We start from the raw sequence: 57,132 nt of genomic DNA on the forward strand, positions 1-57,132 counted from the left end.
ACAAAATAAATATTAAGTTCGGCATTATATTTTTCTGGATGATTGAATATGAATAGAGCACATGGGTTCTTCCTCTTTTTACTCTCAATTCCTACCGCCATCATTTCAGCTTTGACTTTTGAACAACAAGGTGGATTCATTATTGGTGGATGGTTTGTAATAGCTCTTGCGCTCTCTGGAATGGGTGCAATTAAACAATTCATAAAAGAGCGCAATAACCAATATGGAATCACAACTGGTGTCGTGGTCGGATTTGAAGTAACTATTAAATACAATAGAAATATCGAAGAGCGTTTTAGAAATAAAAAATTTCTCAATCCTCAGGTTGAATATACTTGGAATGGTCAGGTTTACACTCAATCATTATTAGTAACTTACGATGCTACTTTACATCGTATTGTTGGTAAGAAACTAGGAGAGGAAGTTGTTTTGCGTGTTCCATTAAATGAACCTCAAAACGCAAGAGAGAATACATTTATTTCCAAGTATATCTATCTAATAATTAGTGTCTGTGCTGGTTTTCTTTCTTTTTTAATATTGTTTTTGTTGGCTTTCTAGTATGAGCTATACCAAATAATATCAACATAATACGCCATGCCCTGTTGATTAAGCAGGGCACTATTTTATATCAATCATGAAATATACACTATGCTGTTTTTTCTAATGATTGATATTCATACTTTACTTTATGACCACATTCGCAACTTACAGTATAAGTGTTTTTATCTTTTGATACATGGGTTTTTCTATTCCCACATTTTATGCAAGCTACGTTCATTGATGTGTTCTTATTACAATCTTTACAGGTGACATAATATCCAAATTTACCATATTTTGGTGAGGTGTTATTACTTGAACACTCCTTACATATAAACCAAGGATTTGAGATGTTTATTTTTGTTTCTGTTTGATGTGTAATGTTATCTGGTTTATTGATCTTATTAGTGAATTTTTTATCTTCGATTAACGGGTTCTTGTGTACTTCAATTAAGAAGTTTTTAATATTTTTAAGCTCATTATCACTAAATGTTGGATTTGGCTTTAAGATACTCGATCTACTAGCTATTATTTCTTCCACTCGATTAGCAATTTGTTCTGATTTAATAATCATTGGTGATATTTTTGATGGAATGTTGTCTCTATCGATGATTGCATCATTCGAAGCCGCGCACAGAGTGTCCCAACATCGGCCGCCAAAATAGCCTTGAAGCATTAATATCTTTTCTAGTAACTGTTCTGCATTATCATTTAATAATGCTTTCAATAGTTTGGTTTGCATTTCTGCTTGGGTGATAGGAGATGGCATTCCGACCCATTTCCCACGAACCGTTCTTTGCCATTCTAGCTGCTTGTTAATTTGAACAGTACCCTTAATGGATTTTGATTCAATAATGATAAACCCTTTTTTATAAACAACAAGGTGGTCTATTTGTGCGATTTCACCTTTATGCTCAATGCGTAAATCATTATAAATGAAGATACTCTCATTTTCGGAGAAATGACGTCTCAAATAGAATGCGACATCATTTTCTACTTGATTGCCTAAGTCTTGTTTGAAATTACTAGTTTTAATATGTGTTTTTTCTTTTACTATCATAACTACCTAGCCTTTTTATTTACATATTGTTATTTAAAATTTATATATTTGAATTGTGCCTTATTCATCGTCATCGAGTCTGTGATTGCTGACTATTATTTTTTATCACTGCTTTTAATCGTGCGAACGTTTTCATTGCATCGGTTGCTGGCATATTTGGATAACTTGGATTTTGTGCTTGTAGTTCATACTGGTTCGGTGCGATTTTACGTACTACCCGCAGTAAGTACTGGTTATCCCCCGTTTCATCTTGAGTTTCTATAGCCATGGTGAGGTTTGATATAGAGCCAGCACTGCTTGGTGTCACCCATTCAAGTAATAACAGATCCCCGTCTTGAATCGGATTTTTACCGCCGTTCATTGAGTTACCCGAGGCTGGCGCGACAAAATGCCGTGTGGGATCAAGTAATCCATAGCCATCAGGAACAAAATAAGTCTGTACTTCTCGCTCTGAACCGCGCTTAAAATGGCCACAGGCAATTTTCAGTTCAGGGTAAAAAGGCAGCATCGTCCCTTGCGGATCACTTTGTTTGGCAAACTCGAGCACTTGGGCTGAAGGTGAGTGTTCAATGTCTGGCTGATTCGATGGCTGTTGTTGCTGTGGTCGCTGGGCATATTCAGCCAAGCGTAAATCAACCAATTCTTGCATGGCATCGTGTAATAACTCGATATGCTGATCTTTTATCGCGAAGGTAGCGACAAATTTTTGATCGTTAATTGTAAACCAAGGAGCCGATTTATTATTGGGCTTGGTAAAAGCGTTGATCGGATTCGCTAGCCAATATTTTAACCAGCCTTGATCGCTGGCTTGAAACTGCTTGGCACTTTCGGTGAGCTCTTGCGCCATTAACTGTGGACGACGTGACAACACATGATGGCTTCGCTCGGCTAACGCGCTGAGTGTTGGTGGCTGGCGCAGACCATCAAGTTCCAGTAAGGCTTCGAGCAAGATCGCTTTAAACGATTTGCTCATCGCTGTGTTTTCAATGCCATGGAGGAGAAAATCACCATAATGGCTGACGAGTTCGCTGAGGTGTGGATCATTTTCTTGGCTGGCGACTAGATGAAACCAGCTTATGGCTTGCTGGCGAACTTTCTTCATCGGGTAGCCATGATGGAAAAATTCACTGGCGGTTGGGCGATGAGCTAATTGATGCGCTAATTGTTGATAATCATCTTGCACATTATTGCGTAGCCGTTTGGCTAAACGTTGCCAAAAGTTGATCAGCTCAATATCAAAATTAACATGACAACCTTTGGCAAGTGGCGCGTTAGTTTGTAATTTCCCTATCACTTCTCGGAGTGTTTTGACATTAAATAAGGTTGCTGGGCGGTTTAAAAATGAATCGTGATTACCAATAAAATCCAGCACGACAAGTTTGCGTTTGTTGGTAATGGGAGAAAGGCGTAAGCCGCGACCTAATTGCTGTAGAAAGAGAATTTTTGATTCGGTTGGGCGAGCCATTAAAATCGTATCAATCGAGGGGAGATCGGTGCCTTCATTAAACAGGTCGACCGAGAAAATAATCTCAATTTTACCTTGGTCTAGCCATTGCAGCGCTTGATTACGCCTTACGGCTGAATCACTGTACACCGCAATGGCATGAATGCCTTTGGCGACAAAATACTGCGCCATAAAATCCGCGTGTTTTTTCGAGACGCAAAAGGCTAAGGTTCGCGTTTGTTTTTTGGCTTGCCATTCACGATAGACATGTTCAGCGCGTCGTGATGTAGCCAGTTTATTATCAAGCGTATTAGGATCAAACTTACCGTTACGCCACGGAATCTCTTGGTAATTTACCGCTTGATCGTAGATACCGTGATAATCAAACGGTGTGAGAATCTCATCATCAATGCCATGCACTAAATTGCGTTCGAAGACTAAGTTATCATCACATAAAGAGAGAATATCAGCTTGATCAGAACGCTCCGGTGTCGCCGTTAAACCTAGGAGAAATTTAGGCTGAAAATAGGCAAGCAACTGACGATAGCTTCTTGCCGCGGCATGATGAAACTCATCCACTATTAGGTAATCAAAGTGATCAACGGCAAAACGTTGTAGGTGATTTTGCTTACCTAAGGTTGCGACAGAGGCAAACAATAGCGTTGCTTGATCATCTTGTATCGAACCGTTGTAGAGACCAGTTTTGGCGTGGGGGATCAACTGGCTAAAGGTTTTTTCTGCTTGCAGCAGGATCTCTTCACGATGGGCAACAAACAACACGTTTTTCGCTTGCATTTGCATCACATCAAAGGCGGATAACCAAGTTTTTCCCATGCCTGTCGCAAGCACTACTAACCCCCTTGAATAACCTTGTTGTCGAGTGGCATCCAGTGCGGCTAAAGCTTCAATTTGGATTGAGTTTGGTGTTGGAACGTCGATGGTTTCTTGTTCATCCTCTGTGACCAACTGAGCAATGGTACGCTGCTGCTGTGTTTGTTGATAACGGCAGAGGTAATTATCAATCCATTGATGGCTTAATGGCTGACTCTGGTTGTGGGTGAAAATGGCAGCAAACTTTTGACGAATATGGAGAAACTCAAGGGCAGCAGCACTGGTTTCAGGTGGTTCAAAGTCGTGACGTAGAGCCCATTCATGGCTGTCTAATAACGCTGTTTTGCTGATGTTGTTGGAACCAATCCAAGCGCAACCTTCAAGTATTTCTCCCCGTTCACAGCGGACAAAAATGTACGATTTCATATGAAAACTGTGCTGACCACATTCAAATACACGACACTGAGCGCCGCGTTCTGTTAGCAACATTAGGCGTCGCAGCGCAACAGGATGAGTAATCGAGAGATAATCTGATGTTAGGAGTTTTACCTGAGCACCACTTTGCACAGCATCAAACAGAGGATCAAACAGTAAATCCAGACCGGATGGCTGAATGAATGAGACTGAAATTTCAATTTCAGTCGCGTGATTAATGGCTTGGACAAGTCTTGGTAGGAGCGGATCGTTTGCACCACCAGAAGAGAGCTTATGACCTGAATACAGAAAACTTTGTCTATCACTCATCACTTAACGCTTAATTAATATGGCATTGAGCCATTGTTCATGTTCACGCCCTGCTCTGAGATCTTGTGTCACCCAAAGCTTGTCGATGGCTAGCGGTGAAGAGGTGAGCAATTGATTTAAAAGGACTTCATTACAGTTGGTGAAGCTACGCCCATCTCTCTCTACCTCGTCCTGACCATATTTAAATGAGCAGTAAAAAGCACCGCCACACTTGAGCATTTTTGCTAAGTGAGCAAACGTCTCCGGTAACGATTCTCTCGTGACATGCAGTAGGGAAGCACAAGCCCAAATTCCGTCATAGCGTTTACTAGAGGTAAAGTTTTCGAAGGTTGTCACAGTGACAGATTGATTGAGTAGTTCTTCAGCCAAAGCCGCTAAAGGTGCACTGGCATCAAAAGCATCGATCTGATAGCCCATATCTAGAAATCGTTTACTATCTCGTCCTGAGCCGCATCCTGCATCTAACACTAATCCACCTTGAGGTAAGTAAGGTACAAACTGGTCAAGTAGGGAAGTGGAATCGACTTCGACAGTGGAAGAGAAAAACTGCTGTGCATTTTGATTGTAAAATTCTACAGACATTGGCGTGAGCTCCTCCTGAATTGGATGCAGAGTGTAACTTCCTCATCCTCATTGCTCAATGAGTTGCAATGTAACTGTGAGCTACTTTGTGAAATCGAGGATGTACGACTTGTTGGTTCAAGATGCTCTCCTCGTAAGCTCAAGCGGCCTTGGGCAAGTCGGGGTCAGTTAGAAGATGACATCATGGTTTAAATAGTAGGGAGCATCGGTGGTTTCAATTCTTGAGCGTCTACAAGTTAATTCGCTTTACCTCAGCGTTTTTGACTTCCGTAGCGGATAGCGGTTTTGTCTGTCACGGCATGTTTAGGAAACATAAATTAGGAGCCCAAAAGGAACTGAACCCGAGTCCATGTATTCCAAAATCATTTAAAAATGCTAGCTTGTTATAGCGATTCAATCTAAATAAATGGAGCTGATACGGAGCAATTTACCCATCCTCACCATCCATTAAGAGCGATTTTAACGCATCGGGAGAAGAAGGCAGCAGCCCGATTTTTAAGCTAAATGGTTTGAATACTTTGTTGAGAATCTCTGTATTGTAGCTGCCCCGATCATTCTCTATGTCTGAGAGTGTTTTTCTTGAGACATCGACAAGTCTTGCGAATACATCCTGTTTGAGTCCCAGTATATTAATGCGTAGACTTTTCAGCGCTTGGCCCTGTGTTAGCTCTCCAAGCAATAAGTGTTTGATGATTTTGTTTGCCTCGGTTTTGCGCTCTGCTGCACTTACTGCTTTGGCGTTTTTTGAGGCTTTCGATCTCGTTGGAGTATCGAGTGGTGTTTGCTCTTTGATCGAATGAGTTGCATTCTTCCCAACCTTGGGCTGCTGTTGATTTCGGTTTGCTCTTAGACGAGCTACCGTATCTTGTACGGACTCTTTATTGCTTGGCTTCATAGTAGCTCCCATTTAGTGAGCTTTTCTGATAAATAATTAAGTCCAACGGCTGGCATCTCCAAGATTTGTTCTGGTACTCCTCGTAAAGCGAGTCTCTGCTTTAGGCCTACGCATTTACTTGCAGTAATTGCTAGCTCTTTTAATAACATTTCCTTTGGCACCAGATCAGATAAGGTGTCTGCAATGCCGACAAAGTCGTAAGTTCCGCCAACCTCTAGTGGGGCTTTCCATTTTGTTGTTCTTGGAATTCCTGCAGGATCAGCTTTCATTGGTGCGAAATCGTAAATGGGAGCAAGCTTTATGACTCCATCACCCTTTAAGAATGAAGTATTTCTGCCATGGTTATCACTATTACCAAACAAGATGTTGAGTAGATCTCTCTTCACCCATTCAATAACGAAAGCTTGGGTATCAAACCTATACCCTTGGTGTTTAACCATATTACTTTCAGTAATTTTTTCTATGAGAGTTCGGATTGTTGTTTCGTGATCAAGAGTGACTCCAGCGCCTTTGTTCAAAATGGAATACACTGATTCCATGCCAAATCGCTCTATTTGTTGATCAATAATTTGAACATCAAATCGAGGAAGCCATAAGGAAGGGTAGTTTAATCCTTCCTCCAAGCGCATACCGTCGGTGGAGATCGTTTCAACTCCCATTTCAGTTAGCTCGTGGTAGAAGTAGAACTCAGCTCTTAGAATATTACAGTCGATGGTGCTTCTTGAGCCTCTAGGGTACTTTACTAAGTAATGTAAGTCGTGGTTGCTATTGTCATCTTGGTATGGATCAATCCATATTTTTTCGCTGCCAGATCCATGATCGAAACCACATCGGAGGATCAGTTTTGGCGCTTCACCTCCAGCCCCAGTTGCACCACCTGCGGCTGCCCCTCTTTGTTGTGCGTAGTCGAGGAAATCACCAGCTCGATTTTTAACATCATCAATAGAGAAGTAGAGGTTGTCTGCGACTTCGTAGCGTTCAGGAAGGGAGTCTTTTATTCTTAAGTTACCAATAGGCGACATCGTGCCAAATTTGAGCAAAACATAGTCTTGTTCATCAGAACTAAGATCTTCAATATCTAGGTGTTTGACCCAGTATCGTCTACTAGCGCCACTAGGCATAATATCGTCTAGAAACTTTAACCATCCAGGCTTACCCATGTCATCAAAAAAGAATGAGACTGGGTGGTTTAGTGAAACAGCGTGAAAGTCATCTTTATCGTAATGTTCTAGCGCATAGTCGCTGAGATAGTTGAGTTCAGTCACTCGGAAATTATGTTGGCTACTTTTAGGGAATGAGATGATACCAATATCTATCCATTGACCTCTGATAAAAGCTTGTACGGTTAGCTCTTCCATCGACAACACCTCTACTTATCAATGAGTAAAACTTTACTCTTAAAGCCATTTTATTTCAATTTGTGAGTAAAAAATTACTCATTAATGTGTGTAGATACTATTTATGAGTAAATTATTACTCATGAGTTGTAAGTCAAAATTTGTTGATGAGCAGGATGGATTGTTTTAGCTATGTAAAGCTGCGATAGGGAGTGGGGCGTTAATTGTTTGTTCAGTGATGCAGCTTGTTCATAATAAATGAACAGTTGCCTTAAATGAACAAAGTGAATCTTGATGAGACGCCCTGAACCACTTAAAGCCAAATAGGACAAGAGGTTAGAAAAGAAAACGGGACGTCCTGAGACGTCCCGTTACTAGTGATTGGTGGAGCTGGGGGGAGTTGAACCCCCGTCCGAAAACCATTCATCTTTGGTACTACATGCTTAGTCGATCTTTAATTTCACCACCGCCTGCGAACCGACACGCTAACGAATGGCTAACCTGAATTAGATCTCGCGCTTCATCCCTCAGGTGGGGGAATCCACGCCAGCTTGATTTGGTTTGACCTTCCTGATTTCCCCGTCTTACAAGCGGAAGCTAGGGAGGAAGGGCTCTGAGCAGGGTATTAAGCTGCTAGTGCGTAGTTTTCGTCGTTTGCGACTATTTTTTTGCGGTTTGTTAACGAGGCCTACCGCACCTCGGCATGCACCTCAGACTGCAAAATTCCCGTCGAATCCTGAATCAGCCCCAGAGGTAACGGGTGCATAGTACCAGAATAAGTGCTTCTGTCTAGCTCCCATTTTTCAAGTGGTTACTATTAGCGCAACGCGCTCTTCATCACTCGATCTTTTTGGCGTTGCCACTCTTTTTCTTTCAGATCTTCACGTTTGTCGTGCAGTTTCTTACCTTTCGCAACGCCAATTTTGATTTTGACCCACGAACGAGACCAGTAGAGTGACAATGCGGTTAGTGTCATCCCTTCACGGTTGATACGGCCAAACAGGTTGTCCAGCTCGCGGCGTGAAAGTAGCAGCTTGCGGATACGGGTAGGGTTGGCTACCACGTGAGTGGAGGCTTGCTGCAACGGAATAATGGTCATACCGGAAATGAACGCTTCGCCATCTTTGATGTAGACGTAGCTTTCTGCAATGTTGGCTTTACCTTGGCGAAGTGATTTGACTTCCCAGCCTTGTAGCTCCATGCCAGCTTCAAATTCATCTTCGATGAAGTATTCGTGACGAGCTTTTTTGTTCAGCGCGATAGTGTTGCTACCCGCTTTGGTATTGGTTTTCTTTTTTGTCATAGTGGGCGCATTATACGGATTGGTCAGCGGTTAGGAAACGCTTTTGTTTGCCGTAGCATACGGTTATCTGCGCGATGACTCAAGCGCTGTATTGTGTTGTGCGAGCCTGATGGCTTGAGGTGCTGGGGGGATGAAAGTACAATCCGTTTTCCCAAGCTGTTTGAGTCGTGGTAAGGAGTGAAAATGAAACAAGTGAGTCGTTCTGCCTTGGTCTCGTTTAGTGCAGAGCAGATGTTTCATTTGGTCAATGATGTGGCGCGCTATCCTGAGTTTTTGCCCGGTTGTTCGGGCTCTCGTGTGCTGGAGCAGAGTGAGGCACATATGGTGGCATCGGTGGATGTTTCAAAAGCGGGGATCAGTAAGACGTTTACTACCTCGAATCAATTGACGCCCGGGGTGTCGATTGCCATGAGCTTGGTGGATGGGCCTTTTAAAACGCTGCGCGGTGGATGGTTTTTCACTCCGTTGGATGAAGCCGCGTGTAAAGTTGAGCTGCGTTTGGAGTTTGAGTTTTCCAGCAAAATGATTGAGTTGGCGTTTGGCAAAATTTTTAATGAATTGACCAGCAATATGGTGAATGCGTTTACTCGCCGAGCAAAACAGGTGTATGGAGAGTGATGATGAGCAGTGAAATGATTCATGTTGAAGTGGTGTATGCGCTACCGCATGAGCAGCGTGTACTTAAGCTGGTGGTTGAGCAATCGGCAACGGTGGAAGAGATCATCCGTACCTCCGGCATTTTGCAGATGTATCCTGAGATTGATCTGACGGTCAATAAGGTGGGCATTTTCAGCCGGAATGTGAAGTTGGATGCTAGGGTGCGAGATAAAGATCGGATTGAGATTTATCGCCCATTATTGGCTGACCCGAAAGAGATTCGCCGTAAACGTGCGGAGCAAGCCAAAGCGGCCGCTAATCAAAGTTAATGTGACGGCTGAAGAATCAACACCAAAAAAAGAAAAGGCTTGTGAAAGCCTTTTCTTTTTTAATCAGCAAAGTGCGCTTAGTTGACGCCTTCGAAGAAAGAATCGCCAGCAGGGAAATCTCCCGCGACATTGACTAGCTTGCCACCATCGTTAAATTTCACGATCAGGTTCTTTTGTACCGGATCGTTATGGCCTTGGGTGTGGTGGTAAATGTAATACCAAGTATCTGGGTAGCCATTTTCAACCAACATAGGTGAACCGAGAACAAAACGAACTTGATCTTTGCTCATGCCAAACTTGAGCTGATCTACGGATTGTTGATCAACATAGTTACCCTGATTGATATCGATTCGATACACCAAGCGCTCTAATAATGAGCAGCCGGATAAGGCGGTGACGGCAAGGGGAAGGGCGATGAACCACTTAGTAAACTGCATTGTTAAAACTCTCTGTCCCTCAGGGCTAAAAACTTGGCTGATAATAAACAAGCTCAGAGCAGATGTAAAAACCTCGATCGTGCTCTGAGCCTATTGAGACTGTGAATTTTGAGTTTGGTTGCAAAGCTGAACAAAAAATCCAGTGATGCGATATGAAATTAGGCTGCGATTAATAGCTCTTTAGCATTCGCGAGCGTGGATTCGGTAATTTGGCTGCCTCCGAGCAAGCGTGCAAGTTCAGCAATGCGCTGTTCCTGATCCAGTTTGAGCATTTGCGTTTCGGTTTTGCCTGCTTTGGTCTGTTTGGCGACAAACAGTTGATGGTGTCCGCAACCTGCCACTTGCGGTAAGTGGGTAACACACAGTACTTGAGTTGACTCGCCCAACTTACGTAACAGTTTACCGACCACGGCTGCTGTTGGCCCTGAAATACCCACGTCAACTTCATCAAAAATCAGGCTTGGAGTATCGACCTTCTGCGCAGTAATCACTTGGATCGCCAATGACATCCGTGACAGTTCACCGCCAGAGGCCACTTTGGCGATGGGTTGCAGCGGTTGACCCGGGTTCGTCGAGACTAAGAAAGTCACGGCATCAAAACCTAATGGCGATGAGTGCGCGCTGTCTTGCAGCACTTCGATTTTGAATTGCGCTTTTTCCATGCTCAGCTCATGCATGCTTTGGCTAATCAATTTATCCAATTCTTTGGCATAGCGAACACGAGATTTGTGCAGTTTGTCCGCAGCAGTAACGAAAGTTTGGTAGAGCACTTCCACTTCACTCGCGAGTGCTGACATTTTCTCGTCAGAACAATCTAGCTGAGCAATTTGCTGCAAGAGTGCTTGATGATGCTGATACAGCTCTTCTGGAAGCACATGGTGTTTACGTGCGAGCGACATCACTTTGGAATAGCGTTCTTCAACATATGACATACGTTCTGGGTCGACATCAATCGAATCGAGATAGTTGCGCAGCTCATGGTAAGTTTCTTCAAGCTGAATCAATGCTTCTGCCACCATTGAAGGGAGCGTTGTCAGTTTGCTATCCATTTCAGCTAAGTCTATTAGCGTATGACTAACATTCTGCAATAGACCCAAGGCGTTAACCTCTTCACCTTCATTGAGTAGCTCAATCGCGCGTTGGCAGTTGAGTGCCAGATCGCCGCTATTGGCTAAGCGTTTATGCTCTTGTTCTAGCTCGACAAACTCATCCTCACCGAGTGCTAATTCGTTGAGCTCTTTGATTTGGTATTCCAAAAGTTGTAACTGTGCCTGATTTTGTTGGCTATTTTCGCGCAGTTGTTTGAGCTGATTGCTCGCTTGACGCCAATTTTGATAGGCGTGACGCGTGGCTTTGAGCAAGTCTGCATGACCTGCGTATTGATCAAGCATGCTGAGTTGATATTCCGGTTTCATCAGTTGCTGATGTGCGTGTTGACCATGCACATTGATCAGCAGTTGCCCCAATGTTTTGAGTTGAGAGAGCGGAACTGGGCTGCCATTAATAAAGGCTTTAGAGCGCCCATCTTTGGTGATGATTCGGCGCAGAATGCACTCTTTGCCTTCAAGCAGTTCATTATCTTCTAACCAACGGCTAGCGAGCAGATTGTTATCCAGATGAAAGGCAGCGCTGACTTCGGTTTTATCTTCACCTTGACGCACCATGCTGGCTTCGGCTCGACCACCAAGGCATAAACCTAAAGCATCAATCGCAATGGATTTACCGGCACCGGTTTCGCCGGTGATGGTGGTCATTCCTTTTGATAATTCGAGTTGTAGTGACTTTACGATAGCGAAGTTATTGATACTTAAGTGAGCCAGCATGTTTGCACCTGTATGATTAACCAATACTGTATGTTTAAACAGTTTATACTGTTTCTTTATACAGTAAAGTCACTCAGGTAAAATTTTTTGGTCACTTTTACGCTCTATGAGCAAAATCTGTGAACGAAATCAAAACAGTTTGCTCGACCAGCCAAGCTTAGTGCGCAGTACGTGGTAGTAACTGTAGTCTTGAGGATGGATCAGTTTCAGCACATTAGGGCTTTGATAGATGTGGATTTCATCACCAGGCGACACAGGTAATGAGACTTGTCCATCACAGCTCACTTCTTGAGTGCCACGATTTTCAGGGGAAACCACCAGTTTAATGCGTTGATTCCCGCCCACCACTAATGGGCGGCAGGAGAGGGTATGCGGAAACATAGGCACTAAAGTAATGGCATTCAGGCTTGGCGAGAGGATCGGGCCTCCGCCGGAAAGTGAATAAGCAGTCGAGCCTGTTGGGGTTGAGACAATTAACCCATCGGAGCGCTGAGAGAAAGCGAAGTTATCATCAATATAGACTTCAAATTCAATCATATGCGCTATTTTTCCGGGATGAAGCACGGCTTCATTCAAGGCGGCATTATGGCTTTTCACTTGCCCGTGGCGATGGATTTCCGCTTCAAGCAAAAAGCGAGTTTCTTGCAAATAGTGACCATCCAACACTTCTTGTAAGCGCTGTTGGAAATCTTCTGGGTTTAAATCGGTCAAAAAGCCTAAATTGCCACGATTAACCCCGATCACACTGATATCAAAGCGGGACAACACGCGCGCAGCACCAAGCATGTTGCCATCGCCACCGACCACAATCGCCAAATCGGCTTTTTTGCCCAGTTCAATCAGGCTTGCAAAATGTTCGGTGGGTAAATCGGTCAGAATTTCCCGTAAACGATCATCGATAAACACGGTATATCCGAGCGATCTTAGCCAGTGGTAAATCTCTTTATGAGTTTGAATGGCTTGTTGATCGCGCGGTTTTCCAATGATGGCAAGAACGTTGAACGGCTTTTTCATAAGGTTTCCAACCGATTTAGGCTTGAATCAGAATTCATCGTCCCCATAATAAGGGCAAGTTGTGCTTTTATGCGAATTTTTGTGTTGGGAAATCGACGATTAGACGATTTCTCCTGACCAGTATGAAGTGAATTTTGGAGATATCATGAGCAACGAAGAGATCAAGAACAAAGACGAGCAGCTGCAACAAGACGCGGTTGAGACTGAAGCTGAAGTTGTAGGAACAGATGCCGATATCGACTGGAACCAAGCCGCTGACGAAATCGATGAGAAAGAAGCGAAAATTGCTCAGTTAGAAGCGGCGCTGCTTGTGAGCGAAGAGCGCGTGAAAGAGCAGCAAGACAGCGTACTGCGTGCCCGCGCGGAAGTCGAAAACATGCGTCGCCGTAGCGAGCAGGAAGTAGATAAAGCACGTAAATTTGCGCTGAGCCGCTTTGCTGAAGAGCTACTGCCAGTGATTGATAACCTTGAGCGTGCGATTCAAGCCGCCGATGGTGAAGTTGAAGCGATCAAACCTCTGCTGGAAGGTGTAGAACTGACGCACAAAACTTTCGTTGATACGATTGCGAAGTTCGGCTTGAAAGAGATTAACCCGCACGGTGAAGCGTTTAACCCTGAATTCCACCAAGCGATGTCGATTCAAGAAAGCGCTGAGCATGAGCCAAACACGGTGATGTTTGTGATGCAAAAAGGCTATGAACTGAATGGCCGCGTATTACGCCCTGCTATGGTGATGGTGTCTAAGTAGTTCTTAGAGCCTGAGCTACAGAAGAAGCGAAGCCGATTGGCTTCGCTTTTTTATGTTCTAAAACCGATTTATGCGCAAAAACACAATAAATCTGAATTTTTTTCACTTTTACCCTTGAAATGGTTTTTGAAGACCTTATTTAAGGGGCATACGAGAAGCAAACAAGCCCGTTTTGGTTTGTGAGTAGGGGTTGAAACCCGATTCTCCATCCCCACATTAGGGGTATACAAACTCGAACATAGAATTTTTTTGGAGATAGCCTGATGGGTAAAATCATTGGTATTGACTTAGGTACTACAAACTCATGTGTTGCTGTGCTGGACGGCGACAAGCCTCGCGTAATTGAAAACGCAGAGGGTGAGCGTACTACTCCTTCTGTAATTGCATACACAGACGGTGAAACTCTGGTGGGTCAACCTGCGAAACGTCAAGCAGTCACTAACCCACAAAACACGCTATTTGCAATCAAGCGTCTGATCGGTCGTCGTTTTGAAGACGAAGAAGTTCAGCGCGATATCAAAATCATGCCTTACAAAATTGTTAAGGCTGACAACGGTGATGCTTGGGTTGAAGCGAAAGGCCAAAAAATGGCGGCTCCTCAAGTGTCTGCTGAAGTGCTGAAGAAAATGAAGAAAACCGCGGAAGATTTCCTCGGTGAACCCGTTACTGCAGCAGTTATCACTGTACCTGCTTACTTTAACGATGCTCAGCGTCAAGCAACCAAAGATGCTGGCCGTATCGCAGGTCTAGAAGTGAAACGTATCATCAACGAACCAACCGCAGCAGCTCTGGCTTATGGCCTAGACAAGCAAGGCGGCGATCGCACTATCGCGGTGTATGACCTTGGTGGTGGTACATTCGATATCTCTATCATTGAGATCGATGAAGTTGAAGGCGAGAAAACCTTCGAAGTTCTGTCTACCAACGGTGACACTCACCTAGGTGGTGAAGACTTTGACAACCGCATGATCAACTACCTGGTTGACGAATTCAAAAAAGACCAAGGCATCGACCTGCGTAACGACCCGCTGGCAATGCAACGTCTGAAAGAAGCGGCTGAGAAAGCGAAAATCGAACTTTCTTCTGCGCAGCAAACTGACGTTAACCTGCCATACATCACCGCAGATGCGACCGGTCCTAAGCACATGAACATCAAAGTGACTCGTGCGAAACTGGAAGCGCTGGTTGAAGATCTGGTTCAACGTTCTCTGGAACCACTGAAAGTTGCTCTGGCGGATGCTGATCTGTCTGTGAACGACATTACTGACGTTATCCTAGTCGGTGGTCAAACTCGTATGCCAATGGTTCAGAAGAAAGTAGCTGAATTCTTTGGTAAAGAGCCACGTAAAGACGTGAACCCAGACGAAGCGGTAGCGGTAGGTGCTGCGGTTCAAGGTGGTGTTCTCGCGGGTGAAGTAAAAGACGTTCTGCTGCTAGACGTAACGCCTCTGTCTCTGGGTATCGAAACCATGGGCGGTGTGATGACTAAACTCATCGAGAAAAACACCACTATCCCAACCAAAGCGAACCAAGTGTTCTCTACGGCGGAAGATAACCAAAGCGCAGTAACCATCCATGTACTGCAAGGTGAGCGTAAGCAAGCGATGTACAACAAATCTCTGGGTCAATTTAACCTAGAGGGCATCAACCCTGCGCCACGTGGTATGCCACAAATCGAAGTTATCTTCGACTTGGATGCGGACGGTATCCTGCACGTTTCAGCAAAAGACAAACAGACTGGTAAAGAGCAGAAGATCACTATCCAAGCTTCTGGCGGTCTGAGCGATGCTGAAATCGAAAAAATGGTTCAAGAAGCAGAAGCGAACAAAGAAGCGGACAAAAAGTTCGAAGAGTTAGCGACGGCACGTAACCAAGCAGACCAGATGATCCACGCAACTCGCAAACAAATCACAGAAGCAGGCGAAGCACTGCCAGCGGATGAGAAAGCGAAGATCGAAACGGCGATCAACGAGCTAGAAACTGCGAAAAAAGGCGAAGACAAAGCGGAAATCGATGCCAAAGTGCAAGCACTGATGGCGGCGGCACAGAAGCTGATGGAAATCGCACAGCAACAAGCTCAAGCACAAGGTGCAAACGCGGGTCAATCTTCAGCTAAAGAAGATGACGTAGTGGACGCTGAGTTTGAAGAAGTTAACGACGATAAGAAGTAATGAAGTCATTCCGCACGATATGATGCGTGCGGTTTGCTGAGTTCTTATTGAACTTTGAAGCAGCGGGCGTTTGAGGAAACTCTTACGCCCGTCTGTTTGAAGCGTGTCGCTACAGATAAAGGCAACCGGATCCCCTTATCTATATCGATACCCACCGAGCGGCATAGCCGTTGGCAGTAATAAATTGGTGACTGAGAACATGTCAAAACGTGATTTTTACGAAGTATTAGGCGTAGGCCGTGACGCCTCCGAGCGTGATATTAAAAAGGCATACAAACGCCTTGCGATGAAATACCACCCGGACCGCAACTCGGGAGATGCTGGTGCGGCGGAAAAGTTTAAAGAAGTCAAAGAAGCGTATGAAATTCTGACCGATGCGCAGAAGAAAGCAGCTTATGACCAATACGGCCATGCGGCATTTGAGCAAGGCGCGGGTGGTTTTGGTGGCGGCGGCTTCGGCGGTGGCGGTGCTGATTTTGGCGATATTTTCGGTGACGTGTTTGGTGACATTTTCGGTGGTGGTCGCCGTGGCGGCGGTCCAAGAGCACAGCGTGGCTCCGATCTACGTTACAACATGGAACTGAGCCTTGAAGAAGCGGTTCGCGGCTGCTCGAAAGAGATTGAAGTACCGACATTAGTACACTGTGACGCTTGCGATGGCTCAGGTGCTAAAAAAGGCACCTCAGCACAAACTTGTGGTACCTGTCACGGTCATGGCCAAGTTCAGATGCGTCAGGGCTTCTTTGCGGTGCAGCAAACCTGTCCAACCTGTCATGGTAAAGGCAAGATCATTAAAGATCCTTGTAACGTCTGTCATGGCCAAGGCCGTAAGCAAAAGACCAAGACACTCAATGTCAAAATCCCAGCGGGTGTGGATACCGGAGATCGCATTCGTCTTTCCGGTGAAGGTGAAGCGGGAGAAATGGGCGCGCCAGCAGGGGATTTGTACGTACAAGTGCATGTCAAAGAGCACCACATTTTCGAGCGTGATGGCAACAACTTGTACTGTGAAGTGCCAGTGAGCTTCGCGATGGCGGCTCTGGGCGGTGAAGTAGAAGTACCGACACTCGATGGTCGCGTAAGCTTGAAAGTGCCTGCTGAAACCCAAACGGGTCGCATGTTCCGTATGCGCGGTAAAGGCGTGAAAGGCGTTCGCTCTGCAGCATTAGGCGATCTGATTGTCAAACTTGTGGTCGAAACTCCAGTCAATCTAAGTGCTCGCCAGAAAGAGCTGCTGAAAGAGTTTGAAGAGTCTTGTGGCGGCGAAGCGGCGACGAAACACAAGCCGAAAGCCGAAGGCTTCTTTAATGGTGTGAAGAAGTTTTTTGATGACCTAACCAGTTAATCAAGATTCAATGAGTCACTATCGAAAAGACCAGCTTGCTGGTCTTTTCTTATTTCCAGCATCCAACCGGTGATGTCACTCCTTTCTCATTCAAGGTGAGAGAGGGGTAAGTGTTACCGTCGCATTTATCACTATTTTGGCCTTTGTTATTTTGAGGAGTCGCGGTGATGAGATAGCTGTTAGCTGTTGTTTCGACCGCAATCTTGTAACGATCATTGTCTACGCTACAAAACGCATTACATACCTTTTGAGCATCGACTATGCCTGTCGCCGTATAGCCATTGTGGTACTTTTCTTCTAAATAGAGCTGAATTTTGGCCATATCTGCCATCGCCTGTTTACGATGACCTTCTTTGACATAGTCGGTATAGGCTGGATAAGCGATACTCGCTAAAACACCCACAATCACCACCGCGATCATTAATTCGATCAATGTCATACCTTGTTGCTGACTCACACTTGGCTTGCAGAAAATTTTTCGAATCATTTCCATTACTTCTCTTTATAAAACAACGCCATTTTTGATAGCTGTTAGCATCTATGCAAGTTGATTTATCATCCTCTCACGGTTTGCAAAGGATTTTGGGAAATGCATCGCGGCTTTACTTTGCTGGAGCTTTTGATCACCGTTGCGGTATTAACCACAATGTTGCTTTTTGCTGCCCCTAATTTTTCAAAGATGAGTCAGCAAACGAAAATGACCAATTTAGCCAATGAATTACAGGGATTCCTCATTCAGGCTAAATCGGAAGCCGTTTTTCGAAATCAGGATTTATGGGTGCATATTCAAGGATTGCCTTCTATAACGGGTCAATGGCAACTGGTGCTATCCAGCGTATCGGATGTGGCAGCGATCGATGCAAGTAATACGGTTACTCTGTTGCAAGGTCAGCGATATCAAAATGTATTTGTATCGAAGACCAATACACTAACTGAGGTCAAATTTGATCATGTAATGGGCAATCCTCAGGAAGCGGGCAGTCTTTTTATTAAACCGTCGGAATCTGCTGCCGATTCAATCAAAGTGACAGTGCACAATCGGGCTGGGCGAATCAAAGTTTGCACCGAAAATGAGGCAAAATATGGCTTTGAAAAGTGCTAACCAGCAAGGTAATACGCTGATTGAATTTATGGTTGCCGCTTTGGTGGGGGCGATGGCTTTAGCTATTGTCGGGACTGTCTTTTTGTCTAACCAAAAAGCAGCAGCGCAACGCAGTAAAGAAATTATGCTGCTTCAGCAAGTTAGCAGCGTTATGCAGCAGATGAAAGAGGATATCCAACGTGCTGGTTTTGATGATGTGGGTAATCAATCTATGCGGCTATCTGGTGCTGTCGGTGTGATCTATCGAGCATCGAATAAAATGGGTTATGTTTATCGAAAATCATCCACCAAGGTGAGTAATACGGTCTATCAATTAAATAATGACATGTTGGAGTACTGCCAAAAGGATTCCGCCTCACCACTCAGCGTTGTCTCTGCTGCGACAGGATGTTTTGATTTATTTGACCCGAAACAAATCAAAATTGATCAATTTGAAATTTCAGAAATGCCTTTATCTGGTCAATCAGTCAATAGTTCGTTAATGACGATTTCTATTATGGCGAAATTAAAAGATACCCCTAATATCTCTCATGCTATTTCATTACAGATTCAGCAAAGGAATTGGCAATAATGATTCAATATCAAAAAGGTGTCGCGACTTTACTGATTACCGCTATTTTGCTTTCAATCGCATTGGTTGTGACACTCGGTTCGTATAAAAATCTTTTTTATCAGATTAAACGTGCACAAAATGAAATAAAAGCTAGGCAAGAACACTGGCTCGCAGAGGGGGGGCTAGAGTGTGGTTATTCACAGTTTTTATTTTACAATGGGCTCCCAGGTACGATTACTGATTGTGGTAGTGGCTTAGGTGTTATACCTCAATTTAGTTTAATCAGTTCAGGGTATAAAGTGACTTCCCACTATGGTTATTCTTCATTAGTTAAAGATATTCTCATCTCAGGGAATATGGCTCATGGTGCAATTCAATCAGCTTCTGATATTTATGTTCGAGGGAGTGTTAATATTATTCCAGACCCTGGTGTTTTTAATTCAGATGGGTGGGAATGTATTGCGCTACGCTATAAGAATATTTTTGATGCATCTGGTGCTATACAAAATGATGGAGTCTTAATTCCTAACAAACCGCCCTATACTGGATTCTTAAATCCAACGGGGAAGGATTGTCAAACCACACATAAATCGAGTGCGTCGGGAAGTCTGCCCACTGGTAGTGATTTTGTTAAGCAACCAGAAATGAGCTTATTTGAAGAGTTCTTTGATGTTAGTGAAGAACAGCATGAAAAAATAAAGAACAATCCGAAGTTCACGCAAATTCTTGCTCCAGAAAATACGAATGGTCAACCTAATATTGTTCCTGATTGCGGACAGAAAATATTGGAACAAATAGAAAATAAACATTATTACCTATGGATTGAAGGGGGGTGTGAACTTAATGCTGTTTATACGCAAAAGGTTTCTGAAGCTTCTCATAAAACACCTGGTGTATTGATTTTGGTTCACGAAGGGATTTTTTCCGTTATGGGAAATGGAGAGTTAAAAGGAGTATTGTTTCATTTCAATAAGGACTATGTTCCATCAATTCAACATTGGGCCTCTTTTGAAGCGAATGCCTATTTAAATCATAATCCAAGTGTCATACCAGACTCATTCAGAACAATTGCCTCTTATTATCAACACGGTTCATTTACTGTGACTGGTGGGCAGTTTCTTGACAGCGCAGGTCAGGCCGCGGCATTTAATAACTCCTTAGTATTTAATTTTAATAAAGATGTGATCGATCATATTGCGAGTAATTTTGTAAAACCGCGTTGGAAAGAAGGAAGCTGGAATGCGCAATAAGCAATGTGGTTTTAGCTTAATCGAAGTGATGATCTCGTTTGTACTGATTGGGGTTGGTGCGCTTGGTTTGGTGAAATTACAAGCTTATATCGAGCAACGCGCTGATTACGCCATGCACAGTATTGAGGCGCTAAACCTTGCCGAGCAAAAATTGGAGTGGTTTCGTACTCGTGGCGCTTCTTCAGCTAACCCTGCCATACCAACTGCAAATTTCGCGACCGATATTGTCTCTGGGAATGATGTTTCACATCCTTTCTATACTTTGTCTTGGTCTGTACCCGCTGCAACCTTGTCGGGGGCTCTCAAAACCATTCATATCCAAGCGTCATGGAAGGATCGCCATGGTGAAACTCAGTCGGTAGAGTTGAAAACCATGATCTCTAAATACAGCGAATTTGACTGAACGAGTCCTTCTTGCCACGCGATTTTTCTCGCTTTATTGTGCTGTGATTTTCGCTTCTTTATGCTCTTTTCCCATCCATTTGTTTCACTTTTGATTTTGTCGGTGCTGATAAGTGCAAACTCATGTTTTGCAAATTGGTTTCTTAAATGTATATGCTTCGTTATTGATAATGTTTCGAGTGTGTGTCTTTGGTTTTCTATTTTTGCAAAATATGTCTCTAAATATGTAAAAAAAGGACGAACGCTGTGCTTTGGTTTAGGCGTTTCTATACAATGCCAAACGACAAATCGCCGTTTCATTGTGACCAATTTCAATGGTTCACAGGGAAACTCGAAACGGACACAGAAGGCCACACTAACAAGGCCTCACGCAGCAACATCACATTACGGAATTTACTATGAGTAACCAAGCTATCAATCAAGCGCCATCGGCCAAACCAAGTGGGATGGATCGCTTTCTCAACTTTATTGAACGGGCAGGGAACAAGATCCCAGATCCCGCGATTCTTTTCTTTTGGGCATTAGTTATCGTTTGGGTTTCTTCCGCTCTACTCTCTAACGTCAGTTTTGATTTGACTAACCCTCGAACTAATGAAGCATTAGAAATCAAAAACTTACTGACCGGCGAATCACTGGCTCATTTTCTGGCCAATATGGTGACCACATTTACCAGTTTTGCGCCATTGGGCATTGTTCTTGTCGCTATGCTCGGGGTTGGCGTGGCTGACTCTTCAGGCTTTATCACCACTGGCCTAAAGAAAATGCTTAATGTCACGCCAGCGAAACTGCTGACGCCTATGCTGATTTTGGTGGCGATTATTTCGCACACCGCAGCCGATGCTGGCTATGTGTTGGTGATACCTCTGGGCGGTATCATTTTCCACGCAGCAGGTCGTCATCCACTCGCTGGTATTGCTGCCGCGTTTGCTGGCGTATCTGGTGGTTTCTCGGCAAACTTTATTCCGTCAGGTATCGATCCGCTGTTGGCGGGCTTTACGCAAACTGCAGCGCAAGTGTTGGATCAGTCTTATCAAGTTAACCCATTAGCCAACATTTACTTCACGGGTCTTTCCTCAATCATCATCGTAGCGATTGGTTGGTATGTGACAGATAAAGTGATTGAGCCACGTTTGGCGGCGACGAAAGTGGATGAGGATGCAGAATCAGCACCCGATCTTGGCTCTTTCACTGCGATTGAATCCAAAGCTTTCCGTTACGCAGGCTGGGCAATGGTTGCGGGTATTGCACTGTTAGTGGCTGCCGTGTGGCCGGAAAATTCTGCGCTGCGTTCGCCTGACGGTGAAATTACCGCCTTCACTGCGCCGATCATGAAATCAATTGTGCCACTGATTTTTATCCTGTTTATTATCCCGGGGATTGTCTACGGCCGTGTCGCAGGAACCTTCAAAAACAGTAACGATGTGATCAAAGCGATGTCGGCCACCATGTCGACCATGGGCGCGTACATTGTGATGTCGTTTTTCTGTGCGCAATTCTTGTCTGCTTTTGGCCAATCTAACATTGGTACTATGTTGGCTCTGTATGGTGCAGAAGGTCTAAAAGCGATGAATTTGCCGGGTCAAGCCACGATTGTGGGCATGATTCTACTCACTGCGATGGTCAACTTATTAGTCGGTTCAGCATCGGCTAAGTGGGCGTTGATTGGTCCTATTTTGGTGCCAATGTTGATGGCAGTGGGTATTTCTCCTGAACTGTCTCAAGCGGCATATCGTGTGGGGGATTCGGTGTCTAACATTATTTCTCCATTGATGGTGTTCTTCCCACTGGTGGTGGTGTATTGCCAACGCTATGTGAAATCAACCGGTATCGGCACTTTGGCTTCGATGATGATGCCGTACTCAATCGCGATGCTGATTGGTTGGTCACTGTTCCTGCTGGTTTACTGGGCACTGGGTATCCCGCTGGGTATTCAAGCTCCGTACACTTACACCATGTAAGTGATTAAACCGATAAATATCGTCAGCCCACTCCTTCGAGTGGGCTTTTTCTTAGGCTGGCTTTTGTTTTGTCCGCGATCTCCGCTAGAATCACCGTTTTCAAGAATCCGTGGAGTGTGATTTTGTCAGCGTCTCTATTTTCTGCTCAAGATGAACAATTTATGCGCCGAGCCATCGCGTTAGCAGCCCAAGCCGAAGCGCAGGGAGAAGTCCCTGTTGGAGCGGTATTAGTTCGAGATGGCGAAATCATTGCGGAAGGCTGGAATGGTTCGATTACGAACCATGATGCGACTGCGCATGCAGAAATTGAAGTGATTCGAAAAGCTGGCAAAGCACTGAGTAATTATCGACTACTCGATACCACCTTGTATGTGACACTGGAACCTTGCCCAATGTGTGCAGGAGCCCTGTTGCATAGTCGAGTAAAACGTATTGTGTATGGCGCGCCAGATTTGAAAGCGGGTGCGGCAGGAACTGTGATGGATCTGTTTAGCAGCCAAGCGGCTTATCACTACGCGACGGTTGAAAAAGGGCTGTTGGAAGAGGAGTGTCGAGCTCAGTTACAAGCGTTTTTTCAGCGACGAAGAAAAGAGATCAAAGCCAAACGCGATGCAGAGCGAAAGGATGCTGAGAGAAAGAATAAACTGTGATTTTTTGGCAAACATCGATACAGATGTTTGCCATTCGAGAGGTATCTAGCTGCTTAACTGAACAAACGCACGGTGACGAGCCAAGACTTTTTTCTTGCTATTGGCCAGCATACGGCGTCTGCGGTTAGCGGATACGGTTTTGTTCAGGAGTTTTGATTGACGTTTACGTCTCAACATAAAACACCCTCCTACGACTGACTGACATAAAAACCCTGACTACTTAACGTCAGGGAACCTAATAAATCGCTTATCGATCTGCTTTATTATTGCATTGGAATGTTACCTGTTTCTGACAACAGGAAAGCGATTTAATTCACACATTGATTTACGTGTTTTCTTCCCAAAAATCAAGTGGCTAATTTTTGCTCTCAGTGGATGGTTTGGCAGATGGCTCGGCGCTCGATTCACTGTTTTCGAGTGACTCTGATTCGAGTGCTTCCGTTTCTTCATCCAAGATTTCACGGTTTGCTTCTTCATTGAAAAATTCTTCATCAAGCGCAATCACGGTGAGATCTTCAATACTTTCATCGCCTGTCGCCAATTGACGCTGCTCAAGATGGCCGATGATGCTTTGGTAGTAACGGCGAATATTTTCCACATAATTACGTGCTTCGTCGCCACGTGCATAGCCATAGCGGGTCTGGGTGAAGTATTTTTTCTGCTGCAGCTGTGGCAGGCGATCTTTGACATCCGCCCATGAGTCAGGATCTGCGCCTTGGCTTTTGGTTAAGCGTCGCGCATCCATCATATGCCCGTAGCCAATGTTGTAAGAGGCTAAGGCAAACCAAATTTTTTCATGTTCGGAAATCGAGTCAGGAACACGCTCCATCATACGTCGCAAGTATTCCACCCCACCACGAATCGACTGTTCTGGATCGAGGCGATCACTTACCCCCACGCTGCGCGCGGTTGGTAGTGTCAACATCATCAAACCACGGACACCCGTGGGCGATTTGGCATACGGATTCCAGTGCGACTCCTGATACGCAAGTGCGGCGACTAAACGCCAATCAAACTCTGCCGAGTACTTTTGAAAGAGAGGCGTCCATCGAGGTAATCGTGTATCCAGCGCGCGAATAAAAGCGCGGGTATCGACATAATCAAAGGCACCAATATGACCGATGTATTTTTCTTCCAAAGACGCCAAATAGCCCGATTGCTTGAGATTACCAAAAAATTCAATCATTAAGGCATACAGACTTTCATCGTCGGAACGGCGGATAAACCATGAGATCGGCTGATCTTCGGTTAATTCAAATGCCGCTGCCAGTTCAGGATAGATGCGTTGAGAAAGCGACACCTCAACAGAGTCGGCCATCGTAAACAGTAACTCACCTTGTGAGACTTTTTTCAGTAAGTCATTCACATCGGAATTGCTGTCGACATGAAATTGAAAATCGGGGTATTTCTGCTGTTTGGCTAGCAAGGTGTGCTCAAAATGGGAGTCATCCACCACGCTGAAAAAGGCGAGCTCAGGATTGTCCTTTAATAAGGTTTGCTGGCGTTCGACCAACTGTTTGAAGCTGCGTGGTCGCCAGTCACCTTTTTTATAGACCACTTGCTGCGAAACGTAATAATAAGCAGGCCCTGCGCGAAAATCTTTGAGTCGCTCTTCGGATTGGCTTAAGCCTGCGGCAATGATGTCCACTTCACCGTTTTTTAAGGCAGGAAACAGGCTAGATAGGCGGTATGCTGGCTTCATTTCCAGCTTTACGCCAAGCTCTTTGGCAAATTCGCGGGCTAACTCGTAATCCAATCCCGTTGGGCCATCAGGGCCGATGTAGTAGGAGAGGGGATTGTTGAGCGTACCAACGCGTAAAACACCACGTTCACGAATTTTTTCTAGCTCGCTTTTGGGCTCGGAATCGATTTGGCAACCGACTAAGAGCAGGCTTAATAAGCCTAGCCAGAGTGCGCGAATGGGGAGTTTATAGGCAAAAGGAGTCATCAATTTGGGTTTTCTCTCATCAAGACAGATGCCTTTATATCAAAGGCGCTGGTTTTGGCAAAGTCCTCACTGAGTAAGCTGTCATTTTGCTCGAAGATTTGTGCAAATGGGTCGTAACTCAAAATTAACGAAAAAAATGACGCAAACGGTTGCTTTTGGTGTTACGTCACAAAAAGAATTCCTCTATAATGCGCAGCCATCAGTAGAGGTGAAATCGGCATACATTCAACAAATAGAGTTTAATGTGCTGTATTCGAAAGAGTTTATGCCAATTACACCTCAATCAATTGGACATAGAGACCTAAGCACATGAGAATTTTGCGTGGCTCCCCAGCTCTTTCAGAGTTTCGTGTTAACAAGCTCCTCACCGCGTGTCGTGAACAACACCTCCCAGTGACAGGCATTTACGCCGAGTTTATGCACTTTGCCGATCTCAAGGCAGAGCTCAATCCGCAAGAGTTGGAAAAGCTCGAAAAACTGCTCACTTATGGTCCAACCATTCAAGAACATGAACCACAAGGTTTACTGTTATTAGTGACCCCGCGTCCCGGAACCATTTCTCCTTGGTCTTCAAAAGCAACGGATATTGCCCATAACTGTGGCCTGCGTAGTATCAAGCGCTTAGAACGCGGTACGGCTTATTATGTTGAAGCAGAAACGGCGCTGACCGCCGCACAAATCGCAACACTTAAGGCGCTGCTGCACGATCGTATGATGGAAGTGGTGTTCGCAGAACTCACCGATGCACAGCAACTGTTTAGCGTAGCAGAGCCTGCGCCGATGAGTCAGGTTGATGTGTTGGCGGGGGGGCGTCGTGCGCTTGAAGAGGCAAACGTTTCCCTAGGTCTGGCATTGGCTGAAGATGAAATTGACTACCTAGTTGAGAGCTTCACCAAACTGGGTCGCAATCCTAACGACATTGAACTCATGATGTTTGCACAAGCCAACTCTGAGCATTGCCGCCACAAAATCTTCAATGCAGATTGGACGATTGATGGGATTAAACAAGACAAATCGCTGTTCAAAATGATCAAAAACACCTTTGAACAGACGCCGGATTATGTGCTTTCCGCTTATAAAGATAATGCCGCGGTAATGACCGGCTCGACGGTTGGCCGTTTTTTCCCAGATCCAGATAGCCGTCAATACACCTATCACCATGAAGATGCGCACATTTTGATGAAGGTGGAAACCCACAACCACCCAACGGCAATTTCTCCTTGGCCGGGGGCTTCAACAGGCTCTGGTGGTGAAATCCGTGATGAAGGCGCAACCGGTATTGGCGGTAAGCCAAAAGCGGGTTTGGTGGGCTTTACTACTTCGAACTTGCGTATTCCCGGTTTTGAACAGCCATGGGAAAGTAATTTTGGTAAGCCAAGCCGTATCGTCAATGCGTTGGATATTATGCTAGAAGGCCCACTCGGCGGCGCGGCGTTCAACAACGAATTTGGTCGTCCGAACCTGCTGGGTTATTTCCGCACTTATGAAGAAAAAGTGACTTCACATGCGGGTGAAGAGGTACGTGGCTACCATAAACCGATCATGATCGCTGGCGGTATGGGTAACATCCGTGCTGAGCATATTCAGAAGAAAGAGATCCCGGTTGGTGCCAAACTGATCGTACTCGGTGGCCCTGCGATGAACATCGGTCTGGGCGGTGGCGCGGCATCCTCGATGGCATCTGGTCAATCCGCTGAAGATCTGGATTTTGCTTCAGTACAGCGTGAAAACCCAGAGATGGAGCGCCGTTGTCAGGAAGTGATCGACCGTTGCTGGCAGCTCGGCGACAAAAACCCAATCGCCTTTATCCACGATGTGGGCGCGGGTGGTATCTCTAACGCTCTGCCTGAGCTGGTGAATGACGGCGATCGCGGTGGTAAATTCCAGTTGCGCAACGTGCCGAATGATGAGCCGGGCATGAGCCCATTGGAAATCTGGTGTAATGAATCACAAGAGCGTTATGTGCTGGCGGTTGCTGCGGAAGATATGCCGCTGTTTGATGCGATTTGCCAGCGTGAACGCGCTCCTTATGCCGTGGTGGGTGAAGCGACCGAAGAGCGCCATTTGACGCTGGAAGACAGCCACTTTGCTAACACGCCGATTGATATGCCGATGGATATTCTGCTGGGTAAGCCGCCGAAAATGCATCGTGAAGCGAGCACGCTGAAAGTTTCAAGCCCAGCGCTAGAGCGTTCAGGCATTGAGCTTAATGAAGCGGTGGATCGCGTACTGCGTTTACCGGCAGTCGCAGAAAAAACGTTCCTGATCACCATTGGTGACCGCTCAGTGACTGGCTTAGTCGCGCGGGATCAAATGGTCGGTCCATGGCAAGTTCCCGTCGCAAACTGCGCGGTAACGGCCGCGAGTTTTGATTCTTACCACGGCGAAGCCATGTCGATGGGTGAGCGTACCCCAGTTGCGCTGCTGGATTTCGGTGCCTCCGCACGTTTAGCGGTCGGTGAAGCCATTACCAACATAGCCGCAACCGATATTGGCGAGCTGAAACGCATCAAACTTTCGGCGAACTGGATGTCTCCAGCGGGCCATCCGGGTGAAGATGCCGGCCTATATGAAGCAGTGAAAGCGGTCGGTGAAGAGCTTTGTCCAGCACTAGGTATCACTATCCCAGTCGGTAAAGACTCGATGTCGATGAAAACCAAGTGGCAGGAAAATGGCGAGCAGAAAGAAGTGACTTCGCCGCTGTCACTCATCATCACCGCTTTCGCACGTGTGGAAGATATTCGCAAGACAGTAACTCCACAACTGCGTACTGACCTTGGCGAGACAAGCTTAATCTTGATTGATTTGGGTAATGGTCAAAATCGTCTTGGCGCAACCGCATTAGCGCAAGTGTACAAACAGTTGGGTGATAAGCCGGCTGATGTGGATAACGCTGCGCAGCTCAAAGGCTTTTTTGATGCAGTACAAACGCTGGTGCGTAACGAAAAGCTGGTGGCTTACCACGACAAAGGCGACGGCGGTTTATTGGTGACGTTGGCAGAAATGGCTTTCGCGGGTCACTGTGGTATTAAAGCCAATATTGAAACCTTGGGTGATGATGCACTGGCGGCACTGTTCAATGAAGAGCTTGGCGCTGTGGTTCAAGTGAAAAATGATGAGCTGAATGCTGTTCTGGCAACGCTTGCTGCCCATGGCTTAGAAGCGTGTGCTCACGTGATTGGTGAAGTAGAAGCGTCGGATCGCTTGCTGATCACTCGTGGTGAGGAAGTCTTGATTGAGCGCTCTCGTACTGAACTGCGCACCATCTGGGCGGAAATGACCCATAAGATGCAAGCGCTGCGTGATAACTCGGCGTGTGCCGATCAAGAGTTTGCGGCCAAACAAGATAACCGCGACCCGGGCTTGAATGCGAAGTTAACCTACGATGTGCAAGCCGACGTTGCTGCGCCGTACATCGCCAAAGGTGTGCGTCCGAAAATGGCGATTTTGCGTGAGCAAGGCGTTAACTCACACGTTGAGATGGCGGCAGCGTTTGACCGCGCTGGTTTTGATGCGGTTGATGTACATATGAGCGACATTCTTACTGGGCAAACCGTGCTCGATGCTTACCAAGGTCTGGTGGCTTGTGGTGGCTTCTCTTACGGTGACGTACTCGGTGCGGGTGAAGGTTGGGCGAAATCGATTCTGTTTAACGCCCAAGCGCGTGAGCAGTTTGAACAGTTCTTCCAACGTAAAGATACTTTCTCACTTGGGGTGTGTAACGGCTGTCAAATGCTGTCTAACCTGCGTGATTTGATCCCGGGTGCTGAGCTATGGCCACGTTTTGTGCGTAACGAATCGGATCGTTTTGAAGCGCGCTTTAGCTTAGTCGAAGTGCAAAAATCACCATCGCTGTTCTTTAGCGAGATGGCGGGTTCAAGAATGCCGATTGCAGTTTCTCATGGTGAAGGTCGTGTGGAAGTGCGTGATGCTCTGCATTTGGCGGCAATTGAGCAATCTGGCACCGTAGCGATTCGTTTCGTGGATAACTTTGGTCAGCCAACCCAAGCTTACCCAAGCAACCCGAACGGTTCACCGAATGCGATTACCGGTTTAACCACTCAAGATGGCCGTGTGACGATTATGATGCCGCACCCTGAGCGTGTATTCCGTACCGTTGCCAACTCGTGGCACCCAGATAACTGGGGTGAGAACGGCGCTTGGATGCGTATGTTCCAGAATGCTCGTAAATATTTTGGCTAATTGATTTAAGCTTAAGCACAACAAAAAGCGCAGAGAACTTCTGCGCTTTTTTCGTTTTGTCAGCCCCGATTTGAAAGGGCGCTTTGCGATAACCGTTGATTTAGCGGAATTGGCCGACTTGCGGTAAAAATTCAAAACCAGCGCTCGCTAACTTAGCTTCTAACGCGCTGCGATCAATATCGAAATAGTTAACCAATTTATCCAGATCGCCACCAAAGTCGTCACGCAGTTTCATGTTAATGATGCTCATCAGCATGATGGGATCCATAGTGGCAAAATTCGCTAGATTCATGGTGATTAATCCTCAAAATCGGAAATCAGTAAATTCGCTGCCGCAAACGCCGCTTTTTCTCGTGCCGCCAGTGGCAGGGCGGTATCAGCCGCAATCTCGTTTAATGCACGTACAGCGCAGCTGATGGCTTGCGGAATATAGCCTTGATCACCACTACCAATTTGCGCGTAAAGCTCGCGTACCAGTTCGCAACAGTCATAAACTTTCATCAGGGTGTCCTCAAATGATAACTGCTCTCAATATACCTTGAGAGCAGAGAAATAACAAACCTACTACTTGCGCTGGCTCAATGAAGCCTCATGAGTGGTGAATTATTGGCCAGAGACTTGTAAGTTCAGTTGCGCGACCAATTGAGCATCCAAGCCTAGTTGTTTAGCCAGTTCATTGAGATAGGCTTTTTCCATAAAGTTCTGTTCATCGGCAATCAGCAATGACGCCAGATACAGCTCAGAGGCTTGAGCTGGGTTTTGCGCAAAGCGAGCGATTTCAGCAGGGTCCAGCGGCTTACACAGCTCTTGTTCCACCAATTGTTGTACTTGGTTATCTGCGCCTAGCTCTTCAATCGCTTGTTGGATTCGCGCCATCTCTTGCTCATCCACATGCCCATCGGCTTTCGCGGCGGCAATCATGGCTTTTAAAATGATCAGCTCATGGCGAGGATTGCTTTCATCAAAAGGGGTTGGTGCGGTATTGCCTTTTTGATTGGCATTCCAATCGTTGTAGACCTTGTAGGCGAGTGCGCCGAGAGCGGCAGCGCCCCCGACTTTTAAAGCGCTTTTGCCCCATTTTTTGCTTTTTTTAGAGCCAAGTAACATACCAAGCAGACCGCCACCTAAAGCTCCAGCTCCTAGCGTGCTGAGTTGGTTTTTATCTTGGCTTAAGGTTTTCAACTGCTCGCTGCCTTTTTTGACAAGGTCTGAGCTCAGTGCTTGGTTGAGTAATGATTTTAGATCCATGGGCTATCTCCTCTGGTTTTGACTCAGTGTAGATGATGAAAAATGAATCTAATATTAATATCTCCTTCCTACTTGAAGCTGCAGCGGTGTTGGCTACGTTCGTTCACCCCAATCACATAGTCTGTCTATGCTCATGGGGATTCACTCACTTGCCGCCTACCTGCAACTCCAAGTTGTTTGGGGAAAACTGGTAATAAAAAGGCTGCTCGATGGCAGCCTTTGTAAGTGAATGTGACCGAAAATTAGGCCAGTTTGGCTTGGATAAAGTCGATGATGGATGCCATCGCCACCGCTTCTTTTTCACCACTACGACGATTTTTGTATTCGAAGTGACCTTCATCCATGCTGCGATCACCAATGATGATGGTGTGTGGCACGCCGATCAGTTCCATATCTGAGAACATGACGCCCGGACGCTCTTTACGATCATCAAACAGCACTTCGATGCCTGCAGCTGTCAATTCTGCATACAATTTTTCAGCGGCTTGCTGAACACGCTCAGATTTGTACATGTTCATCGGCACAATAGCCACTTGGAAAGGTGCAATCGCATCAGGCCAGATAATGCCGTAATCGTCATGGTTTTGTTCGATGGCTGCTGCGACGACGCGAGAGACGCCGATACCGTAGCAACCCATCTCAAGAATGACGTTTTTACCGTTTGAATCGAGTACGCCACAGTTCATCTTTTCAGAGTAGTTGGTACCCAATTGGAAGATGTGACCCACTTCGATCCCGCGCTTGAGCATCAGTGTGCCTTTGCCACATGGGCTTGGATCGCCCTCAACCACATTACGCAGATCTTCGACTTTACCCAGTTCAACATCACGACCCCAGTTGATACCGAAGTAGTGTTTACCATCGATGTTCGCGCCAGCGCCGAAATCGTTCATCACAGCAACGGTGCGGTCAACAATAAATGGCAGTTTCAGGCCGACAGGACCTAATGAGCCAGGGCCTGCACCGATCAGCGCGCGAATCTCTTCTTCACTGGCCATTTCCAGCGGCGAGGCTACTTCGGCCAGTTTCTCGGCTTTGATTTCGTTCAGCTCATGGTCACCACGGATGATCAGCGCAACGATAGGCGCATCAATTTCATCTGAGGCTTTGACAAATAAGGTTTTCACCGTTTTTTCGATAGGCAGACCGTGCTGCTCAACCAATTCTGCGATGGTTTTTGCGTTAGGGGTATCAACCAAGGTCATCGCTTGCGTAGGTGCTGGGCGCTCAATCGCCGGTGCAACCGCTTCGGCTTTCTCGATGTTGGCTGCGTAATCCGATTCAGTTGAGAAGGCGATCAGATCTTCGCCACTTTCTGCCAGTACGTGGAATTCGTGTGAGCCGTTACCACCGATAGCACCAGTATCGGCTAGCACTGGGCGGTAATCGAGGCCCATACGGTCAAACGCTTTGCAATACGCAACGTGCATGGCTTCGTAGGATTTTTCTAGGCCCGCTTTGTCGATATCAAAGCTGTACGCATCCATCATGCAGAATTCACGGGCACGCATCACACCAAAACGTGGACGGCGTTCATCACGGAATTTGGTTTGAATTTGATACAAGTTCAGTGGCAACTGCTTGTAAGAGCTCACCTCATTACGCACCAGCGCCGTGATCACTTCTTCCGCAGTTGGGCTTAAAACAAACGGACGCTCATGGCGGTCAGTAAAGCGCAGTAGCTCTGGGCCCATTTTTTCAGAGCGACCAGTCTCTTCCCACAATTCAAACGGCTGCACCACCGGCATCAAGGTTTCGATTGCACCGGCATTATCGATCTCTTGGCGAACGATGTTTTCGACTTTACGCAGTACACGCAGACCAGTAGGCAGCCAAGTATAGAGACCTGAAGCCAGCTTACGGATCATACCTGCACGGAGCATGAGCTTATGGCTCACAACTTCTGCGTCGTTTGGAGTCTCCTTCAGAGTGGAAAGAAGATATTTACTGGTACGCATTCTATGGTATCCGTTTCATCAAAGTTTAAAGGATCGCTTTAACAGGAGTGACGTCATTCCCTTCCTACTTGAAGCTGCAGGGGTGTTGGCTACGTTCGTTCACCCCAATCACATAGTCTGTCTATGCTCATGGGGATTCACTCACTTGCCGCCTACCTGCAACTCCAAGTTGTTTGGGGATCTAAAGCGAATTTGGGCGCTAATAATATCAGCCAAATGGTTTTGTCAAAAGGGTTCAATTGCGTTGACAACGATTGCTTCAGTGTTAACCGTAAATGTCACGTTCCAATCGTACAAATTCACCGCATATAACTTATCGTCAGCGCGATGTTTTTTGTAAGCCGGGCGCGGATCTTGCGCTAACACTTCACGGATCACTGCTTGGCGAATCTTACCTTCAGGATGTGCCTGGAGCATTTGCCGCGCTGCATCACTGAAGGTAACCGCGATGCGTTGTGGCTCTTGCTCGGCATAGCCACCTTGCGCGTCGGTAATGGAATCGGAGTAGGGGATATAAGGCTTGATATCAATGATCGGTGTGCCATTGACCAAGTCGACACTTCCGAGCTCTAAATAATATTGATCGCCTTCTTTGCTTACCCCTTTTAACTCGACCGCTGACATGCCAATCCCATTAGGGCGAAAAGTTGCTCGTGAAGCGAAAACACCCACTCGTTCATTACCACCAAGACGAGGTGGACGTACGGTCGGTTTCCAACCTGCGGCGAGGTTTTGGTCGAACAAAAATAGCAGCCACACATGACTAAATTGCTCTATGCCACGAATGGATTCAGCGCAGTTGCACTCACCGAGCAATTTGACTCTTGCGGTCGCGCTTGGCACCAAACGTGGTTGACGAGGTACGGCAAATTTTTCTTGGTATGGGCTTTCAATAATTGCAATAGGTTCAATGGGATACATGTTTTTTATCGATATTCACACGATGTTGAGGAAAAAAATAGCATAGCTAGACGTAAAAATCGCTTGCAAATCACCTTGAGAATAATTATTAATTAAAATGTTATAACATAACAATTTGAGGTTTTGAGTTTAAGATGAAAGCAGGCATTCATCCCGATTACCGTAAAGTGGTGTTCCACGATACCACGGTTGATCACTATTTTGTGGTTGGTTCTACTTTGCAAACCGATCGCACCATTGAGTGGGAAGGCAAAACTTACCCCTACATTACCATCGAGGTTTCGTCAGAATCTCACCCGTTCTATACCGGTAAACAACGTGTGGTACAAAAAGAAGGTCGCGTTGCGAACTTCACTCGTCGTTTCGGTCAGTTTGCTAAGGAGTCCAAATGAAAGTGCTCAGCTCGCTAAAAAGCGCTAAAAATCGTCACCCAGATTGTCAAATCGTCAAACGCCGTGGCCGTTTGTATGTGATCTGCAAATCAAATCCTCGCTTTAAAGCCGTTCAGCGCTAGTAGCAAGATTTTTATCTAACCAGATGGTTATTCATGCTCATGATCATCTGGTTATTTTTTATTTTTAGGTTAGAAGTTATTCGTTTGGATAAATTTTGTAACATTTTTGCTTTTTAATTTACCTTTTTTGTCGAGTACTCTGCGCGCGCTTTTGACATTTCTGTCACAAATGCATAGGAATCATGACAAGGAGGGAACAGATGAGTTCATCTGCTTCAATAAATCAAAACGCACCTAAGAAACCTTTAATTACCCGTTTTCTTGATGGTGTGGAATATTTGGGGAACCTATTACCCCATCCCATCACATTATTTGCCATTTTCTGTGTTGTACTACTGGTTGCTTCGGGTATCGCTGGGTACTTCGAGTTGTCAGTTGTGGACCCTCGTCCAGAAGGCGCGAAAGGTCGTGCAGCAGATGGCATGATCCATGTTGTCAGCTTACTCAATGCCGATGGATTAGAGCTTATCGTAACCAACTTAGTGAAAAACTTTGTCGGCTTTGCTCCTTTAGGCACCGTATTGGTGGCCATGCTGGGTGTCGCGATTGCGGAGCATTCTGGGTTGCTCTCTGCGGCAATGCGTGGTCTGGTGATGGGCGCTTCAAAGCGCATGGTCACCTTCACTGTCGTGTTTGCCGGTATTATCTCTAACACGGCATCTGAATTAGGCTACGTGGTTCTTATTCCACTGGCAGCCATGTTGTTCCATTCGCTAGGCCGTCACCCGCTCGCGGGACTCGCTGCGGCGTTTGCGGGTGTTTCTGGTGGTTACTCGGCAAACCTGTTAATTGGCACCGTCGATCCTTTGCTTTCAGGGATTACTGAAACCGCCGCTCGTATGATTGATCCTACTTACAGCGTTGGTCCTGAAGTCAACTGGTACTTTATGGCGGCTTCTACCTTTGTGATTGCGATTTTAGGTGCATTCGTGACCGAGAAAATCGTTGAGCCCAAATTGGGCAAATATGATGTATCAGAAGCCAGCGATGACTTAAGCCAAGACAAAATGGGTTCTCTGACGGCGCTAGAGAAAAAAGCGCTGGCCTATGCTGGATTAGCGGTTGTTGTGGTGAGCGCATTATTGGCTTGGACAATTGTACCGGCGGATGGCGTGCTGCGCGGAGAGGATGGCCTCGTTTCTGGTTCACCATTTTTAAAGAGCATCGTCGCCTTTATCTTTATCTTTTTTGCCATTCCCGGCTATGTCTATGGCCGTGTGGTTGGCACGATGAAAACCGATCGTGATGTGATTAATGCGATGGCGAAATCGATGTCTTCTATGGGCATGTACATTGTGCTGGTATTTTTTGCGGCGCAGTTCGTTGCCTTCTTTAGTTGGACTAAGTTTGGCCAAGTATTGGCGGTATTAGGCGCGGATTTCCTGAAAGACATCGGACTGACGGGACCCATGCTGTTCTTCGCCTTCATTTTGATGTGTGGTTACATCAACCTGATGATTGGCTCTGCCTCTGCGCAATGGGCAGTCACCGCGCCGATTTTCGTGCCTATGCTGATGTTGGTGGGCTATGCTCCAGAAGTGATTCAAGCGGCCTATCGTATCGGTGACTCGGTCACTAACATCATCACCCCGATGATGAGCTACTTTGGCTTGATTCTGGCGGTGGCGACGCGTTATATGAAAAACCTCGGTATCGGTACTTTGATCGCAACCATGTTGCCGTATTCGGTGGTGTTTATGGTGGGGTGGAGCTTACTGTTCTACGTGTGGGTATTTGTGTTAGGTCTGCCGGTTGGCCCTGGCGCCGCCACTTACTACACGCCATAGTGTTTGTTCTGCATACGAAAAAGCCTGCGCATATCGCAGGCTTTTTTACACATCAGAAAATGTCATTACCCAGTGCGCTTAGCCAAAATTCTGTCCAGATGATTGGCAAACTCGCGCCGTTCGGTCTGCGAAAGCGCGGCAGGGCCACCGGTTTGAATGCCGCTGGCGCGCATGGTATCCATAAAATCGCGAATATTCAGGCGCGCTTTGATGGTCTCTTTGGTGTAGAGCTCTCCACGGGGATTCAATGCCAAACCACCTTTGCTGATCACTTCATCCGCGAGGGGAATATCCGCCGTTATGACCAAATCGCCCGCTTCGGTGCGTCTGACTATCTCATTGTCGGCAATATCAAACCCTGAAGAGACTTGTAGCGCGCGAATATTGTCGCGTTTGGACAGTGGGATCAGATGGTTGGCGACAAAGGTACATTCAACGCCTGTACGCTCAGCGGCGCGGATCAGCGTTTCACGGATCACTTTCGGACACGCATCAGCGTCTACCCAAATCTTCATGCTTGCCCTCCTTTGTTTGTGCTTTCGAGCGCTTCAATACGCGCTGTAAGCTGTAAAATCGTCTGTTCTAACTGTTCAATGCGCTGCTCAAGGCTCGGGGCAGTATTTGTCGTGGCGACCTCGACTTTGGGGATGCGTTGGGTACTTTTCCAACTTTTTATCGTGGCAATAATCGCAGGCATTGGTACTGGCGTTTTTAAACGCGCTTTGACCAGTGCGACAGAAGGCTCTTTGCCTTGCTGCTGCAGGCTATTGAGGATCTCTTCCAGCTCTTGAGACACGTCTTTGGTCAGCATAATCTTTCCTTATTCGGGTTTGCCGCCATCTTACTGAGAAACACTCGCGAGCAAAAGGGGCAATCGTTTGTGAGAGATCGCTTACACCTTGTGTAAGCAAAAACAGTGAATTGATGCAGGAATAACGAGGGGTTTTGATTATCTATTTGATTTTTAATGTCTATTTTATTGGTTGGGTTTGGGGGCTTAGCCTGTAGGCCAGCAGCCGCTTGTACGAAAAAGCAAAACGGGTAAATTATCTCTTGTCGAAGGAAATGACCTAGGAACTGTGATTCTCAGGATGAGAAGTGGTGAGGATGACCACAAGCAGGAAGCCGGACACGCATAAGGAATGCGTCAGCGCACAGTGAGGTGAGCTGCAAGGATGATTCAGGATACTCTAGGGATGTGAGAGGGAACCCCATCAGGACGATGGCAAGGACACCGCTCAAGGAACAAGTGATGAAGGCTGAATAGGATTATTCGGCATCAGGACGAATAGGACACCGCTAGGATGGCGATGCTCGGAGTTCGCTGAAAGGATCAGCCCGTTAAGGATGATGCATGGAGCACATTCAAGTAGCCGGATGCTGCGACTAAGATTAAGCCCCGACACCTGTGTCGGGGCTTTCCTTAATCTCCCTTTCGAGCATAAGAACCTGCGTTAATCAGGCCAAATTGGTCACAATATTGGCTAACAAAAAATAAGCGCATATCAGGTTCTTGATAAACCATAAAAATAACAACGTCAGCAGGCTTTACCTCGTGTCATTCGATCCTTGATATGGACGAGGTCATTGTAAATAAAATAGCGCCTTTCTATCTGGGAAGGCGCTATTTCCGTTTGATTTTTCTGCTATACAAGGAATGTCCGTGACCATAGCGACCCGAAGAACGCTACTTATCCCTTACACTGAGGCGTTTGAGTCAGATTTTCTGGTGCTCAATTACTGTGCGAAAAACCGCGCCCTGATGAACGGGCCGACGACCGTAGCGGCAGCGAAACAGCTTTTTCAGCGGGTATTGCATGATTCTTCACTGTACGCGATGGCCGTGCTGGATAACTATAACCGTGAGTACATGGGGCATGTCTTCATCGAATTTGAGAGTGAAGGGCGCGCTGAGTTGGGCTTTTTATTTGATAAAGCCTACTGGGGACAAGGATTCGCCAGTGAAGCGTTGAATGCCTTTTTCCCCAATATGTGTCAGCGTTTTGGTTTACAGCGTGTGGTCGCAACCATTAAAGCGCAACATGAAGCTGCGCGTACTATTTTGCAAAAGCTCGGTTTTATCCACGCCATGGATGTGGATGAATTTTATGGCCCATGTAGCCAATTTATCTGGACGGCTGAAGCGGATAGGCTTAGCCCATCCGGTGCGGTGGCAGAGCAAAACCTACCGTTCTAAATCCTCGCATTTCTAACTGACCTTGGTAACAATCGTCGCCAAGTGAGGAAAACTCAAACAAATAAATGGTGTGCCAACGCCACTGGCCAGAGGGCGTTTTGAATTTATGCTGGCCAAAAGCGACGTTGAGCAGTTGCAAATCAAGCTTGTCACAGTGGCGTTGAATCGCTTGTTTGGCGATTTCCGCTTGATGGCGCTGCTGCCAAAACAGAAATCCCGCAAAACAGAGCGCCAGTATCAAGAGCAAATCGCCAATCATGAATTATCCTCGTGTCATCTGCTGTAACTGCTCTAGAGCCTGCGCCAACTCTGGTGATGGGCTGGCGTGCAATAGAGGCAGCATCACTCCCCGTAGTGCGGGCAGCATGACCACGTCCGCGAACAATTGATTAAATAAGGGTTGATTTTGAGTTTGCGCTAAGCGAACTAAAAAGCGTTGCGCACGGCCGCTATTTTCTAGGCTCATCCAACTGCGTCCTGCAAGCGCAATCAGCACTTCTGGATGGCAAATTGCGGGAGAGGCGAGAATCGCATCGCAAGTCGCATCAAGGATATTGGCAGGCGCTCCGGCCAAGGCTCTCACTAGAGCCGCGAGCAAAAACAGATCTGGATCGCTGGCTTTGACTTCCGCCTCCGCAAGCTCACTTAAGCGTTTCGCCAGTTTTTCCGGTAAGGTGACATGCTCTAATGCCCCGAGCACTGCGTAAAGTGGCTGGGCGGGCAAATGAGTCAGGGCTTTACGGAGCAATACGCCGTTTTGTTCTTGCTCTAAACGGGCACAAAGATCGGTAATCCCTTGCAAACCCACCGTATGCCACTTATCCCAGCCTAAACCGCCAGAAAAATAGTGCTGAGTGTGTTCGTAGTATTGGCTGCAGGCTAGACCAAGCTGCGCGCGGATCTGGCTATGCAGCATCGCGAGTTTGTCTTCACTGGGTTTGAAAGTGTAAGGATTATTGGCGAGCTTCTGTTGCTGCTCTTCCGTCAAAGATTGATGGAGTCGGCTGCCCATCGCTTCGAGCAGATATTGAATAAATTGCCCGACATCGGCTTGTTGCAGTAAGCCACGTTCATCAAGCGCAAATTTGAGCATCCAGATCCAAGGTTGACGCTGTTCATTCCAATACACGATAGCGAATTGCGCATGACGTTGTAGCGGAAACGGGTAAGCTTGTTGACCTAATTCCACTTGAGCAAATTGGCGGTTATCCATCGCTTGCACGCGGCGTCCGAGATCAAAAATTTGGTACTGGCAGCCGCTATTTTGCAGCAGAGCCGTGAGGGTACGAATAGTGTCCATGCGGAAATTGATCCTAACTTTCTTTCTCCAATAAATGGTACTCTATGGCACTTTTTCAAGGTCATCATAGAAATAAACCGGACGAATTATGCAGTTCAACGCCGTATTGGTGAAGTTACTCGATGAGTTGGAAGTCAGATTGCGTGCTGCGCAATTGTGGCAAGCGACACCGCCTTCTTCACAAGCTCTCGCCAGCCAAGAGCCCTTTGCTGTGGATACTCTGTTGCCCCATGAGTGGCTGCAGTGGATTTTTCTGCCCAAAATGCAACAGGCGATCGCCCAAAATGCGGTACCGCGTGGTTTCGCGCTGGAGCCGTATTTCTCAGAAGTGTGGCAAGGTGAGGCCCGTTATCAAGCGGTACTTGCGGTCATTCAACAAATCGACAAGGTGTGCCAATAGATGCTCGAGATTGTTTATCAAGATGAATATTTGGTGGCGGTCAATAAACCGGCTGGCATGTTGGTGCACCGTTCATGGCTCGACAAGCATGAAACCGAGTTTGTAATGCAGACCCTGCGCGATCAAATTGGTCAGCACGTTTTCCCGCTACACCGTTTGGATCGCCCGACATCCGGCGTTTTAGTGTTTGCGCTTTCGAGTCAAATTGCATCCGATGTGATGCCGATGTTTGCCAATCATGAGATGGAGAAAACCTACCACGCCATTGTGCGCGGCTGGATTGAAGAGGCGAATGTGCTCGATTATCCACTCAAAGAAGAGCTCGACAAAATTGCCGATAAATTTGCCAAGCAAGATAAAGAAGCGCAGTCGGCGGTGACAGCTTATCGGCCACTCGCCAAAGTGGAACTGCCCATTTCCACAGGAAAGTTTGCCACTACCCGCTATTGCTTGATGGAGATGCAACCGAAGACCGGGCGCAAACATCAGCTGCGTCGTCATATGGCACATCTGCGTCATCCGATAGTCGGTGATACCACCCATGGCGATGGAGTTCATAACCGACTGTTTCGTGAACACTTTTCCGCGCAACGTTTGATGCTGCATGCCAGCGAGTTACGTTTTATGCATCCTTATACTCAGCAACCGTTAGTGATTCGCGCTGGACTAGATGAAGTGTGGCAAGGCTTGCTTAGTGAGTTTGGTTGGCAAGAGTCGCTGTTAATCAACGCTTGATGATTTTCTCAATCAGCCCAATAAAAAAGCCTTCATCATGAAGGCTTTTCTCTTTCTGATTTCTACCTCAGCGACGTTAAGCGGCGGGTGGAAAGGACTATTTGGCCAGATAGTCGCGAATTGCGCGCTCAATGCCTGCTGCATCTAGGCCTAGTTCTGCATGCATCTCTTCTTGCGTGCCTTGCACGATGAACTGGTCTGGCAGGCCGAGATTGAGAACCGGCTTGAGCTGCTTCTCTTTCATCAGAAACTCAATCACGCCAGCCCCTGCGCCACCGGCAATCGCATTTTCTTCCAATGTCACGAGGACATCATGAGTTTGGGCGAGTTGCTTGATGAGGGCTTCATCCAGTGGTTTAACAAAGCGCATGTCAGCCACTGCCGCGTTGAGTTTTTCAGCGGCTTCTAAAGCGTTAGGCAGCAGAGTACCGAAACTCAAAATCGCGACTTTCTCACCTTCGCTGGCCGTGCTTTCACGCATTAAGCGGCCTTTGCCGATTTTCAACGCGGTAAAGCTGCTCTCTAGCTCAACGCCCATGCCATTACCGCGTGGGTAACGCACGGCACTTGGGCCTTGATGTTGATGACCCGTGTAGAGCATTTGGCGACATTCATTTTCATCCGCCGGAGCCATGATCAGCATGTTGGGGATGCAGCGCATGTAGCTTAAATCAAACGCACCTTGGTGAGTTTGACCATCGGCTCCGACAATCCCCGCGCGGTCGATGGCAAACATCACCGGCAAGTTCATGATCGCCACATCGTGGATCAGTTGATCGTAACCACGCTGTAAGAAGGTGGAGTAAATCGCCACAATCGGGTGATACCCCGCAATAGCCATACCGGTCGCCAGCGTGACTGCGTGCTGTTCGGCAATCGCCACATCAAAGTATTGGCTTGGGTACTCTTTGGAGAAACGCACCATGCCAGAGCCCTCACGCATGGCTGGGGTAATCGCCATCAACTTGGGATCTTGCGCCGCCATATCACACAGAAAATCGCCAAAGATTTTCGAAAAGGTGGGCTTAGTATTGCTGCTTTTGGGCAAGCTGTGGTGGCTTGGATCAAACTTAGGCACGCCGTGATAGCCAATCGGATCTTTTTCCGCAGGCGCATAGCCTTTGCCTTTTTTGGTCATCACGTGGAGGAACTGTGGCCCTTTTAGCTCACGCATGTTTTTCAGGGTTTTGATCAGTTCCAGTACGTCATGGCCATCCACAGGGCCAATGTAGTTAAAGCCGAGCTCTTCAAATAGCGTACCGGGGACCACCATGCCTTTGAGATGCTCTTCGGTGCGACGAACCAGCTCTTTGATTGGCGGAATGCCAGACAGCACTTTCTTGCCGCCTTCGCGAATAGAAGTGTACAGACTGCCAGACAGCACTTGCGCTAAATGGTTGTTCAGTGCACCGACATTTTCTGAAATCGACATTTCATTGTCATTGAGTACGACCAGCATATCAGGGTGCACATCCCCCGCGTGGTTCATCGCTTCAAACGCCATACCGGCGGTGATCGCGCCATCGCCAATCACACTGACCACTTTACGGTCTTTACCTTCTTTACCAGCACAGATTGCCATGCCGAGTGCGGCACTGATCGAGGTGGAGGAGTGACCCACCGAGAGGGTGTCGTATTCACTCTCTTCACGCCATGGGAAAGGGTGTAACCCATCTTTCTGGCGAATGGTGGGCATCTGATCACGACGACCAGTCAAAATTTTATGTGGGTAAGCCTGATGACCCACATCCCAGATCAGATGATCAAATGGGGTATGGTAGACGTAATGCAGCGCAACCGTCAGCTCAACGGTGCCTAATCCTGAGGCCAAATGGCCGCTGGATTGACTCACTGAGTTGAGCAAATAGGTACGTAACTCGTCACACAGCTTAGGCAGCACTTCTTTTGGAAGGCTACGCAGTTCGTCTGGCGTATTCGCCAGAGCCAGTGTTGGGTATTTTGAGATATCAAGAGTCATAAGTATGCGCGCTTATTGTTTAGTTCTTGCGCTCGACGACATATCGGGCGAACTCTTCCAGATGCTCCGTATTGTAGGGAATTGCTTCTAAAGCCAGAAGCGCTTCTTGTAACAGAGTGTGTGCTTTTTGTTGTGCTCCCTCTAAGCCTAAAAGAGCAGGGTAGGTACTTTTATTTAATTCTTGGTCAGAGCCCTGTGGTTTACCAAGGGTTTCGGTATCGCTAATGATATCGAGAATGTCATCTTGAACCTGAAACGCGAGGCCAACCGCTTCTGCATAGCGATCAAGATGCGGTAGCATGGCGCGGCCTTTTTCACCTGCGGCTAAAGCACCTAAACGGATCGCGCAGCGCATTAAAGCGCCGGTTTTATTGCGATGAATGGTTTCCAATTCTTCTAGCGAAATTAAGCGATTTTCCGCCGCCAGATCTAACGCTTGACCAAGGCACATGCCTTGTGCGCCAGAAGCTTCGGCGAGGGCTTGGATCATGGCGACGCGCTGTGTTTCGCCTGCAGCAGAAAGAGCGCCTTCCGCCAAAATAGTAAACGCCAAGGTTTGCAGGGCATCGCCGGTTAAAATGGCGGTGGCCTCATCAAACTGGATATGGCAAGTGGGCTTGCCGCGGCGCAGCTCATCATCATCCATGGCGGGCAAATCATCATGGATCAGCGAATAGGCGTGAATACACTCCACGGCTGAGGCAGGAGTGTCTAAGTCGCTAAGCTCACAGCCGAGCATTTGCCCCGTGATGTACACCAAATATGGCCGTGCCCGTTTGCCGCCGAGCAGTAGCCCGTAACGCATCGCCTCAATTAAAGGCAAGGTTTGAAAGGGAATACGGTTCAGCCACTGATCCAGTTGCTGGTTATTTCGCTGTTGGTATGAGGATAACGCCTCAATCATAGGACACTCATCTTTGTCGGTTGTTCTGGCTGGTGGAGCGGCTTACTCTGCTACATCGCTAAAATCGCTGAGCGGGGCATCATCACGGTTACTGAGCAAAATCCGCACACGCTGCTCAGCATCGTCTAGTTTGAGCTGGCCAGCTCTGGCTAAAGAGATGCCACGCTCGAATTTGCGCAGTGCTTCGTCCAGTGCCAGATCGCCACTTTCTAGCTGTTCGACCAACTGCTCCAGCTCTTCGATGGTTGACTCGAAGGACATGTTTTCCGGTTTCTTGCTCGCCATATTTTTTATGCCTTACTTAAGATGCACGAAAGTTACCTCAGGGGGCTTGGCTGGTCAAATTTAACCAAGCGATTTTGTCAGAAATAGAAGGCTTTTTTACCGCGCCAGATAACGAAATGGAAAAAAGTCCACAAAGTCATAATTCGAAGGCTAAAAACTCTGCGCGTGACAGGTGCATCTCTGCCAGTTTTACGTATACACTTGACTAAGGTTTTCACCGTCTATTCTGACAATTTCGTTAAAGAATTTATTCTGTTGCCGATAATGAAGGTAAGATTTTCATTATCGCGAATGTGTAGCCTGAGGAGTGCTTCGTGGATTTAGCAACACTGGTTGGTCTTATTGGCGGCATGGCTTTCGTGGTCATGGCGATGATACTGGGCGGCAGCATAATGATGTTCGTTGACGTGGTATCAGTTCTTATCGTGGTCGGCGGTTCGGTCTTCGTCGTACTCATGAAGTTCGAAATGGGGCAGTTTTTTGGTGCGGCCAAAATCGCTGGTAAAGCCTTTATGTTTAAAGCTGATGTGCCCGAAGATCTGATTGCCAAAATCGTCGAGATGGCGGATGCCGCACGTAAAGGTGGCTTTTTAGCGTTGGAAGAGATGGAAATTCCCAACGCTTTTATGCAAAAAGGGATCGACCTTTTGGTGGACGGCCATGATGCGGATGTGGTGCGTGCCACCTTGCAAAAAGATATTGTCTTGACCGATGAGCGCCACAGCAAAGGAACTCAAGTTTTTCGCGCCTTTGGTGACGTTGCGCCCGCGATGGGGATGATCGGGACACTGGTTGGTCTGGTTGCCATGTTGTCTAACATGGACGACCCGAAGGCAATCGGTCCTGCGATGGCGGTAGCACTATTAACCACGCTTTACGGTGCAATTTTATCTAACATGGTGTTTTTCCCGATTGCCGACAAGCTCGCGCTGCGTCGTGATCAGGAAACCCTCAACCGTCGTCTGATCATGGACGGTGTTTTAGCGATTCAAGATGGGCAGAACCCAAGGGTTATCGATAGTTATTTGAAGAACTACCTCAACGCAAGTAAACGTATTCTTGATGTTGATAAAGAGTAGCGGAGCCGACTATGGATGACGAACAACAATGTAAATGTCCCCCTCCCGGTTTGCCCGCATGGCTGGGGACGTTTGCGGACTTGATGTCACTGCTGATGTGCTTCTTCGTACTCTTGCTCTCGTTTTCGGAGATGGACGTACTGAAATTTAAGCAGATCGCTGGCTCAATGAAGTTTGCCTTTGGTGTGCAAAACCGTTTGGAAGTGAAAGATATTCCCAAAGGGACCAGTATTATTGCTCAAGAATTTCGTCCCGGTCGCCCAGAGCCGACGCCGATTGATGTGATCATGCAGCAAACCATAGATATCACCCAACAAACCTTGGAATTCCAAGAGGGGGAGTCAGACCGAGCGGGCGGTAATCAACGTGATTCCGGTCAGCTTACTGGCGGTCAATCGGCAGAAACTTCGGTGCAAGATAACCAAAACACTCAATCTGAAATGCAACAGCAGCAAGCACAAGCGATGTCAGAGCAGATGGAAACCGTGGCGGAAAGCATCAAAAAAGCGCTGTCTAGAGAGATTGAGCAAGGAGCCATTGAAGTAGAAAACTTGGGGCAGCAGATTGACATTCGGATCCGCGAAAAAGGCGCGTTCCCAGAAGGTTCCGCATTCTTACAGCCTAAGTTCCGTCCTCTGGTACGCCAAATCGCTGAGTTGGTCAAAGACATTCCCGGTAAAGTGCGGGTGACAGGGCATACCGATAACCAGAAACTGGACTCTGAACTGTATCGCTCGAACTGGGATCTCTCTGCGCAGCGCGCAGTTTCGGTGGCGCAAGAGATGGAAAAGGTCAAAGATTTTGACCATCTACGACTGCAAGTGCGTGGATTGGCTGATACCCAACCGTTAGGGCCCAATGATACCGAAGCGCAACGGGCAACCAACCGCCGCGTTGAGATCAGTATCTTGCAAGGCGAGCCAGTCTACAGTGACGAGGTTCCTTCACTAGGCGGTGGACAACAATAACCGAAGATATACACACCGACTGTAAACTAAAAAGGGCAAGCCATTGGGCTTGTCTTTTTTATGGGCTTTTCTCAATAAAGTGTGATCGTGTATAATCGCGCCCCTTTAGCGGTAAGCGCCTTGCCAAGGTTTACCTGCTGCTCGCCAGATTGTCTAACTCAGATTGCGAATAACTGTATGAAATTTATCGTTAAACCCCATCCGGAAATTTTTGTGAAAAGTGAATCGGTACGTAAGCGTTTCACAAAGATCCTTGAGAGCAATATTCGAATTATTGTGAAAGCCCGCACACAAGGGGTGGCGGTATTCAATCGTCGTGATCATATTGAAGTGACGTCAAACAGCGATACTTATTACGCCGAAGTGTTGGAGATTCTGACGACCACACCGGGTATCCAGCAAGTGTTGGAAGTGCAGCAATCAACCTTTACCGATCTGCACAACATCTACGAGCAAGTGCTGGAGCTAAATCGCGCTAACCTCGAAAACAAAACCTTTGTTGTGCGCGCGAAACGCCGTGGTAAGCATGATTTTACCTCTATTGAACTCGAACGTTATGTTGGGGGGGGCCTCAATCAAGCCATCGCCAGTGCCAAGGTAAAATTGATTAACCCTGACGTGACCGTGCAAGTGGAAGTGGTCGATGAGCTGCTCAACCAAGTGATCGCGCGTCATAAAGGTTTAGGTGGTTTCCCTCTGGGTACCCAAGAAGATGTATTGAGCCTGATTTCTGGTGGCTTCGACTCCGGTGTATCGAGCTATCTGCACATTAAACGTGGTTCAAAAGTGCATTACTGCTTCTTTAATCTGGGGGGACCCGCCCACGAAATTGGTGTGAAGCAAACCGCTTACTACCTGTGGCAAAAATACGGTTCATCAGCCAAAGTGCGATTTATCGCGATCGATTTTGCTCCTGTGGTGGCTGAGATCCTCGAGAAGATCGATGATGGTCAAATGGGCGTGGTGCTCAAGCGTATGTTTATGCGCACCGCCGGTATGGTGGCTGAGAAGTTTGGCATTCAAGCTTTGGTTACGGGTGAAGCGCTAGGTCAGGTTTCTAGCCAAACCCTGACCAACCTGCGCCATATCGATAACGTGACCGATACTTTGATTCTGCGTCCGCTCATCAACTGGGATAAAGAAGACATCATCCGTCTGGCGCGTGAAATTGGTACGGAAGATTTCGCCAAAACCATGCCTGAATTCTGCGGGGTGATTTCAAAAAGCCCAACCGTAAAAGCGGTAAAAGAGAAATTGGAAGAAGAAGAAGCCAAATTCGATTTTGCTCTGCTTGATCAAGTGGTGTACAACGCTCGCCAAATCGACATTCGTGATATTGGTAAAGAGTCGCTGGAAAAAGCCCCTGAAGTGGAGTTGGTTAACAGCGCAGAAGAGGGTAACGCCGTCGTACTGGATATTCGTAGCCCAGACGAAGAGGACGAAAGCCCGTTAGAGATTGCGGGTGTGGAAGTGAAGCATCTGCCTTTCTATAAGCTTGCGACTCAGTTTGGTGACCTCGATCAGTCAAAAACCTACTTGTTGTACTGCTCACGTGGTGTGATGAGCCGCTTACAAGCGCTCTACCTGCAAGAGCAAGGCTTTAACAATGTGAAAGTCTATCGCCCATAGTCCACTGTCGATAGTTCATTGCCCATAACGCGATCATGAATGGATAAAACGCAGAGTTTGCTCAGCAGGCTCTGCGTTTTTTCGCTTTATCCCCTTCCTACTTTAAGCTGCAGCGATGTTGGCTACGCTCGTTCACCCCAATCACATAGTTTGCCTATGCTCATGTGGATTATGAGAGCCATCCTTGGCTCTCACCAAAGGCCAGCCGATGGCTGTGCAAATTTGTTCCAGACAAATTTGTCACTCTCTTGCCGCTTACCTGCAACGCCAAGTAGTTTGTGTATAAGTGTAGTATTTACTGATTGGAGCTAAAAATGCAGATAAAAAAACACCGCCCAAAGGCGGTGCTAAAAATTTGACAGACAGGTCAAAAATAAATACAGGAAGTATTTGTTTTGTGGCAGGGATAACTGCACAAAACGGGTGGTAGAAACTACCTAACTCGAATTTCGAGTTTGCAAACACAACATCGCAACAACTAAGCCTATTGATTTACAAGGAAATCAAGCCGTTCAGGCCGCTGTTGCGCGGTGAAATATAGATTTTCTCTGGTCGGTTAGCAACGGACAATTTATAATGTTTCAGATTAAAAAAACTAATCTTTAACCGAGTACCGCTATGTCCAGAAGATTGCCTCCCCTTAATTCGTTAAAAGTGTTTGAAGCGGCCGCTCGCCATTTGAGTTTTACCCGAGCTGCTGAAGAATTATTTGTGACACAGGCCGCAGTTAGCCACCAAATCAAAGCATTAGAAGAGTTTTTAGGCTTGAAACTCTTTCGTCGTCGTAATCGCTCTTTATTGCTGACCGAAGAAGGGCAAAGTTATTTCCTCGACATAAAAGATATTTTTAGTTCATTAGCTGAAGCGACCGATAAATTACTTGAGCGCAGTGAAAAAGGGGCGCTGACCATCAGTTTACCGCCGAGTTTTGCGATTCAATGGTTAGTGCCACGTTTGGCGGATTTTAACCAGCAAGAGCCGGATATTGACGTGCGCATTAAGGCCGTCGATATGGATGAAGGTTCGCTGACTGATGATGTGGATGTGGCGATTTATTATGGCCGAGGTAGTTGGCCGGGCTTGCGTGCCGATAAATTGTATCAGGAGTTTTTGATCCCACTCTGTTCTCCGGCGTTGTTGCTGGGTAACAAGCCAATGGAGAAGTTAAGCGATTTGGCTTATCACACCTTGTTGCACGATACCTCGCGTAAAGACTGGAAACAATTTGCCAAAGAGAACGGCCTTGATAACGTTAATGTTAACCATGGGCCGATCTTCAGTCACTCAACCATGGTGTTGCAAGCGGCTGCGCATGGGCAAGGTGTTGCGTTAGGCAATAACGTGTTAGCGCAACCAGAAATTGATGCTGGTCGCTTGATTGCCCCTTTTGATGAGGTATTGATGACCAATAACGCCTTCTATGTGGTGTGCCATGAAAAGCAGGCGGATATGGGACGGATCGCCACTTTCCGCGATTGGATGCTGAAAAAGGCGCGCAGTGAGCAAGTGGATATTTTGCAACATAAGCACAACCAGTAAATTCGGGTTATGAGGTAAAGGATGAACAGTAAGTATTTACTCGCTCTCGGGGGCTTGCTATCGGGTGTTGCGGTGGGTTTAGGTGCCTTTGCGGCGCACGGTTTAAAAAAGATGTTAAGCCCGTATTTACTCGATGTGTTTGAGACGGGCGTGCAGTATCAATTTATCCATGCATTGGCTCTGCTCGTTTGCGGCGTATTATTGTTGCTGCCTCTCCATGAAGCCGCGCATAAAGGCTTTCGCCGCGCGGCACAGTTTTTCTTGGTCGGGATCGTCTGTTTTAGCGGTAGCTTGTACGCACTCGCACTCACGGGTGTGAAGTGGTTTGGTCCTATCACGCCTTTTGGTGGCGTGATGTTCATCTTAGGCTGGATCTGGTTTAGTTACGCGGCGTGGAAAAGTCAGTAGTCTGTGTTGTGATGCCTAATCAGAGGGGATTTAGTCCGCGGAGGATGAGTTAAAACGGATATCTTGCAAGTTAAACCCAAGCTCGATGTCCGTTTTCAAGGCACTGACTTGTTTACAGATGCGCGCCATTTCAATGTGAGGATCGAGTTTTTTGCGATACTTTGCCGGTAGTTCAGGGCTGGCATACGCCTCTTCAATGCTCGAGAACTGGTTTAAAATCTCTTTCGCCGCTTTCGGGCCAATACCGGCCACGCCGGGAATTTGGCTTGAGCTGATGCCCGTTAATCCCCAATAGTCGGTTAATTGTGCGAGAGTAACGCCAAACTCCTGAGCGATAAAAGGCTCATCTAACCAACGTTGCTGAAAGTAGTCGCGGATTTGTAAGGTCGGAGAAAGTAACTGACAGTAGCCCTTATCGGTCGAGATAATTGTCACTTTTTCTTGATGAGCCGCCACTTTACAAGCCAGTGTTGCAACCAGATCGTCCGCTTCATCGCCTTCCGATAACAGCGAATCAATCCCCAGTTGCCACCACGCATCTTGAATGGAATCTAGTCCTTGCTGCAAAACGTCTGGCATGGGTTTGCGATTGGCTTTGTAAGTTGGGAGTAACTCAGCGCGCCAGCCACGATCAGATAAATGATGATCAAACACCGCAATCATATGGCTGGGCTGCGCTTCATTAATGATGCGCTGCAGAGTGCGTGTTGTGGTTTCCGCGGTTCTGGTGATGTCGTTGGGATCGGGTTGCGCGGAGTGAACGCGGCGGATCAAATTAAGTGCATCAATAATGACAAGATGAAGAGACATAACCAAAAACCATAAAAAATAAGGGCTTGTGAGGCCCTTATTGTAATCAAATCCGTCAAGATTACTACCCAAGCGACGAGTTCAGGCTTGAGCAGACATTGGCTTTAGGTTTAAGTCACTATCTTATAGCAAGGCTCGTATGCGCTGCCGCCTGGAAGTTTCATCCGGTTTTGGGCAACGAAATCATTGAGTAGCTGATCCATTTTTTTCATTAACACTGGGTCACCATGCATTTCAAAGGGGCCGTGGCGTTCAATTTCACGGATCCCTTCCGCTTTGACGTTGCCTGCCACAACACCAGAGAAGGCTCGACGCAGATTGGCGGCAAGCACTTCTGGGCGTTGGTTTAAGTGCAAATCAAGGTTCGCCATGCTTTCGTGGTTAGGCTCAAACGGCAGTTGGAATTCTGGTTCAATTTTGAGTGACCAGTTAAAACTGTACGCATCTTCTTTATCTTTACGATGTTGGCGCACCAGTGGCATGGCATTACTCATAATACGTGCCGCTTCCGCTGGATTATCGATGACGATGCTGTAATGCTTGCGAGCGGCTTCACCCAAGGTATCGGTAATGAATTTATCCAAAGAGCGGAAATACGCTTCACTCTGTTTTGGCCCTGTCAGCACAATAGGCATTGGCTGATCGGCGTTTTCTGGGTGCATCATAATGCCCAAGATATACAGTAGCTCTTCTGCCGTACCTGGACCTCCGGGGAAAATAATGATGCCATGTGCCATACGCACGAACGCTTCCAAACGTTTTTCGATATCTGGCATGATCACCAGCTCATTAACGATAGGGTTGGGCGGCTCGGCGGCAATAATTGAAGGTTCGGTCAATCCGAGGTAGCGGTATTCCGAATAACGCTGTTTGGCGTGGCCGACCGCCGCACCTTTCATTGGGCCTTCCATCGCACCGGGGCCACAACCAGTACAGATGTTCAGTTCACGTAAACCGAGCTCATGGCCGACTTCACGAGTGTATTGGTACTCAACTTCATTAATCGAATGTCCACCCCAGCATACAACGAGATTGGGTGTCGCTCCGGGAATCAGTGCTCCGGCATTGCGCAAAATACCAAACACGAGGTTAGTAATGTGCGTCGCGTTAGTCAGGTTAAGGCGCTGGCTATCGGCTAAATGCATATTGACGTAAACAATATCGCGCAGCACAGAAAAGAGGTGTTCTTGGATCCCTTTAATGATCTGTCCATCGACAAAGGCATGTTCGGGGGGATTCGCCAGCTCAAGTTTGATGCCGCGTTCACGGCGCATGACGGTGATATCGAAATTCTTATATTTATCGAGCAACTCTTTCGAGTTATCCGTGTGGCTACCTGAGTTCAACACGGCAAGGCTGCAATTGCGATAAAGCTGGTAGAGATCACTCGAGGCGGTCTTTTTCAGACGTTCGACTTCGAGTTGTGACAGTAGATCCATACTGCCGGCTGGGCTGACTTGAATAATCATAGTGTCCTCCTTCAACCTGAGGTTGAGGTCATGCTAGAGCATGATGTTGAGCATTTGTTATAAAACAAGAGTAGCAGAGATACCCAGAGAAGGGGGTGATAACCTCTTGATATATCTGGCTTCAATCTAGAGGTATCTAGTCAGGTAAGAAAATAGAGTGAGGGGGTAATTGTGAAATTGAGCACAAATTAATAGTTAATTAGCTTAAATATTAATCAGTTATTTCCAAACTAACTGACTTGGACCGATATGTTTGGCTTCACTTAGCGTCAGATTTAAACGATCAAGAACCGTTTCGGGGGTATCTGAATCCATGAAGCGGATACTCGCCGCAGACAGCGTGATGGTTAGGCTCTTATCGCGGAACTTGAACGGTAGTTTCGACACGTTGAGCTGGATCTGGTGAATAATCTGGTAACTCTCATTATCGGAGCGTTCAGGCAGTAACAGAATGAACTCTTCACCAGAGAAGCGAGCCACGGTGTCACTGTCTCGTAATTCTTTTTTGATGGTGCGAGCAATGATACTTAAGGCCTTATCGCCTGCGGTGTAGCCAAAGCTGTCGTTGATCGATTTGAATTTATCAATATCAAACAGCACTACCCGCAAATTGTGTTGCGTACGGATCCAGCGGCGATACTCATGTTCAAGTCGCTCAGTAAAGCTGCTGCGGTTGTACACTTTGGTCAGAGGATCGAGTTGTGCGCGCAATGCTTGATCTTCAAGGCGGCGACGATAATCTTGTGCCAAATCAGACAGGGCTTCCATCTGATCTTTGCTATAGCGCATACGCTCAAGTAGGGCTTGCTCACGTTGCTCCGCTAAGAGTAAGCGTTCAGAAAGTGAAGACATCTCGCGCAGTAAAGGCGCCATTTTCAGCTTGAGCTGTTCTAGCTCCGTCTGTTCTTTGAGCGCGGTCTGGCTACGAGCCACTAAACTGCTCAGCTCGCCATTCATCTCTTGGCGGTGTGCCATGTAACTCTGGCTTTGCTCAAGATTTTGAGTCGCGCTTTTTAGGTTATTGCCAATCGAGAGATTCACTTGCTCGAGAAAGGCTTCGGCTGCTTTGCGCTCAGCATGGCTTCCATCGACGACTAAACGCAGCACTTCAAGGGTGAGCTCAAGCAGGGTATGATTATTGACGCCAAGCAGAAGCTTGGTTCGGATATCGGTCAGTTGATCACCCGATTCACCATTGAAATCCAACTCAGTAATCAAGTGTTGTAAATCGACGGCAAGTCGATGCAGCAGTTCTCGATCCGCTTGTTGAGTAAGCTCATTGAGCGCCAAATTGGGATTGGCACATTGAATTTTGACCGCGCGTTCATAAATTTCCAGCAAACGCAAAGCTTGCTGAGTTTTTTCCAGCGGCTGTGCGGCGCTAAAACTCAGCAGATCTCGAAGATCGCGTTTGATCTTGGCGGGTAAGCCGGGGACGCGCAGTAGCGTTTCACCGCTGTGCTGTAGCTGGCTATCCAGATGACTCGTTTGTTTGTCCATGGCCAATGACTGTTGTTTCAACATGCGTTCCAGTACGGCTAATTTCGGGATCAGCGTACTGATGTCTTTTTGTTGTTCTAATGCAAAACAGAGTTCTTCTAAACTTTGGTTTAGTCGAGAGCTACTGCCGCGGCAAGTCGTAGCCAAGGAAGTGACCATTCGTTTAAGAACTTGCTGCTCTCGGTTAAATTTGAACGAAGTATCCCTTTGTGTCAAACGTACTTGTTCTAACTGAGATTTCAGTTTTTGAAGCTCTGCTTGGATATCTTGTTCTAGAACGCCCATGTACAACAAACTGGATAGTTGAGGATCAATCCTGATCCTATTTATTGATTTGTCGATAATAACAAATATTTTGCTGGCGTCACCCAGTGTTTATGCCGACTGGGCAGCATTTATCCATCTTTTAAGAGTTTTTTGATGTTGTCCTCATTCTTATAAGAAGAGTGAACTTTGATCAGCCCTTGATTTATTGCTTGTTTACAAGAAAGTCGAATATTTTCCGAAGCAAAGCTGGCGGCTGGGGCATTATCAATCGCTTTAAAATAGACCCAATGACTTTGGCCTTCACTCAAGCTTAACTCTCTGGCGATATTGGTTGCCATCAACAAAATATCCAACAATTCTTTATCATTGATGGCGGTATAAGCCCGCGGTAAAAATGGGTAATCGGCAATACCAATTCGAACTATTCGGTTTATTTTTCTTTCTGGTGCAAAATCATTCAGCCAAGATTGAATCTGGTTGAATAATATTTCTGGTTCACTTCGCTCGCTGCCATTTTTTTCGATATACAACAAGCTTGCATCTGAAAAATGGTACAACCGATCGGGTTCTTTTATTTTAGTTTTAAGAAATTTACCAAAAGCGCGCTCTAATTCTAAACCGGCGGTATAACCATTTTGCAGATACATGTTGCGCATGAAAGGAATGTCGATCAGTACAAAACGCAGTCTATCGTTGAGCGGTTGACGAATGAGCTCCCCTAGCTGCCACTGTTCATAGTTACGGTTACTGTTTTCTAATGAACTGGGTAACTTCGCATTCAGCATGCGTAGATTGCTTAGGCGCGATCTTGAGTGAGTAAATAACGTGTCATGTAACTCAGAGATTTGATCTTGAAAGCCTTGAATAAGATAACCGCGTCGCAAAGTAATCAGAAAAAGTACTAAGCTAATGCTCAGTAAAAACAAAGCCACTTTACGTAATTGGCTGAATTGATTGTTGGTCTCTTGCAGCTGTTTTTCTTGTCCAACTAAATGCAGGGTCTGTTCAATAAACTCCCGTTGCTGACGAAATGCATCTTCACTGATTTGGTTAAGCTTATTTTGTCGTTTTTGGGCGAGAACCTGACTCTTTTTAAAATTGTCTAGCGCTTTGGCGGCTGAGCCGGTTCTTTCATAACCGAGAGAAAGTAAACGGTAAGCTTGCTCTTGAAGTTCGTCATCTTGAATCGATTGACCAATATGCAGTGCCATTTCTGCATAACGAACGATATCCTGATTTATTTCTTGATAATAAGCCAACCCTGAATGCAGTAAGGCGGCGTGCCCATTTAAACGAGGAATATCAGCCATTCCTAATAGCTCTTCAGCGCTGGTTAAATACTGCTCAGCAACGGGGTAGTTGTAGAGTTGTAAATAGGTAGCGGAGAGATTGATGCGAATTTCAATTTCATCACTGAGTGACGATTGATTATTTTGATGGTCAATCACATTGAAATAATGCACCAAAGCTAAGTTATATTTGCCTTGCTGGTAGTAGACATCACCCATTTGTTTGAGAACAGCAGATAAAAATGGCGATTGTTCGTAGCGGCCATAAAAGTCTGCCGCTTGTGAGAAGTGATCGAGTGCTTTATCTAACACTTGGCGATTGAAAAACAGTTTGCCTAGCAGTGTGTTTGCTTGCGCTAACAGCACGCCAGCGTTGTTCTCAATAGCACTCCAGTAGGCGATCAGCAATTCGGAAAGCGCCAGGTTATAACGTCCATGGCTAAGATTGTGCTCACCTAAGGTTAGGTGATACTCAATGGCCGGTTTTTCGTTTTGTAAGGTGTCAAGATAGGGTTTGGCCTTGGCAAACAGCTTATCGGCCAATTCAAGCTCATTGGCTTTTGAGGCGATTTCGGCACTGAGTAACGTAAGTTTGTAATCAATGCCTTTGGCGATTTGATCGGCATTTTCGATTACCTGATACTGCTCATTGATCTTCTGTATTCTTTCGCGCGCGGCCTGTGCATCACCCTCTTTCTGCCAGATAAGACGAGTGCTAAGGATTTGCACATCGAGGTGTAGATAGGGGAGTTGGTATTGTTCAGTCAGTGCATTGGCATCGCGCAAAATCTGTTGCGCTTGTTCATGTTCACCAAGATTATCCAAGGCGAGCGCCAAAATCATCAAGGCATCGACCGTACTGCCGGGTGTGCGTGTCCGGCTGTCGGCTTCATCTCGAGCAATTGTGGCGGGGTGTTTTTCCTGTTTCTCGGCTAAATGGCGCTCATTAAGGTACTGCTGCGCCATTTTTTTTGCTTGTAAGGGTGAGACCTCGACCAAGCCGCTAGCTTCATTGAGCATAGGTGAAGAGTAAATCGTGGCCTGAGCCCAACTTGAAGCCAGAAGTAAGGTCGCTATGGTTATCCAGCGCAGAAATCTCATCCTAAGTCTTATCCTTATTGTCGCGCCATGCGTTGATTATGGTTCGGTGCTGACTGGTGGCTGGAGCGGAATGGGTTAATGTCTAAGCCACCGCGTCGAGTATAACGCGCATACACGGTCAAACTCTGTGGCTGGCAGTAGCGCATAATGTCGGTGAAAATACGCTCAACACACTGCTCATGAAACTCATTATGCTCACGGAAAGAGACAAGATAACGCAGTAAGGCTTCACGATTCATCTTAGCGCCGTGATACGCAATCTCGACGCTTCCCCAGTCGGGTTGATTGGTGATTAGGCAGTTGGATTTAAGCAAATGGCTGTGCAGTACTTCGCTGACTTTTTCACCCTGTGCTGCACCTTGCAGCAAGGCATCGTCAAACTCGTAGTTAGCGATTTCAATATCTTGATCATCAATGCACTCGCCTTGCATGGTCACTATCGGCTCTGCGGTGTAATCACTCAGTGGTTTGACTTTTACGGTCACGGTTTCACCGGCGCAGGCCGAAAGATCGTGCACTAAGCGCGTTTGCACTTCATCCCAAGACGCAAAACGAGTCTGATTGTAGCTGTTGAGATAGAGCTTGAACGATTTGGATTCGATCAAATTGGCACTGGTCGCTGGAATCGACACTTCTCCGATCGCCACTTGGGGCAGGCCTTTCTGATTGAGCCAAGAGAGCTCATACAGCGTCCAAATATCGCAGCCTTGAAAAGGCAGAGTCGCGCTAAGATGCAGATCATTGCGGTTCAAGCTGCGTGGCACAGGTTGCAGTAAGCTTGGGTCATACTGGTTGGCATACTCGGTTTTTTTACCCAGAGTTAAGCTTGCCAGCTCTTTGGCATCAGAATATTTGCTCATGTTTTTCAGTCGATTCAATTAGAATGTGCAGAATTTTACGCAATCCCAGTGCCAGTGTCATTAACGAGGCGGCGCAAACTCAACATGGAGATGATTATGACGCAAAGCGTAGTGCAAGCCTTGAGTGCATTCAGTCAGCGTTTTCTACAACATTGTGCCCAGCAAACCGGCCAATTACCGGAAAATGATGAATTATTGGGACTGGCTTCGCCTTGTGTGGTCGAAGCGCTGACCGATGTGGTGCGCTGGCGTCCCGTCAATCGTGAGGTTTGGGCAGATTTCAGTAATGTCGAGCGGGCGATTGAGCTCACGCTGCACGAGGATATTAAAGCATTTTACGCTAGCCAGTTTAGTGCTGATATGCCTGCGCAGTGGCGAGGCCGAGAGCTGACTTTGCTGCAAGTATGGAGTGAAGACGATTTCACCCGCCTGCAGGAAAACATCTTGGGGCATTTGGTGATTCAGCGCCGCTTAAAGCAAAAGCCAACTGTATTTATCGCCACCACCGAAGATGAAATGGCAGTGATTTCAGTGTGTAACCTGAGTGGTAATGTGATCCTAGAAAAGCTTGGCACGGCGCAACGCGAAGTGTTGACGGCAGACCTGGAAACGTTTTTAGAACAGCTTGAACCTGTGGTGAATTGAGATGTACGTGGTTGAGTTGGAGTTTGAGTGTTTTGATAACACCACCATCAGCGCCGTGGATAAAGCCATCAACGGCTT

At 46.8% G+C, this 57,132-nt stretch carries 58 protein-coding genes and 1 other RNA gene (1 of these 59 only partly in view); 27 read left to right on the forward strand and 32 right to left on the reverse strand.

Features of this window, described 5'->3' with window-relative positions; genetic code table 11:
• The first annotated feature begins 48 nt into the window (after positions 1–48).
• Positions 49–558 (forward strand): hypothetical protein, encoded by a 510-nt coding sequence (locus GOU96_RS04975; RefSeq protein WP_248430659.1) that lies wholly within the window; start codon positions 49–51, stop codon positions 556–558.
• An 88-nt stretch (positions 559–646) separates the two neighbouring features.
• Here GOU96_RS04975 and GOU96_RS04980 read toward each other — a convergent pair whose 3' ends face one another.
• From GOU96_RS04980 to smpB, 7 genes are all read right to left on the reverse strand, one after another.
• Positions 647–1,597, reverse strand: coding sequence for a nuclease-related domain-containing protein (locus GOU96_RS04980; RefSeq protein WP_324701945.1), 951 nt, complete (start codon positions 1,595–1,597; stop codon positions 647–649).
• 70 nt (positions 1,598–1,667) lie between these two features.
• Complete coding sequence (locus tag GOU96_RS04985) at positions 1,668–4,616, reverse strand: DEAD/DEAH box helicase family protein (protein ID WP_209519793.1); 2,949 nt, start codon at positions 4,614–4,616, stop codon at positions 1,668–1,670.
• Positions 4,617–4,619: 3 nt separating this feature from the next.
• Positions 4,620–5,198 carry a class I SAM-dependent methyltransferase gene (locus GOU96_RS04990; RefSeq protein WP_134986936.1) on the reverse strand — a complete coding sequence of 193 codons (579 nt, stop codon included), beginning with the start codon at positions 5,196–5,198 and terminating at the stop codon, positions 4,620–4,622.
• Positions 5,199–5,625: 427 nt separating this feature from the next.
• Positions 5,626–6,093 carry a helix-turn-helix transcriptional regulator gene (locus GOU96_RS04995; RefSeq protein WP_032472658.1) on the reverse strand — a complete coding sequence of 156 codons (468 nt, stop codon included), beginning with the start codon at positions 6,091–6,093 and terminating at the stop codon, positions 5,626–5,628.
• On the reverse strand, positions 6,090–7,451 hold the full coding sequence (locus GOU96_RS05000; RefSeq protein WP_267780721.1) for a type II toxin-antitoxin system HipA family toxin: 1,362 nt from the start codon (positions 7,449–7,451) through the stop codon (positions 6,090–6,092). The genes GOU96_RS04995 and GOU96_RS05000 overlap by 4 nt, the downstream gene beginning before the upstream one ends.
• 361 nt (positions 7,452–7,812) lie before the next feature.
• Positions 7,813–8,179: a transfer-messenger RNA gene (gene ssrA, locus GOU96_RS05005) on the reverse strand.
• Between the two features lie 68 nt (positions 8,180–8,247).
• On the reverse strand, positions 8,248–8,733 hold the full coding sequence (gene smpB / locus GOU96_RS05010; protein WP_000162689.1) for an SsrA-binding protein SmpB: 486 nt from the start codon (positions 8,731–8,733) through the stop codon (positions 8,248–8,250).
• Between the two features lie 183 nt (positions 8,734–8,916).
• Between smpB and GOU96_RS05015 the strand changes: the two genes are divergently transcribed.
• Positions 8,917–9,351 carry an SRPBCC family protein gene (locus tag GOU96_RS05015; protein ID WP_000815880.1) on the forward strand — a complete coding sequence of 145 codons (435 nt, stop codon included), beginning with the start codon at positions 8,917–8,919 and terminating at the stop codon, positions 9,349–9,351.
• A gap of 2 nt (positions 9,352–9,353) precedes the next feature.
• Positions 9,354–9,659 carry an RnfH family protein gene (locus GOU96_RS05020; RefSeq protein WP_001918351.1) on the forward strand — a complete coding sequence of 102 codons (306 nt, stop codon included), beginning with the start codon at positions 9,354–9,356 and terminating at the stop codon, positions 9,657–9,659.
• 77 nt (positions 9,660–9,736) lie between these two features.
• Here the strand turns inward: GOU96_RS05020 and bamE are convergent, their stop codons facing one another.
• From bamE to nadK, 3 genes are all read right to left on the reverse strand, one after another.
• Positions 9,737–10,096, reverse strand: coding sequence for an outer membrane protein assembly factor BamE (bamE, locus tag GOU96_RS05025; protein WP_001160907.1), 360 nt, complete (start codon positions 10,094–10,096; stop codon positions 9,737–9,739).
• Positions 10,097–10,254: 158 nt separating this feature from the next.
• Positions 10,255–11,919 (reverse strand): DNA repair protein RecN, encoded by a 1,665-nt coding sequence (gene recN, locus GOU96_RS05030; RefSeq protein WP_113629212.1) that lies wholly within the window; start codon positions 11,917–11,919, stop codon positions 10,255–10,257.
• A gap of 129 nt (positions 11,920–12,048) precedes the next feature.
• Complete coding sequence (gene nadK, locus GOU96_RS05035) at positions 12,049–12,933, reverse strand: NAD(+) kinase (RefSeq protein WP_000742830.1); 885 nt, start codon at positions 12,931–12,933, stop codon at positions 12,049–12,051.
• Positions 12,934–13,078: 145 nt separating this feature from the next.
• Between nadK and grpE the strand changes: the two genes are divergently transcribed.
• On the forward strand, positions 13,079–13,681 hold the full coding sequence (grpE, locus tag GOU96_RS05040) for a nucleotide exchange factor GrpE (protein ID WP_000064037.1): 603 nt from the start codon (positions 13,079–13,081) through the stop codon (positions 13,679–13,681).
• Here the strand turns inward: grpE and GOU96_RS05045 are convergent.
• Positions 13,674–13,787 (reverse strand): transporter, encoded by a 114-nt coding sequence (locus GOU96_RS05045; protein WP_228006377.1) that lies wholly within the window; start codon positions 13,785–13,787, stop codon positions 13,674–13,676. The two genes, grpE and GOU96_RS05045, sit on opposite strands and share 8 nt — an antisense overlap.
• 157 nt (positions 13,788–13,944) lie before the next feature.
• On the opposite strand from GOU96_RS05045, the gene dnaK reads away from it, so the two are divergent.
• Both dnaK and dnaJ read left to right on the forward strand, forming a co-directional pair.
• The gene (dnaK, locus tag GOU96_RS05050; RefSeq protein ID WP_000516147.1) at positions 13,945–15,852 is read left to right on the forward strand and encodes a molecular chaperone DnaK; all 1,908 of its coding nucleotides are present in this window, start codon (positions 13,945–13,947) and stop codon (positions 15,850–15,852) included.
• A 199-nt stretch (positions 15,853–16,051) separates the two neighbouring features.
• On the forward strand, positions 16,052–17,197 hold the full coding sequence (gene dnaJ / locus GOU96_RS05055) for a molecular chaperone DnaJ (protein WP_000043914.1): 1,146 nt from the start codon (positions 16,052–16,054) through the stop codon (positions 17,195–17,197).
• A gap of 49 nt (positions 17,198–17,246) precedes the next feature.
• Here dnaJ and GOU96_RS05060 read toward each other — a convergent pair whose 3' ends face one another.
• Complete coding sequence (locus tag GOU96_RS05060; RefSeq protein WP_267780717.1) at positions 17,247–17,690, reverse strand: type IV pilin protein; 444 nt, start codon at positions 17,688–17,690, stop codon at positions 17,247–17,249.
• A gap of 96 nt (positions 17,691–17,786) precedes the next feature.
• Between GOU96_RS05060 and GOU96_RS05065 the strand changes: the two genes are divergently transcribed.
• From GOU96_RS05065 to tadA, 6 genes are all read left to right on the forward strand, one after another.
• Complete coding sequence (locus GOU96_RS05065; RefSeq protein ID WP_055029799.1) at positions 17,787–18,299, forward strand: pilus assembly FimT family protein; 513 nt, start codon at positions 17,787–17,789, stop codon at positions 18,297–18,299.
• Entirely contained in the window at positions 18,280–18,870 is a 591-nt protein-coding gene (locus GOU96_RS05070; RefSeq protein WP_267780713.1) for a PulJ/GspJ family protein, read from the forward strand. The genes GOU96_RS05065 and GOU96_RS05070 overlap by 20 nt, the downstream gene beginning before the upstream one ends.
• Positions 18,870–20,102, forward strand: a complete 1,233-nt coding sequence (locus tag GOU96_RS05075; protein WP_267780711.1) for a hypothetical protein — start codon at positions 18,870–18,872, stop codon at positions 20,100–20,102. Before GOU96_RS05070 ends, GOU96_RS05075 begins: the two co-directional genes overlap by 1 nt.
• Positions 20,092–20,505: a type IV pilus modification PilV family protein gene (locus tag GOU96_RS05080; RefSeq protein WP_001244854.1), complete on the forward strand. Its 414-nt coding sequence runs from the start codon at positions 20,092–20,094 to the stop codon at positions 20,503–20,505. Before GOU96_RS05075 ends, GOU96_RS05080 begins: the two co-directional genes overlap by 11 nt.
• A 397-nt stretch (positions 20,506–20,902) precedes the next feature.
• Complete coding sequence (locus GOU96_RS05085) at positions 20,903–22,462, forward strand: AbgT family transporter (RefSeq protein ID WP_000070417.1); 1,560 nt, start codon at positions 20,903–20,905, stop codon at positions 22,460–22,462.
• Between the two features lie 122 nt (positions 22,463–22,584).
• Entirely contained in the window at positions 22,585–23,112 is a 528-nt protein-coding gene (tadA, locus tag GOU96_RS05090; protein ID WP_001934843.1) for a tRNA adenosine(34) deaminase TadA, read from the forward strand.
• 45 nt (positions 23,113–23,157) lie between these two features.
• Here the strand turns inward: tadA and GOU96_RS05095 are convergent, their stop codons facing one another.
• Together GOU96_RS05095 and mltF are read right to left on the reverse strand one after the other, a co-directional pair.
• Positions 23,158–23,289: a hypothetical protein gene (locus tag GOU96_RS05095; protein WP_000946180.1), complete on the reverse strand. Its 132-nt coding sequence runs from the start codon at positions 23,287–23,289 to the stop codon at positions 23,158–23,160.
• Positions 23,290–23,467: 178 nt separating this feature from the next.
• A complete protein-coding gene (gene mltF, locus GOU96_RS05100; RefSeq protein ID WP_057552521.1) occupies positions 23,468–25,060 on the reverse strand; it encodes a membrane-bound lytic murein transglycosylase MltF in 1,593 nt (530 codons plus the stop codon).
• Positions 25,061–25,166: 106 nt separating this feature from the next.
• Here mltF and GOU96_RS05105 point away from each other — a divergent pair, with 106 nt between their 5' ends.
• On the forward strand, positions 25,167–25,373 hold the full coding sequence (locus GOU96_RS05105; RefSeq protein WP_000533381.1) for a hypothetical protein: 207 nt from the start codon (positions 25,167–25,169) through the stop codon (positions 25,371–25,373).
• Complete coding sequence (gene purL / locus GOU96_RS05110) at positions 25,370–29,263, forward strand: phosphoribosylformylglycinamidine synthase (protein WP_267780709.1); 3,894 nt, start codon at positions 25,370–25,372, stop codon at positions 29,261–29,263. The genes GOU96_RS05105 and purL overlap by 4 nt, the downstream gene beginning before the upstream one ends.
• A 100-nt stretch (positions 29,264–29,363) precedes the next feature.
• Here purL and GOU96_RS05115 read toward each other — a convergent pair whose 3' ends face one another.
• From GOU96_RS05115 to tsaA, 5 genes are all read right to left on the reverse strand, one after another.
• Complete coding sequence (locus GOU96_RS05115) at positions 29,364–29,555, reverse strand: DUF4250 domain-containing protein (protein ID WP_001046693.1); 192 nt, start codon at positions 29,553–29,555, stop codon at positions 29,364–29,366.
• A 5-nt stretch (positions 29,556–29,560) separates the two neighbouring features.
• The gene (locus GOU96_RS05120; protein ID WP_000870111.1) at positions 29,561–29,764 is read right to left on the reverse strand and encodes a YaeP family protein; all 204 of its coding nucleotides are present in this window, start codon (positions 29,762–29,764) and stop codon (positions 29,561–29,563) included.
• A 102-nt stretch (positions 29,765–29,866) separates the two neighbouring features.
• Positions 29,867–30,511 carry a tellurite resistance TerB family protein gene (locus GOU96_RS05125; protein WP_267780707.1) on the reverse strand — a complete coding sequence of 215 codons (645 nt, stop codon included), beginning with the start codon at positions 30,509–30,511 and terminating at the stop codon, positions 29,867–29,869.
• Between the two features lie 242 nt (positions 30,512–30,753).
• On the reverse strand, positions 30,754–32,469 hold the full coding sequence (locus GOU96_RS05130; RefSeq protein WP_095465180.1) for a proline--tRNA ligase: 1,716 nt from the start codon (positions 32,467–32,469) through the stop codon (positions 30,754–30,756).
• A gap of 225 nt (positions 32,470–32,694) precedes the next feature.
• Positions 32,695–33,390 (reverse strand): tRNA (N6-threonylcarbamoyladenosine(37)-N6)-methyltransferase TrmO, encoded by a 696-nt coding sequence (gene tsaA, locus GOU96_RS05135; RefSeq protein WP_267780705.1) that lies wholly within the window; start codon positions 33,388–33,390, stop codon positions 32,695–32,697.
• Positions 33,391–33,524: 134 nt separating this feature from the next.
• Between tsaA and GOU96_RS05140 the strand changes: the two genes are divergently transcribed.
• From GOU96_RS05140 to GOU96_RS05150, 3 genes are all read left to right on the forward strand, one after another.
• Positions 33,525–33,782, forward strand: a complete 258-nt coding sequence (locus GOU96_RS05140; protein ID WP_000643440.1) for a type B 50S ribosomal protein L31 — start codon at positions 33,525–33,527, stop codon at positions 33,780–33,782.
• The gene (gene ykgO / locus GOU96_RS05145) at positions 33,779–33,904 is read left to right on the forward strand and encodes a type B 50S ribosomal protein L36 (RefSeq protein WP_000866542.1); all 126 of its coding nucleotides are present in this window, start codon (positions 33,779–33,781) and stop codon (positions 33,902–33,904) included. The genes GOU96_RS05140 and ykgO overlap by 4 nt, the downstream gene beginning before the upstream one ends.
• Before the next feature lie 200 nt (positions 33,905–34,104).
• Complete coding sequence (locus tag GOU96_RS05150; RefSeq protein WP_000098861.1) at positions 34,105–35,691, forward strand: AbgT family transporter; 1,587 nt, start codon at positions 34,105–34,107, stop codon at positions 35,689–35,691.
• Between the two features lie 65 nt (positions 35,692–35,756).
• On the opposite strand, the gene GOU96_RS05155 is transcribed toward GOU96_RS05150, so the two are convergent.
• On the reverse strand, positions 35,757–36,206 hold the full coding sequence (locus tag GOU96_RS05155; RefSeq protein ID WP_267780703.1) for a YaiI/YqxD family protein: 450 nt from the start codon (positions 36,204–36,206) through the stop codon (positions 35,757–35,759).
• On the reverse strand, positions 36,203–36,502 hold the full coding sequence (locus GOU96_RS05160) for a hypothetical protein (RefSeq protein ID WP_000956112.1): 300 nt from the start codon (positions 36,500–36,502) through the stop codon (positions 36,203–36,205). The genes GOU96_RS05155 and GOU96_RS05160 overlap by 4 nt, the downstream gene beginning before the upstream one ends.
• A gap of 852 nt (positions 36,503–37,354) precedes the next feature.
• On the opposite strand from GOU96_RS05160, the gene GOU96_RS05165 reads away from it, so the two are divergent.
• Positions 37,355–37,888: a GNAT family N-acetyltransferase gene (locus GOU96_RS05165; RefSeq protein ID WP_000150751.1), complete on the forward strand. Its 534-nt coding sequence runs from the start codon at positions 37,355–37,357 to the stop codon at positions 37,886–37,888.
• Here the strand turns inward: GOU96_RS05165 and GOU96_RS05170 are convergent.
• Together GOU96_RS05170 and GOU96_RS05175 are read right to left on the reverse strand one after the other, a co-directional pair.
• Positions 37,845–38,147 (reverse strand): DUF3301 domain-containing protein, encoded by a 303-nt coding sequence (locus GOU96_RS05170; protein WP_000578705.1) that lies wholly within the window; start codon positions 38,145–38,147, stop codon positions 37,845–37,847. The genes GOU96_RS05165 and GOU96_RS05170 overlap by 44 nt on opposite strands.
• A 3-nt stretch (positions 38,148–38,150) precedes the next feature.
• On the reverse strand, positions 38,151–39,188 hold the full coding sequence (locus tag GOU96_RS05175) for a DUF3549 family protein (RefSeq protein WP_000379751.1): 1,038 nt from the start codon (positions 39,186–39,188) through the stop codon (positions 38,151–38,153).
• Positions 39,189–39,276: 88 nt separating this feature from the next.
• On the opposite strand from GOU96_RS05175, the gene GOU96_RS05180 reads away from it, so the two are divergent.
• Positions 39,277–39,588 carry a YqcC family protein gene (locus GOU96_RS05180; protein ID WP_001160165.1) on the forward strand — a complete coding sequence of 104 codons (312 nt, stop codon included), beginning with the start codon at positions 39,277–39,279 and terminating at the stop codon, positions 39,586–39,588.
• Entirely contained in the window at positions 39,589–40,323 is a 735-nt protein-coding gene (gene truC, locus GOU96_RS05185; RefSeq protein ID WP_033930768.1) for a tRNA pseudouridine(65) synthase TruC, read from the forward strand. It begins immediately after the preceding gene.
• A 97-nt stretch (positions 40,324–40,420) separates the two neighbouring features.
• Here the strand turns inward: truC and dxs are convergent, their stop codons facing one another.
• The 4 genes from dxs to GOU96_RS05205 form a co-directional block, all read right to left on the reverse strand.
• Positions 40,421–42,301 carry a 1-deoxy-D-xylulose-5-phosphate synthase gene (gene dxs, locus GOU96_RS05190; protein ID WP_267780700.1) on the reverse strand — a complete coding sequence of 627 codons (1,881 nt, stop codon included), beginning with the start codon at positions 42,299–42,301 and terminating at the stop codon, positions 40,421–40,423.
• 19 nt (positions 42,302–42,320) lie between these two features.
• Entirely contained in the window at positions 42,321–43,205 is an 885-nt protein-coding gene (gene ispA, locus GOU96_RS05195) for a (2E,6E)-farnesyl diphosphate synthase (protein WP_000568613.1), read from the reverse strand.
• Positions 43,206–43,247: 42 nt separating this feature from the next.
• A complete protein-coding gene (gene xseB, locus GOU96_RS05200; protein ID WP_000157112.1) occupies positions 43,248–43,490 on the reverse strand; it encodes an exodeoxyribonuclease VII small subunit in 243 nt (80 codons plus the stop codon).
• A gap of 247 nt (positions 43,491–43,737) precedes the next feature.
• Positions 43,738–43,947: a hypothetical protein gene (locus GOU96_RS05205; protein ID WP_223227073.1), complete on the reverse strand. Its 210-nt coding sequence runs from the start codon at positions 43,945–43,947 to the stop codon at positions 43,738–43,740.
• On the opposite strand from GOU96_RS05205, the gene pomA reads away from it, so the two are divergent.
• From pomA to GOU96_RS05230, 5 genes are all read left to right on the forward strand, one after another.
• Positions 43,856–44,569, forward strand: coding sequence for a flagellar motor protein PomA (pomA, locus tag GOU96_RS05210; RefSeq protein WP_230610396.1), 714 nt, complete (start codon positions 43,856–43,858; stop codon positions 44,567–44,569). The genes GOU96_RS05205 and pomA overlap by 92 nt on opposite strands.
• Before the next feature lie 11 nt (positions 44,570–44,580).
• On the forward strand, positions 44,581–45,537 hold the full coding sequence (locus tag GOU96_RS05215) for a flagellar motor protein MotB (protein WP_095482363.1): 957 nt from the start codon (positions 44,581–44,583) through the stop codon (positions 45,535–45,537).
• Positions 45,538–45,714: 177 nt separating this feature from the next.
• Entirely contained in the window at positions 45,715–47,166 is a 1,452-nt protein-coding gene (gene thiI, locus GOU96_RS05220) for a tRNA uracil 4-sulfurtransferase ThiI (RefSeq protein ID WP_000668924.1), read from the forward strand.
• A 618-nt stretch (positions 47,167–47,784) separates the two neighbouring features.
• Entirely contained in the window at positions 47,785–48,705 is a 921-nt protein-coding gene (locus tag GOU96_RS05225; RefSeq protein ID WP_000091135.1) for a transcriptional regulator GcvA, read from the forward strand.
• A 21-nt stretch (positions 48,706–48,726) separates the two neighbouring features.
• Positions 48,727–49,113 carry a DUF423 domain-containing protein gene (locus GOU96_RS05230; protein ID WP_001086370.1) on the forward strand — a complete coding sequence of 129 codons (387 nt, stop codon included), beginning with the start codon at positions 48,727–48,729 and terminating at the stop codon, positions 49,111–49,113.
• Between the two features lie 30 nt (positions 49,114–49,143).
• Here the strand turns inward: GOU96_RS05230 and xni are convergent, their stop codons facing one another.
• The 5 genes from xni to queF form a co-directional block, all read right to left on the reverse strand.
• On the reverse strand, positions 49,144–49,923 hold the full coding sequence (gene xni / locus GOU96_RS05235; protein WP_174500449.1) for a flap endonuclease Xni: 780 nt from the start codon (positions 49,921–49,923) through the stop codon (positions 49,144–49,146).
• A gap of 110 nt (positions 49,924–50,033) precedes the next feature.
• A complete protein-coding gene (gene ppnN / locus GOU96_RS05240) occupies positions 50,034–51,392 on the reverse strand; it encodes a nucleotide 5'-monophosphate nucleosidase PpnN (protein ID WP_000586703.1) in 1,359 nt (452 codons plus the stop codon).
• A gap of 219 nt (positions 51,393–51,611) precedes the next feature.
• Complete coding sequence (locus GOU96_RS05245; protein WP_267782768.1) at positions 51,612–53,177, reverse strand: GGDEF domain-containing protein; 1,566 nt, start codon at positions 53,175–53,177, stop codon at positions 51,612–51,614.
• A 110-nt stretch (positions 53,178–53,287) separates the two neighbouring features.
• Entirely contained in the window at positions 53,288–55,549 is a 2,262-nt protein-coding gene (locus GOU96_RS05250; protein WP_001211755.1) for a tetratricopeptide repeat protein, read from the reverse strand.
• Positions 55,550–55,563: 14 nt separating this feature from the next.
• The gene (queF, locus tag GOU96_RS05255) at positions 55,564–56,409 is read right to left on the reverse strand and encodes an NADPH-dependent 7-cyano-7-deazaguanine reductase QueF (protein ID WP_000049894.1); all 846 of its coding nucleotides are present in this window, start codon (positions 56,407–56,409) and stop codon (positions 55,564–55,566) included.
• A 96-nt stretch (positions 56,410–56,505) separates the two neighbouring features.
• On the opposite strand from queF, the gene syd reads away from it, so the two are divergent.
• Complete coding sequence (gene syd / locus GOU96_RS05260; RefSeq protein ID WP_267782765.1) at positions 56,506–57,054, forward strand: SecY-interacting protein; 549 nt, start codon at positions 56,506–56,508, stop codon at positions 57,052–57,054.
• A gap of 1 nt (position 57,055) precedes the next feature.
• Positions 57,056–57,132: the 5' end (the start) of a Zn-ribbon-containing protein gene (locus GOU96_RS05265; protein WP_000289667.1), read on the forward strand. Its footprint extends 700 nt past the window's final position; only the first 77 of its 777 coding nucleotides appear in the window; its start codon is at positions 57,056–57,058; the stop codon falls past the right edge of the window.

It is taken from the genome of Vibrio sp. R-1 (assembly GCF_035615595.1).
GTDB lineage: Bacteria > Pseudomonadota > Gammaproteobacteria > Enterobacterales > Vibrionaceae > Vibrio > Vibrio cholerae.

Coding starts and splice junctions, on each gene's coding strand:
- GOU96_RS04975 (WP_248430659.1), top strand. CDS start 49: ATGAATAGAGCACATGGGTTCTTCCTCTTTTTACTCTCAATTCCTACC.
- GOU96_RS04980 (WP_324701945.1), bottom strand. CDS start 1,597: ATGATAGTAAAAGAAAAAACACATATTAAAACTAGTAATTTCAAACAA.
- GOU96_RS04985 (WP_209519793.1), bottom strand. CDS start 4,616: ATGAGTGATAGACAAAGTTTTCTGTATTCAGGTCATAAGCTCTCTTCT.
- GOU96_RS04990 (WP_134986936.1), bottom strand. CDS start 5,198: ATGTCTGTAGAATTTTACAATCAAAATGCACAGCAGTTTTTCTCTTCC.
- GOU96_RS04995 (WP_032472658.1), bottom strand. CDS start 6,093: ATGAAGCCAAGCAATAAAGAGTCCGTACAAGATACGGTAGCTCGTCTA.
- GOU96_RS05000 (WP_267780721.1), bottom strand. CDS start 7,451: ATGGAAGAGCTAACCGTACAAGCTTTTATCAGAGGTCAATGGATAGAT.
- smpB (WP_000162689.1), bottom strand. CDS start 8,733: ATGACAAAAAAGAAAACCAATACCAAAGCGGGTAGCAACACTATCGCG.
- GOU96_RS05015 (WP_000815880.1), top strand. CDS start 8,917: ATGAAACAAGTGAGTCGTTCTGCCTTGGTCTCGTTTAGTGCAGAGCAG.
- GOU96_RS05020 (WP_001918351.1), top strand. CDS start 9,354: ATGAGCAGTGAAATGATTCATGTTGAAGTGGTGTATGCGCTACCGCAT.
- bamE (WP_001160907.1), bottom strand. CDS start 10,096: ATGCAGTTTACTAAGTGGTTCATCGCCCTTCCCCTTGCCGTCACCGCC.
- recN (WP_113629212.1), bottom strand. CDS start 11,919: ATGCTGGCTCACTTAAGTATCAATAACTTCGCTATCGTAAAGTCACTA.
- nadK (WP_000742830.1), bottom strand. CDS start 12,933: ATGAAAAAGCCGTTCAACGTTCTTGCCATCATTGGAAAACCGCGCGAT.
- grpE (WP_000064037.1), top strand. CDS start 13,079: ATGAGCAACGAAGAGATCAAGAACAAAGACGAGCAGCTGCAACAAGAC.
- dnaK (WP_000516147.1), top strand. CDS start 13,945: ATGGGTAAAATCATTGGTATTGACTTAGGTACTACAAACTCATGTGTT.
- dnaJ (WP_000043914.1), top strand. CDS start 16,052: ATGTCAAAACGTGATTTTTACGAAGTATTAGGCGTAGGCCGTGACGCC.
- GOU96_RS05060 (WP_267780717.1), bottom strand. CDS start 17,690: ATGGAAATGATTCGAAAAATTTTCTGCAAGCCAAGTGTGAGTCAGCAA.
- GOU96_RS05065 (WP_055029799.1), top strand. CDS start 17,787: ATGCATCGCGGCTTTACTTTGCTGGAGCTTTTGATCACCGTTGCGGTA.
- GOU96_RS05070 (WP_267780713.1), top strand. CDS start 18,280: ATGGCTTTGAAAAGTGCTAACCAGCAAGGTAATACGCTGATTGAATTT.
- GOU96_RS05075 (WP_267780711.1), top strand. CDS start 18,870: ATGATTCAATATCAAAAAGGTGTCGCGACTTTACTGATTACCGCTATT.
- GOU96_RS05080 (WP_001244854.1), top strand. CDS start 20,092: ATGCGCAATAAGCAATGTGGTTTTAGCTTAATCGAAGTGATGATCTCG.
- GOU96_RS05085 (WP_000070417.1), top strand. CDS start 20,903: ATGAGTAACCAAGCTATCAATCAAGCGCCATCGGCCAAACCAAGTGGG.
- GOU96_RS05095 (WP_000946180.1), bottom strand. CDS start 23,289: ATGTTGAGACGTAAACGTCAATCAAAACTCCTGAACAAAACCGTATCC.
- mltF (WP_057552521.1), bottom strand. CDS start 25,060: ATGACTCCTTTTGCCTATAAACTCCCCATTCGCGCACTCTGGCTAGGC.
- GOU96_RS05105 (WP_000533381.1), top strand. CDS start 25,167: ATGGGTCGTAACTCAAAATTAACGAAAAAAATGACGCAAACGGTTGCT.
- purL (WP_267780709.1), top strand. CDS start 25,370: ATGAGAATTTTGCGTGGCTCCCCAGCTCTTTCAGAGTTTCGTGTTAAC.
- GOU96_RS05115 (WP_001046693.1), bottom strand. CDS start 29,555: ATGAATCTAGCGAATTTTGCCACTATGGATCCCATCATGCTGATGAGC.
- GOU96_RS05120 (WP_000870111.1), bottom strand. CDS start 29,764: ATGAAAGTTTATGACTGTTGCGAACTGGTACGCGAGCTTTACGCGCAA.
- GOU96_RS05125 (WP_267780707.1), bottom strand. CDS start 30,511: ATGGATCTAAAATCATTACTCAACCAAGCACTGAGCTCAGACCTTGTC.
- GOU96_RS05130 (WP_095465180.1), bottom strand. CDS start 32,469: ATGCGTACCAGTAAATATCTTCTTTCCACTCTGAAGGAGACTCCAAAC.
- tsaA (WP_267780705.1), bottom strand. CDS start 33,390: ATGTATCCCATTGAACCTATTGCAATTATTGAAAGCCCATACCAAGAA.
- GOU96_RS05140 (WP_000643440.1), top strand. CDS start 33,525: ATGAAAGCAGGCATTCATCCCGATTACCGTAAAGTGGTGTTCCACGAT.
- ykgO (WP_000866542.1), top strand. CDS start 33,779: ATGAAAGTGCTCAGCTCGCTAAAAAGCGCTAAAAATCGTCACCCAGAT.
- GOU96_RS05150 (WP_000098861.1), top strand. CDS start 34,105: ATGAGTTCATCTGCTTCAATAAATCAAAACGCACCTAAGAAACCTTTA.
- GOU96_RS05155 (WP_267780703.1), bottom strand. CDS start 36,206: ATGAAGATTTGGGTAGACGCTGATGCGTGTCCGAAAGTGATCCGTGAA.
- GOU96_RS05160 (WP_000956112.1), bottom strand. CDS start 36,502: ATGCTGACCAAAGACGTGTCTCAAGAGCTGGAAGAGATCCTCAATAGC.
- GOU96_RS05170 (WP_000578705.1), bottom strand. CDS start 38,147: ATGATTGGCGATTTGCTCTTGATACTGGCGCTCTGTTTTGCGGGATTT.
- GOU96_RS05175 (WP_000379751.1), bottom strand. CDS start 39,188: ATGGACACTATTCGTACCCTCACGGCTCTGCTGCAAAATAGCGGCTGC.
- GOU96_RS05180 (WP_001160165.1), top strand. CDS start 39,277: ATGCAGTTCAACGCCGTATTGGTGAAGTTACTCGATGAGTTGGAAGTC.
- truC (WP_033930768.1), top strand. CDS start 39,589: ATGCTCGAGATTGTTTATCAAGATGAATATTTGGTGGCGGTCAATAAA.
- dxs (WP_267780700.1), bottom strand. CDS start 42,301: ATGACTCTTGATATCTCAAAATACCCAACACTGGCTCTGGCGAATACG.
- ispA (WP_000568613.1), bottom strand. CDS start 43,205: ATGATTGAGGCGTTATCCTCATACCAACAGCGAAATAACCAGCAACTG.
- xseB (WP_000157112.1), bottom strand. CDS start 43,490: ATGGCGAGCAAGAAACCGGAAAACATGTCCTTCGAGTCAACCATCGAA.
- pomA (WP_230610396.1), top strand. CDS start 43,856: ATGGCGATGATACTGGGCGGCAGCATAATGATGTTCGTTGACGTGGTA.
- GOU96_RS05205 (WP_223227073.1), bottom strand. CDS start 43,947: ATGAGTACGACGAAGACCGAACCGCCGACCACGATAAGAACTGATACC.
- GOU96_RS05215 (WP_095482363.1), top strand. CDS start 44,581: ATGGATGACGAACAACAATGTAAATGTCCCCCTCCCGGTTTGCCCGCA.
- thiI (WP_000668924.1), top strand. CDS start 45,715: ATGAAATTTATCGTTAAACCCCATCCGGAAATTTTTGTGAAAAGTGAA.
- GOU96_RS05225 (WP_000091135.1), top strand. CDS start 47,785: ATGTCCAGAAGATTGCCTCCCCTTAATTCGTTAAAAGTGTTTGAAGCG.
- GOU96_RS05230 (WP_001086370.1), top strand. CDS start 48,727: ATGAACAGTAAGTATTTACTCGCTCTCGGGGGCTTGCTATCGGGTGTT.
- xni (WP_174500449.1), bottom strand. CDS start 49,923: ATGTCTCTTCATCTTGTCATTATTGATGCACTTAATTTGATCCGCCGC.
- ppnN (WP_000586703.1), bottom strand. CDS start 51,392: ATGATTATTCAAGTCAGCCCAGCCGGCAGTATGGATCTACTGTCACAA.
- GOU96_RS05245 (WP_267782768.1), bottom strand. CDS start 53,177: ATGGGCGTTCTAGAACAAGATATCCAAGCAGAGCTTCAAAAACTGAAA.
- GOU96_RS05250 (WP_001211755.1), bottom strand. CDS start 55,549: ATGAGATTTCTGCGCTGGATAACCATAGCGACCTTACTTCTGGCTTCA.
- queF (WP_000049894.1), bottom strand. CDS start 56,409: ATGAGCAAATATTCTGATGCCAAAGAGCTGGCAAGCTTAACTCTGGGT.
- syd (WP_267782765.1), top strand. CDS start 56,506: ATGACGCAAAGCGTAGTGCAAGCCTTGAGTGCATTCAGTCAGCGTTTT.